This is a genomic window from Streptomyces lacrimifluminis (assembly GCF_014646095.1).
GTDB lineage: Bacteria > Actinomycetota > Actinomycetes > Streptomycetales > Streptomycetaceae > Streptomyces > Streptomyces lacrimifluminis.
In genome coordinates this window covers 114,753-172,423 of record NZ_BMMU01000012.1, presented here as the reverse complement: position 1 = coordinate 172,423, position 57,671 = coordinate 114,753, and the positions used below count along the sequence as shown (strand labels likewise).

49 protein-coding genes and 3 pseudogenes (2 of these 52 cut by a window edge) are annotated in these 57,671 nt (G+C 71.1%); 32 read left to right on the top strand and 20 right to left on the bottom strand.

The annotated features are described in order from the left end of the window. On the top strand, positions 1-880 hold the 3' portion of the coding sequence (locus IEY89_RS19850) for a branched-chain amino acid ABC transporter permease (protein ID WP_373287262.1). 221 nt of this gene lie to the left of the window's left edge; only the last 880 of its 1,101 coding nucleotides appear in the window; its start codon lies beyond the left edge, outside the window; it ends in the stop codon at positions 878-880. Continuing rightward, entirely contained in the window at positions 877-2,148 is a 1,272-nt protein-coding gene (locus tag IEY89_RS19845; protein WP_189148783.1) for an ABC transporter substrate-binding protein, read from the top strand. The genes IEY89_RS19850 and IEY89_RS19845 overlap by 4 nt, the downstream gene beginning before the upstream one ends. A gap of 75 nt (positions 2,149-2,223) precedes the next feature. Here the strand turns inward: IEY89_RS19845 and pssA are convergent, their stop codons facing one another. From pssA to IEY89_RS19800, 9 genes are all read right to left on the bottom strand, one after another. Beyond that, the gene (gene pssA, locus IEY89_RS19840) at positions 2,224-3,045 is read right to left on the bottom strand and encodes a CDP-diacylglycerol--serine O-phosphatidyltransferase (protein WP_189148837.1); all 822 of its coding nucleotides are present in this window, start codon (positions 3,043-3,045) and stop codon (positions 2,224-2,226) included. A gap of 16 nt (positions 3,046-3,061) precedes the next feature. Then, positions 3,062-3,718 carry a phosphatidylserine decarboxylase gene (locus IEY89_RS19835; RefSeq protein WP_053747193.1) on the bottom strand — a complete coding sequence of 219 codons (657 nt, stop codon included), beginning with the start codon at positions 3,716-3,718 and terminating at the stop codon, positions 3,062-3,064. Between the two features lie 169 nt (positions 3,719-3,887). After that, positions 3,888-5,093 carry an acyl-CoA dehydrogenase family protein gene (locus IEY89_RS19830; protein ID WP_189148782.1) on the bottom strand — a complete coding sequence of 402 codons (1,206 nt, stop codon included), beginning with the start codon at positions 5,091-5,093 and terminating at the stop codon, positions 3,888-3,890. A gap of 2 nt (positions 5,094-5,095) precedes the next feature. Further along, entirely contained in the window at positions 5,096-5,608 is a 513-nt protein-coding gene (locus tag IEY89_RS19825; RefSeq protein ID WP_189148781.1) for a MaoC family dehydratase, read from the bottom strand. Positions 5,609-5,613: 5 nt separating this feature from the next. Beyond that, a complete protein-coding gene (locus IEY89_RS19820; protein ID WP_189148780.1) occupies positions 5,614-6,579 on the bottom strand; it encodes an HpcH/HpaI aldolase/citrate lyase family protein in 966 nt (321 codons plus the stop codon). Further along, positions 6,576-8,624 (bottom strand): ethylmalonyl-CoA mutase, encoded by a 2,049-nt coding sequence (locus tag IEY89_RS19815; protein ID WP_189148779.1) that lies wholly within the window; start codon positions 8,622-8,624, stop codon positions 6,576-6,578. Before IEY89_RS19815 ends, IEY89_RS19820 begins: the two co-directional genes overlap by 4 nt. A 15-nt stretch (positions 8,625-8,639) precedes the next feature. Next, on the bottom strand, positions 8,640-9,977 hold the full coding sequence (gene ccrA / locus IEY89_RS19810; protein ID WP_189148836.1) for a crotonyl-CoA carboxylase/reductase: 1,338 nt from the start codon (positions 9,975-9,977) through the stop codon (positions 8,640-8,642). Between the two features lie 417 nt (positions 9,978-10,394). Further along, positions 10,395-11,207: a TetR/AcrR family transcriptional regulator gene (locus tag IEY89_RS19805; RefSeq protein WP_189148835.1), complete on the bottom strand. Its 813-nt coding sequence runs from the start codon at positions 11,205-11,207 to the stop codon at positions 10,395-10,397. 172 nt (positions 11,208-11,379) lie between these two features. Continuing rightward, positions 11,380-13,185 (bottom strand): 3-hydroxyacyl-CoA dehydrogenase family protein, encoded by a 1,806-nt coding sequence (locus IEY89_RS19800; RefSeq protein ID WP_189148778.1) that lies wholly within the window; start codon positions 13,183-13,185, stop codon positions 11,380-11,382. Positions 13,186-13,582: 397 nt separating this feature from the next. Between IEY89_RS19800 and IEY89_RS19795 the strand changes: the two genes are divergently transcribed. Then, positions 13,583-14,164: an adenylosuccinate lyase gene (locus tag IEY89_RS19795; protein WP_189148777.1), complete on the top strand. Its 582-nt coding sequence runs from the start codon at positions 13,583-13,585 to the stop codon at positions 14,162-14,164. A gap of 131 nt (positions 14,165-14,295) precedes the next feature. Here IEY89_RS19795 and IEY89_RS19790 read toward each other — a convergent pair. Both IEY89_RS19790 and IEY89_RS19785 read right to left on the bottom strand, forming a co-directional pair. Continuing rightward, positions 14,296-14,694: pseudogene (locus tag IEY89_RS19790) on the bottom strand (RidA family protein). 65 nt (positions 14,695-14,759) lie between these two features. Then, complete coding sequence (locus tag IEY89_RS19785; RefSeq protein WP_189148776.1) at positions 14,760-15,806, bottom strand: Rv2578c family radical SAM protein; 1,047 nt, start codon at positions 15,804-15,806, stop codon at positions 14,760-14,762. A 171-nt stretch (positions 15,807-15,977) separates the two neighbouring features. Between IEY89_RS19785 and IEY89_RS19780 the strand changes: the two genes are divergently transcribed. From IEY89_RS19780 to IEY89_RS19730, 11 genes are all read left to right on the top strand, one after another. Beyond that, positions 15,978-16,421, top strand: coding sequence for an SRPBCC family protein (locus IEY89_RS19780; RefSeq protein WP_189148775.1), 444 nt, complete (start codon positions 15,978-15,980; stop codon positions 16,419-16,421). 175 nt (positions 16,422-16,596) lie between these two features. Next, positions 16,597-18,981 carry an MFS transporter gene (locus tag IEY89_RS19775; protein ID WP_189148774.1) on the top strand — a complete coding sequence of 795 codons (2,385 nt, stop codon included), beginning with the start codon at positions 16,597-16,599 and terminating at the stop codon, positions 18,979-18,981. Positions 18,982-19,123: 142 nt separating this feature from the next. After that, positions 19,124-21,586 carry an ATP-binding SpoIIE family protein phosphatase gene (locus IEY89_RS19770; protein WP_189148773.1) on the top strand — a complete coding sequence of 821 codons (2,463 nt, stop codon included), beginning with the start codon at positions 19,124-19,126 and terminating at the stop codon, positions 21,584-21,586. 202 nt (positions 21,587-21,788) lie between these two features. Then, positions 21,789-22,514 carry a class I SAM-dependent methyltransferase gene (locus tag IEY89_RS19765; protein WP_189148772.1) on the top strand — a complete coding sequence of 242 codons (726 nt, stop codon included), beginning with the start codon at positions 21,789-21,791 and terminating at the stop codon, positions 22,512-22,514. Between the two features lie 238 nt (positions 22,515-22,752). Next, the gene (locus IEY89_RS19760; protein ID WP_189148771.1) at positions 22,753-23,673 is read left to right on the top strand and encodes a hypothetical protein; all 921 of its coding nucleotides are present in this window, start codon (positions 22,753-22,755) and stop codon (positions 23,671-23,673) included. A gap of 221 nt (positions 23,674-23,894) precedes the next feature. Then, positions 23,895-24,728 carry a M55 family metallopeptidase gene (locus IEY89_RS19755; protein ID WP_189148770.1) on the top strand — a complete coding sequence of 278 codons (834 nt, stop codon included), beginning with the start codon at positions 23,895-23,897 and terminating at the stop codon, positions 24,726-24,728. After that, positions 24,721-26,025: a M20/M25/M40 family metallo-hydrolase gene (locus IEY89_RS19750; protein WP_189148769.1), complete on the top strand. Its 1,305-nt coding sequence runs from the start codon at positions 24,721-24,723 to the stop codon at positions 26,023-26,025. The genes IEY89_RS19755 and IEY89_RS19750 overlap by 8 nt, the downstream gene beginning before the upstream one ends. A 14-nt stretch (positions 26,026-26,039) precedes the next feature. Beyond that, the gene (locus IEY89_RS19745; protein WP_189148834.1) at positions 26,040-27,998 is read left to right on the top strand and encodes a prolyl oligopeptidase family serine peptidase; all 1,959 of its coding nucleotides are present in this window, start codon (positions 26,040-26,042) and stop codon (positions 27,996-27,998) included. Further along, positions 27,995-28,921 (top strand): S66 peptidase family protein, encoded by a 927-nt coding sequence (locus IEY89_RS19740; protein ID WP_189148768.1) that lies wholly within the window; start codon positions 27,995-27,997, stop codon positions 28,919-28,921. Before IEY89_RS19745 ends, IEY89_RS19740 begins: the two co-directional genes overlap by 4 nt. Before the next feature lie 97 nt (positions 28,922-29,018). After that, complete coding sequence (locus IEY89_RS19735; RefSeq protein WP_189148767.1) at positions 29,019-29,273, top strand: LapA family protein; 255 nt, start codon at positions 29,019-29,021, stop codon at positions 29,271-29,273. Between the two features lie 26 nt (positions 29,274-29,299). Then, on the top strand, positions 29,300-29,851 hold the full coding sequence (locus IEY89_RS19730) for a GNAT family N-acetyltransferase (RefSeq protein WP_189148766.1): 552 nt from the start codon (positions 29,300-29,302) through the stop codon (positions 29,849-29,851). Positions 29,852-29,953: 102 nt separating this feature from the next. On the opposite strand, the gene IEY89_RS19725 is transcribed toward IEY89_RS19730, so the two are convergent. Continuing rightward, a complete protein-coding gene (locus IEY89_RS19725) occupies positions 29,954-30,307 on the bottom strand; it encodes a VOC family protein (RefSeq protein ID WP_189148765.1) in 354 nt (117 codons plus the stop codon). Positions 30,308-30,358: 51 nt separating this feature from the next. Then, on the bottom strand, positions 30,359-31,318 hold the full coding sequence (locus IEY89_RS19720; RefSeq protein ID WP_189148764.1) for an LLM class F420-dependent oxidoreductase: 960 nt from the start codon (positions 31,316-31,318) through the stop codon (positions 30,359-30,361). Between the two features lie 228 nt (positions 31,319-31,546). Here IEY89_RS19720 and IEY89_RS19715 point away from each other — a divergent pair, with 228 nt between their 5' ends. The 5 genes and pseudogenes from IEY89_RS19715 to IEY89_RS19695 form a co-directional block, all read left to right on the top strand. Next, entirely contained in the window at positions 31,547-32,941 is a 1,395-nt protein-coding gene (locus IEY89_RS19715) for an NAD(P)/FAD-dependent oxidoreductase (protein WP_189148763.1), read from the top strand. Beyond that, positions 32,938-34,809: a transketolase gene (locus tag IEY89_RS19710; protein ID WP_189148762.1), complete on the top strand. Its 1,872-nt coding sequence runs from the start codon at positions 32,938-32,940 to the stop codon at positions 34,807-34,809. Before IEY89_RS19715 ends, IEY89_RS19710 begins: the two co-directional genes overlap by 4 nt. Before the next feature lie 35 nt (positions 34,810-34,844). Further along, positions 34,845-35,417, top strand: a pseudogene (gene ligD / locus IEY89_RS19705) (non-homologous end-joining DNA ligase LigD); the annotation flags it as partial. 89 nt (positions 35,418-35,506) lie between these two features. After that, entirely contained in the window at positions 35,507-36,286 is a 780-nt protein-coding gene (locus IEY89_RS19700; RefSeq protein WP_189148833.1) for a GvpL/GvpF family gas vesicle protein, read from the top strand. 2 nt (positions 36,287-36,288) lie between these two features. Beyond that, positions 36,289-36,513: pseudogene (locus IEY89_RS19695) on the top strand (DNA primase); the annotation flags it as partial. Positions 36,514-36,651: 138 nt separating this feature from the next. Here IEY89_RS19695 and IEY89_RS19690 read toward each other — a convergent pair. The 3 genes from IEY89_RS19690 to IEY89_RS19680 form a co-directional block, all read right to left on the bottom strand. Continuing rightward, positions 36,652-36,822, bottom strand: coding sequence for a hydrophobic protein (locus IEY89_RS19690; RefSeq protein ID WP_189148760.1), 171 nt, complete (start codon positions 36,820-36,822; stop codon positions 36,652-36,654). A 60-nt stretch (positions 36,823-36,882) separates the two neighbouring features. Continuing rightward, complete coding sequence (locus tag IEY89_RS19685) at positions 36,883-37,716, bottom strand: methyltransferase domain-containing protein (protein ID WP_189148759.1); 834 nt, start codon at positions 37,714-37,716, stop codon at positions 36,883-36,885. A 133-nt stretch (positions 37,717-37,849) separates the two neighbouring features. Continuing rightward, entirely contained in the window at positions 37,850-39,346 is a 1,497-nt protein-coding gene (locus IEY89_RS19680) for a bifunctional phosphatase PAP2/diacylglycerol kinase family protein (protein ID WP_189148758.1), read from the bottom strand. 90 nt (positions 39,347-39,436) lie between these two features. Between IEY89_RS19680 and IEY89_RS19675 the strand changes: the two genes are divergently transcribed. The 3 genes from IEY89_RS19675 to IEY89_RS19665 all read left to right on the top strand — a co-directional run bounded on the left by IEY89_RS19675 (position 39,437) and on the right by IEY89_RS19665 (position 42,171). After that, the gene (locus tag IEY89_RS19675; RefSeq protein WP_189148757.1) at positions 39,437-40,096 is read left to right on the top strand and encodes a histidine phosphatase family protein; all 660 of its coding nucleotides are present in this window, start codon (positions 39,437-39,439) and stop codon (positions 40,094-40,096) included. A 151-nt stretch (positions 40,097-40,247) separates the two neighbouring features. Further along, entirely contained in the window at positions 40,248-41,867 is a 1,620-nt protein-coding gene (locus IEY89_RS19670) for an ABC-F family ATP-binding cassette domain-containing protein (protein WP_189148756.1), read from the top strand. 70 nt (positions 41,868-41,937) lie between these two features. Continuing rightward, a complete protein-coding gene (locus IEY89_RS19665; protein ID WP_189148755.1) occupies positions 41,938-42,171 on the top strand; it encodes a DUF6158 family protein in 234 nt (77 codons plus the stop codon). A gap of 159 nt (positions 42,172-42,330) precedes the next feature. Here the strand turns inward: IEY89_RS19665 and IEY89_RS19660 are convergent, their stop codons facing one another. After that, on the bottom strand, positions 42,331-42,873 hold the full coding sequence (locus IEY89_RS19660; protein WP_189148754.1) for a type 1 glutamine amidotransferase domain-containing protein: 543 nt from the start codon (positions 42,871-42,873) through the stop codon (positions 42,331-42,333). Positions 42,874-43,253: 380 nt separating this feature from the next. Between IEY89_RS19660 and IEY89_RS19655 the strand changes: the two genes are divergently transcribed. Next, positions 43,254-44,048: an RNA polymerase sigma factor SigF gene (locus IEY89_RS19655; RefSeq protein ID WP_189148753.1), complete on the top strand. Its 795-nt coding sequence runs from the start codon at positions 43,254-43,256 to the stop codon at positions 44,046-44,048. Between the two features lie 87 nt (positions 44,049-44,135). Here the strand turns inward: IEY89_RS19655 and IEY89_RS19650 are convergent, their stop codons facing one another. Then, positions 44,136-44,420: a hypothetical protein gene (locus IEY89_RS19650; RefSeq protein ID WP_189148752.1), complete on the bottom strand. Its 285-nt coding sequence runs from the start codon at positions 44,418-44,420 to the stop codon at positions 44,136-44,138. Between the two features lie 478 nt (positions 44,421-44,898). On the opposite strand from IEY89_RS19650, the gene IEY89_RS19645 reads away from it, so the two are divergent. From IEY89_RS19645 to IEY89_RS19635, 3 genes are all read left to right on the top strand, one after another. Next, positions 44,899-45,573: a hypothetical protein gene (locus IEY89_RS19645; RefSeq protein WP_189148751.1), complete on the top strand. Its 675-nt coding sequence runs from the start codon at positions 44,899-44,901 to the stop codon at positions 45,571-45,573. A gap of 128 nt (positions 45,574-45,701) precedes the next feature. Then, entirely contained in the window at positions 45,702-46,949 is a 1,248-nt protein-coding gene (locus tag IEY89_RS19640) for an aminotransferase class I/II-fold pyridoxal phosphate-dependent enzyme (RefSeq protein WP_189148750.1), read from the top strand. After that, positions 46,946-47,968: an MBL fold metallo-hydrolase gene (locus tag IEY89_RS19635; protein WP_189148749.1), complete on the top strand. Its 1,023-nt coding sequence runs from the start codon at positions 46,946-46,948 to the stop codon at positions 47,966-47,968. The genes IEY89_RS19640 and IEY89_RS19635 overlap by 4 nt, the downstream gene beginning before the upstream one ends. Before the next feature lie 369 nt (positions 47,969-48,337). Here the strand turns inward: IEY89_RS19635 and IEY89_RS19630 are convergent, their stop codons facing one another. Both IEY89_RS19630 and IEY89_RS19625 read right to left on the bottom strand, forming a co-directional pair. Next, positions 48,338-48,994, bottom strand: a complete 657-nt coding sequence (locus IEY89_RS19630; RefSeq protein ID WP_189148748.1) for a DedA family protein — start codon at positions 48,992-48,994, stop codon at positions 48,338-48,340. Next, a complete protein-coding gene (locus tag IEY89_RS19625) occupies positions 48,991-49,767 on the bottom strand; it encodes an MBL fold metallo-hydrolase (RefSeq protein WP_189148747.1) in 777 nt (258 codons plus the stop codon). Before IEY89_RS19625 ends, IEY89_RS19630 begins: the two co-directional genes overlap by 4 nt. A 119-nt stretch (positions 49,768-49,886) precedes the next feature. Between IEY89_RS19625 and IEY89_RS19620 the strand changes: the two genes are divergently transcribed. The 6 genes from IEY89_RS19620 to dnaK form a co-directional block, all read left to right on the top strand. Beyond that, entirely contained in the window at positions 49,887-50,321 is a 435-nt protein-coding gene (locus IEY89_RS19620) for a hypothetical protein (protein WP_189148746.1), read from the top strand. Between the two features lie 86 nt (positions 50,322-50,407). Further along, entirely contained in the window at positions 50,408-52,486 is a 2,079-nt protein-coding gene (locus IEY89_RS19615; protein ID WP_189148745.1) for a phage holin family protein, read from the top strand. Positions 52,487-52,599: 113 nt separating this feature from the next. Further along, positions 52,600-53,661 carry an ATP-binding protein gene (locus tag IEY89_RS19610; protein WP_189148744.1) on the top strand — a complete coding sequence of 354 codons (1,062 nt, stop codon included), beginning with the start codon at positions 52,600-52,602 and terminating at the stop codon, positions 53,659-53,661. Further along, a complete protein-coding gene (locus tag IEY89_RS19605; RefSeq protein ID WP_189148743.1) occupies positions 53,658-55,463 on the top strand; it encodes a vWA domain-containing protein in 1,806 nt (601 codons plus the stop codon). The genes IEY89_RS19610 and IEY89_RS19605 overlap by 4 nt, the downstream gene beginning before the upstream one ends. Positions 55,464-55,540: 77 nt before the next feature. Further along, positions 55,541-55,969, top strand: a complete 429-nt coding sequence (locus IEY89_RS19600) for an OsmC family protein (protein WP_189148742.1) — start codon at positions 55,541-55,543, stop codon at positions 55,967-55,969. Positions 55,970-56,127: 158 nt separating this feature from the next. After that, positions 56,128-57,671, top strand: partial view of a molecular chaperone DnaK gene (gene dnaK, locus IEY89_RS19595; protein WP_189148741.1) — the 5' portion only. The gene runs 316 nt beyond the window's last position; the window shows 1,544 of its 1,860 coding nt (coding positions 1-1,544); its start codon is at positions 56,128-56,130; the stop codon falls past the right edge of the window.

Sequence of the window (57,671 nt, the reverse complement as noted above, 5' to 3'; positions counted from 1 at the left end):
CGCCTTCTTCCTCGCGGTCGGCGCCTACAGCTACTGCGTGTTCGCCGCGGACGGGGGCGACGGGCTGACCGGGCTCGGGCTGCCCACCTGGCTCGCGGTCGTGCTGGCCACGCTGGTCGCGGGCGGTGCGGGAGGGCTGTTCAGCCCGATCGCCGGGCGCCTGCGCGGCCCCTACCTCGGCATCGCGACCATCGCCCTGATCTTCATCGGCCAGCATGTCCTGTTCAACGCCCGCGACCTCACCGGCGGCTTCAACGGCCGTGACGTACCGCCACTGAGCCTCTTCGGCCTGACCTTCGACGACCGTGAACTCCTCGTCGCGAACGTGCCGTTCGGCTCCGCCGAGAAGCTCTGGTACGCCGGACTCGTCCTCCTGCTCGGGGGCGCGCTGTTCGCCCGTGGCGTCCTGCGCGGACGGCCGGGACGGGCCATGAACGCCATCCGCGACCACCGCATCGCCGCCGGGGTGATCGGGGTGCCCGTGGCCCGCTACCGTGCCGCCGTCTTCGTCCTGTCCTCGATGTACGCGGGGCTGGCCGGCGTACTGCTCGCCCTCGTCTTCCAGCGGACCGTGCCCGATTACTTCGGCATCACGCTCTCGCTGGAGTACCTCGCCATGATCGTCATCGGTGGGCTCGGCTCGGTCTCCGGGGCGGTGGTCGGCGCGGCCTTCGTCTCGCTGCTGCCGCAGCTGCTGACCCGCTACAGCGACGCCCTGCCGCTGGTCTCCGCCCCGGGCACGGGCGGGATCGCACCTGGCGAGGCGTCCCGGTACCTGTACGGCGCCGCCATCGTGGCGGTGGTGCTCTTCCTGCCGGGCGGGCTGGTCAGGGTGGCCGCCCGGCGCCGCTTCGGACGCAAACCAGGGGAGGAACGATGACCAGGAGAAATGCGGCCCGAGCCGCCGCGGGCGCGCTCGCCGTGCTGCTCGCCGTGGCCGGATGCAGTTCCAAGGCCAAGGACGACGACGGGGGCGACAACGGTTCGGCCTCGGCGGGCGGCGTCAAGACCGACGTGGGAGTGTCCGCCAAGACGATCACGCTCGGCGCGCTCACGGACATGACCGGGGTCTACGCGACCCTCGGCAAGAGCGTCACCCAGGCCCAGCAGCTGTACGTGAAGCAGCTGAACGCCGCCGGAGGCGTCTGCGGCCGTCAGGTGGCCCTGACGGTCCGCGACCACGGCTACGACCCGCAGAAGGCCGTCTCCGGCTACACGGAGCTGGCACCGAAGGTGCTGGGCTTCGCCCAGTTCATCGGCTCGCCGTTCGTCGCGGCGGTGAAACAGCGCATCGACGGCCAGGACAAGGTCCTGGTGCTGCCGCAGGCCTGGGCGGCGTCGCTGCTCGGCAGTCCGTACATACGCGTGATCGGGTCAACGTACGACGTTGAGACGATCAATGCCATCGACTTCCTGATCAATGAGAAGGGGATCAAGAAGGGCGACAAGATCGGTCATGTCTACTTCGAGGGGGACTACGGGGAGAGCGCCCTGGCCGGTGCCGAGTACATGGCGGAGAAGTCGGGGCTGACGATCGTCGAGCAGAAGATCAAGCCGACCGACAACGACATGACCGCCCAGGTCGCCGCGTTGAAACAGGCGGGCGTCAAGGCGGTCGTGATCAGCGCCGGCCCGCGCCAGGCCGCCTCGCTGGTCGGCGTGGCAGCGGCCGGCGGCTTCAACGTTCCCGTCATCGGCAACAACTCGGCCTTCGCCCCGCAGCTCCTGGCCACCCAGGCGGGCCCGGCCCTGTCCGCGAACTACTGGGTCGCCTCACCCTCTCTGCCCATCGGGGCGGACACCCCGCAGGCGAAGAAACTCGTGGCCGACTACCGGGCCGCGTACCCGAGCGACTCGCTCGACAACGGTGTGGTGGCCGGCTGGTCGGCGGCCTCCGTCTTCGGCGAGGCACTGAAGAAGGCCTGCGCCGACAAGGACCTCACCCGCGAGGGCGTGGACAAGGCCCTGCTGACGATCGACGCGTTCGACGTCGGCTTCGGCAGCCCGCAGGACTTCACCGACCCGAAGGCCCCCTCCTCCAAGGAGAGCGTGATCCTCCAGCCCGACAAGGGCGTGACAGGAGGCATGAAGGTCGTACGGGAGTCCGAGGCGTCGTCCGTCGCGGAGGGCTACTCGCCGGGCGCGTGAGCCCGAGGAAGCCCGCACACAACGCGGAGGGCCCCGAACCGTCCGGTTCGGGGCCCTCCGCGTTGTGCGCGGGTGCTACGGCAGCTGTGCCGCCCGTGCCTCGCGGCGGTTGCCGCGGAAGTTGTTCACACGGCGGGCCGTGGCGAAGAGCGGGATCACCGCGCCCAGGACGAGCTGCAGGGCGCAGCCGGTCTGGAGGAGGAGCTGGCCGCCGGGGGCGTCGAAGGCCCAGGCCGCCAGGAGGCCCATTCCGGAGACGATCCAGGCGATCATCGCGATCGCGAGCGGACCCCGCGGCTTCGGGTACTCGACCCGGCTCACCATCAGCCAGGCGGTGCCGACGATGGCCATGAGCGTGGCCACGAACGGCAGCTCCAGGAGCACGATCGAGACGACCGTCAGGGCGCCGAAGGGACTCGGCATGCCCTGGAAGGTGCCGTCCTTCACCGTCACGCACGAGAATCTCGCGAGCCTCAGCACCACGGCGAGCAGGACGACGATCGCGCCGACCGCCGCCACCTTCTGGTACGCGTCGTCCGCGACCATGCCGTACACCAGCACGAAGTACGCCGGCGCGAGACCGAAGCTGATCAGGTCGGAGAGGTTGTCCAGCTCGGCGCCCATGGGGGAGGAGCGCAGCTTGCGGGCGACCAGACCGTCGAAGAGGTCGAAGACCGCCGCGCAGAGCATCAGGATCACCGCGGTCGCCGCCGAGTGACGAGCCATGCCCGACTCGTCACTGCCGGTGAGGTGCGGGATCAGGATGCCCGTGGTGGTGAAGTACACCGCCATGAAGCCACAGGTGGCGTTGCCGAGGGTGAGGGTGTCCGCTATTGAGAGGCGGAGAGAAAGAGGCATCTCCTCCTCGTCGTCACCCACCTCGTCGGCCTCCGGCACCCACTGGGTCTCGGGATCAATCACGGTCAATGCGAGTCACCCCTGCCACCGTCTTCTGGCCGACCTCGACCGCGACCTCGACACCCTCGGGGAGATAGATGTCGACGCGCGAGCCGAAGCGGATCAGGCCGATCCGGTCGCCCTGCTCGACCTTCGTGCCCTGCGGAACGTACGGGACGATGCGGCGAGCGACCGCACCGGCGATCTGGATCATCTCGATGTCACCGAGCTCGGTGTCGAAGTGCCAGACAACTCTCTCGTTGTTCTCGCTCTCCTTGTTGAACGCCGGAACGAACCCGCCGGGGATGTGCTCGACGGACGTCACCGTGCCGGAGAGGGGCGCGCGGTTGACGTGTACGTTGAGCGGGCTCATGAAGATCGCGACGCGGGTACGGCCGTCCTTCCAGGGCATGATGCTCTGGACCACGCCGTCGGCGGGCGAGATGACCCGGCCCTGGGTGATCTCGCGCTCGGGGTCGCGGAAGAACCACAGCATGCCCGCCGCCAGCGCGGTGGCGGGTACGGCCACGGCCTTGGCGGCGCCGGACTTGCGCGCGCGTACCAGGCTGAGGGCTGCGGTGGCGACGGTCGGGAGGAGCCACGGCGATGCTCCGCGCGCCAGGCGTACGCCTGCCAGGCTGTCGCGAGGTGCAGAGGTTTGGCTGTGGGGCATGGATGACCTTCGTAGCGGATGATGCCGCGCTGTATCAGGGGACGGCGGCTTTCCGTCGATCGTAGCGGCTCGCCGCCACAACTGGGTAAGCCAGGAAGCGGAGTCGGCGGCTGAAGAGCGCTGACGGGGTGTGATGTTGTTCTCGAACAAAACACCCCGAAAAGAACAATCAGCCCTGGAATCGATACTCTTCGAGCAACCTTCGCCCGATGATCATTTTCTGGATCTCGGCGGTACCTTCGCCGATCAGCAGCATCGGAGCCTCGCGGTAGAGGCGCTCGATCTCGTACTCCTTGGAGAAGCCGTAGCCGCCGTGGATCCGGAAGGCGTCTTCCACGACCTCCTTGCAGTACTCGGAGGCGAGGTACTTCGCCATCCCCGCTTCGAGGTCGTTTCGCTCACCGGAGTCCTTTTTGCGTGCCGCGTTCACCATCATCGCATGGGCGGCCTCGACCTTGGTAGCCATCTCGGCCAGCTTGAACTGGATCGCCTGGTGCTGGGCGATCGGTTTGCCGAAAGTGTGCCGTTGCTGGGCGTACTGGACACCCAGTTCGAACGCACGCTGAGCGACGCCGCAGCCACGCGCCGCCACATTGACGCGTCCCACCTCAACGCCGTCCATCATTTGGTAAAAGCCCCGGCCGGTGGTGCCACCGAGAACACGATTGGCCGGAATTCGCAGTCCGTCCATGATGAGTTCGGTGGTATCGACGCCCTTGTAGCCCATCTTGTCGATCTTCCCCGGGATGGTGAGCCCGGGCCGGACCTCACCGAAGCCCGGCTCCTTCTCGACCAGGAAGGTGGTCATCGACTTGTGGGGCGCGGTCCCCTCCGGGTGTCCTTCGTCACTTCGGACGAGTACGGCGACCAGGTTGGACGTTCCGCCGTTCGTCAGCCACATCTTCTGGCCGTTGAGGACGTACTCGTCGCCGTCCTGGACCGCCTTGGAGGTGATGGCCGACACGTCCGAGCCGAGCGCCGGCTCCGACATCGAGAAGGCGCCGCGGGTGTCGCCCGCCGCCATCCTCGGCAGGAAGTGGTCCTTCTGTTCCTGCGTGCCGTGCTGCTTGAGCATGTACGCCACGATGAAGTGCGTGTTGATGATCCCGGAGACGGACATCCAGCCACGCGCGATCTCCTCGACGCACAGCGCGTACGTCAGGAGCGACTCGCCAAGACCGCCGTACTCCTCGGGGATCATCAGGCCGAACAGGCCCAACTCCTTGAGGCCGTCGACGATCGCTTGCGGGTACTCGTCGCGGTGCTCCAGCTCGGTCGCGACCGGGATGATCTCCTTGTCCACGAAGTCCCGCACCGTGGACAGGATTTCCTGCTGGATGTCGGTCAGACCGGCGGTCTGGGCGAGTCGCGCCATGGCTACTTCTCCTGCTCCCTGAGCTGGGGGCGGCCGGGCTGCTCGCCGCCGCGCTCCTTGATGTACGTCTCGGTCGGCACCATCACCTTGCGGCGGAACACGCAGACCAGCGTGCCGTCCTGCTTGTAGCCCTTGGTCTCCACGTGGACGATCCCGCGGTCGTTCTTCGACCGGGAGGGCGTCTTGTCGAGGACCGTCGTCTCGCCGTAGATCGTGTCGCCGTGGAAGGTCGGCGCCACGTGCTTCAGCGACTCGATCTCCAGGTTGGCGATCGCCTTGCCCGACACGTCCGGCACGGACATGCCCAGCAGCAGGGAGTAGATGTAGTTCCCCACGACGACGTTCCTGCCGAAGTCGGTCGTGTTCTCCGCATAGTTGGTGTCCATGTGGAGCGGGTGGTGGTTCATCGTCAGGAGGCAGAAGAGATGGTCGTCGTACTCCGTGACCGTCTTTCCGGGCCAGTGCTTGTAGACCGCCCCGACCTCGAACTCCTCGTAGGTGCGTCCGAACTGCATGGTGCTCAGGCCTCCGGGGCTTCGAACTTGGACGTGCGCCGCATGCCGGCCGCGCGGCCCTTGCCCGAGATGACCAGGGCCATCTTGCGGCTGGCCTCGTCGATCATCTCGTCGCCGAGCATCGCGGAGCCCTTCTTGCCGCCGGCCTCGGACGTGCAGTAGTCGTACGCGTCCAGGATCAGTTCGGCGTGGTCGAAGTCCTCCTGGGAGGGGGAGAAGATCTCGTTGGACGCCTCGACCTGGCCCGGGTGGAGCACCCACTTGCCGTCGAAACCGAGGGCGGCGGCACGCTGGGCGACCTCGCGGTAGCCGTCGACGTTGCGGATCTGCAGGTAGGGGCCGTCGATCGCCTGGAGGTTGTTGGCGCGGGCGGCCATCAGGATCTTCATCAGGATGTAGTGGTAGGCGTCCGCCGGGTAACCGGGGGGCTGCTCACCCACGACGAGCGACTTCATGTTGATCGACGCCATGAAGTCGGCGGGGCCGAAGATGATCGTCTCGACGCGCGGGGAGGCCGTCGCGATCTCGTTGACGTTGTTGAGGCCCTGGGCGTTCTCGATCTGCGCCTCGATGCCGATCTTGCCGACCTCGAAGCCCATCGTCTTCTCGATCTGGGTGAGAAGGAGGTCCAGCGCGACGACCTGCTGGGCGGTCTGCACCTTCGGCAGCATGATGCAGTCGAGGTTCGGGCCCGCGCCCTCGACCACCGTCACGACATCGCGGTACGTCCACTCGGTCGTCCAGTCGTTGACGCGCACGACCCTCGTCTTGCCCGTCCAGTCCCCCTCGTTGAGGAACTTGACGATGGTGTGCCGCGCCTCGGGCTTGGCCAGCGGGGCGCACGCGTCCTCAAGGTCCAGGAACACCTGGTCGGCCGGCAGACCCTGGGCCTTCTCCAGGAAACGGGGGTTGCTCCCGGGAACCGCGAGACAGGAGCGTCGCGGACGCAGTCGGTTGACGGGCGTGGTCATGCGGGGACCTCCAGGGGGTCGAGCTTGTTCGCTTTCCGGATCTCGTCGACGATGCGGCCGATGATTCCGGTGATGTCGAAGTCCTTCGGGGTGAAGACCGCGGCCACGCCCGCAGCCCTGAGCTTTTCGGCGTCGCCTTGGGGGATGATCCCACCGGCGATCACCGGGACGTCTGTGGCACCGGCCACACGCAGCCGTTCGAGCACGTCCGGCACCAGCTGGGCGTGCGAGCCGGACAGGATGGACAGGCCGACGCCGTGCACGTCCTCGGCGATCGCCGCGTCCACGATCTGCTCCGGGGTGAGCCGGATGCCCTGGTAGACCACCTCGAACCCGGCGTCACGGGCCCGCACGGCGATCTGCTCGGCACCGTTGGAGTGCCCGTCCAGACCCGGCTTGCCCACCAGGAAACGGAGCTTGCCGACGCCCATCTCCCGCGCCGTGATCTCCACCTTGCGACGGACCAGCGCCAGCCCGGTGCCCTCCGAGGCGGCCACCGCGACCGGCGCCGACGAGACACCGGTCGGCGCCCGGAACTCCCCGAACACCTCGCGCAGGGCCCCGGCCCACTCACCGGTCGTGACCCCGGCGCGGGCGCACTCCAGGGTGGCCTCCATGAGGTTGTCGGTGCCCTTCGCGGCCTCCTTCAGCCGCTCCAGCGCCTTGCAGGGACGCGGGTGGTTGAACGGCGGCTGGTACCGCGTGTCGCGCCAGCCCCCGAGCGCCGACGTCACCTGGGCCTCGACGGCCGGGTCGACCGTCTGGATCGCCGCGTCGAGGTCGGCCGTGAGCGGGTTCGGCTCGGTCGACTCGAAGATGTTGACGCCCACGATCTTCTCCTGACCGGACTCGATACGGGCCCGCCGCTCGGCGTGCGAGGCGACGAGCTGCGACTTCAGATAGCCCGACTCGACGGCGGCCATCGCGCCGCCCATCTCCTCGATGCGGCCGATCTCGGCGAGCGACTCCTCGACCAGCTCGGCCACCTTCGCCTCGACGACGTGCGACCCGGCGAAGATGTCCTCGTACTCCAGCAGGTCGCTCTCGTAGGCGAGCACCTGCTGCATCCGCAGCGACCACTGCTGGTCCCAGGGCCGGGGGAGCCCGAGCGCCTCGTTCCAGGCCGGGAGCTGGACGGCACGCGCGCGTGCGTCCTTCGACAGGGTCACCGCCAGCATCTCGAGCACGATCCGCTGGACGTTGTTCTCCGGCTGCGCCTCGGTCAGTCCGAGGGAGTTGACCTGGACGCCGTACCGGAAGCGCCGCTGCTTGGGGTTCTCGATGCCGTACCGCTCGCGCGTGACCTGGTCCCAGATCCGCCCGAACGCCCGTAGCTTGCACATCTCCTCGACGAACCGGACACCCGCGTTCACGAAGAAGGAGATACGGGCGACGACGTCACCGAACTTCTCGGCGGGCACCTGCCCCGAGTCCCGTACGGCGTCCAGCACCGCGATCGCCGTCGACATGGCGTACGCGATCTCCTGGACCGGGGTCGCCCCCGCCTCCTGGAGGTGGTAGCTGCATATGTTGATCGGGTTCCACTTGGGGATGTGGTTGACCGTGTAACAGATCATGTCCGTCGTCAGCCGGAGCGAGGGTCCCGGGGGGAACACGTGCGTGCCCCGGGACAGGTACTCCTTGACGATGTCGTTCTGCGTCGTGCCCTGGAGCGTGGTGATGTCGACACCCTGCTCCTCGGCGACCACCTGGTAGAGCGCCAGCAGCCACATGGCGGTGGCGTTGATCGTCATCGAGGTGTTCATCCGGTCCAGGGGGATGTCCTGGAACAGCCGGCGCATGTCACCGACATGCGAGACGGGGACGCCGACCCGGCCGACCTCGCCGCGGGCGAGGATGTGGTCGGGGTCGTACCCGGTCTGGGTCGGCAGGTCGAAGGCCACCGACAGACCTGTCTGTCCCTTGGCGAGGTTGCGCCGGTACAACTCGTTGGACGCCTCGGCCGTGGAGTGACCGGCGTACGTGCGCATGAGCCACGGCCGGTCCTTCTCCCGCTTGCCTGTGGCGGGCTGACGCTCAGTCATCGGTGACCTCCGGTCTCAGATGTTCCGGAAGCGGTTGATGGCGTCGATGTGCTGGGCGCGCTTCTCCTCGTCGCGCACACCGAGGCCTTCCTCGGGGGCGAGGCACAGGACGCCGACCTTGCCCTGGTGGAGGTTGCGGTGGACGTCGTAGGCGGCCTGGCCGGTCTCCTCCAGGGAGTACACCTTGGAGAGCGTCGGGTGGATCTTGCCCTTGGCGACCAGCCGGTTGGCTTCCCAGGCCTCGCGGTAGTTGGCGAAGTGGGAGCCGATGATGCGCTTGAGGGACATCCACAGGTAGCGGTTGTCGTACTCGTGGTTGAAGCCCGAGGTGGAGGCGCAGGTGACGATCGTGCCGCCCTTGCGGGTGACGTAGACGGACGCGCCGAAGGTCTCACGGCCGGGGTGCTCGAAGACGATGTCGACGTCCTCGCCGCCGGTCAGCTCACGGATGCGCTTACCGAAGCGCTTCCACTCGCGCGGGTCCTGGTGGTGCTCGTCCGCCCAGAACTTGTAGCCCTCGGCGTTGCGGTCGATGATCGCCTCGGCGCCCATCTTCCGGCAGATGTCCGCCTTCTGCTCGCTGGAGACGACACAGATGGGGTTGGCGCCGCCGGCCAGCGCGAACTGCGTGGCGTACGAGCCCAGGCCGCCGCTCGCGCCCCAGATGAGGACGTTGTCGCCCTGCTTCATCCCGGCACCGTTGCGCGACACCAGCTGGCGGTACGCGGTGGAGTTGACCAGCCCGGGTGCGGCGGCCTCCTCCCAGCTGAGGTGGTCCGGCTTGGGCATCAGCTGGTTGGACTTGACGAGGGCGATCTCGGCGAGCCCGCCGAAGTTCGTCTCGAAGCCCCAGATGCGCTGCTCGGGGTCGAGCATCGTGTCGTTGTGCCCGTCGGAGGACTCCAGCTCCACCGACAGACAGTGCGCGACGACCTCGTCGCCGGGCTTCCAGGAATTGACGCCGGGACCGGTGCGCAGGACGACGCCCGCGAGGTCGGAGCCGATGATGTGGTACGGCAGGTCGTGGCGCTTGGTGAGCTCGCTGAGCTTTCCGTAGCGCTCCAGGAAGCCGAAGGTCGACAGCGGCTCGAAGATCGACGTCCAGACCGAGTTGTAGTTGACCGAGGAGGCCATGACGGCCACCAGGGCCTCGCCCGGGCCGAGTTCCGGCACCGGGACGTCGTCCAGGTGGATCGACTTGCGGGGGTCCTTGTCGCGGGTTTCGAGGCCCGCGAACATGTCCGTCTCGTCCTTGTGCACGGTGATGGCACGGTAGGACTCGGGGAGCGGCAGAGCGGCGATGTCGGCCGGAGTCGAGTCCGGCGACTGGATCGCGTCCAGGATGTCCTTCACGGTCACGGTATTGCCTCCGGCGAATGGCGTCCTGAGGGAAGACGCTGAGGGTTACGTCGATGCTGCTGGGGGTTGGGTGTCGGACGTGCCGTCGGTTCGGCGGGTGGTGCTTCGGCAGCGCGTGGTGGCGCGGGAGGTTGCCTGTGACGCAGGCGGCCGGGCGCGCAAACACGTGGGTTTGCGGGGACAGCCGACGTACGCATGGTCTCTGCACGCCGGCCGCCCGGACACCTTCAAGGTATGACACCCCGTGTCATGTGACAAGGCACTGAGTGCCAGAAAATGGCCTCAGATGAAATCTTTACGTAACAAATGAGCGATGATCGATCAAAAGCTACTGATGAGTATCCGCGGTGGCGCACAGAAGAGGCGGGCCGCAGCATCTGCGACCCGCCTCTTCCGGAAAGCTCTTCCGCTCTACGACCGTTCCTTCAGCGCCTGCTCGATGGTCCGCATCACCTCGTCGAGCGGTGCGTCGGTCCGGGCCACCGCCACCAGCACCTCTCCCTGCGAGGTAACCGAGGCCGGCACGCTCCGGGGAGCGGTGTCACGACCGGCCCCGATGCCCGTACCGAAGGTCTTCCGCACGATCCCGAAGGCGTGGTCGAGCTGTGTCTCCACGTCGCCCTGGCCGCCCGCCCGCAGCCAGCGCCGCAGGACGTGGTTGTGGGCGGTGACCACGGCCGACGCGGCGACCTCGGCCAGCAGCGGATCGTCGTTCGCGTCGTCGTCGTGGGCGTGCTCGTCGAAGTGGCCCAGGAGATAGCGGGTGAAGAGGCGTTCGTAGCGGGCGACCGACGCGATCTCCGCCTCCCGCAGGGTGGGGACCTCGCGCGTCAGCTTGTAGCGGGCGACCGAGATCTCCGGCCGGGCCGCGTACATCTTCATGACTTCCTTGATGCCGCGGCACACGGTGTCGAGCGGATGTTCGTGCGCCGGCGCCGCGTTGAGCACCGCCTCCGCCCGGGTCAACGTGTCGTCGTGGTCCGGGAAGATGGCCTCTTCCTTGGAACGGAAGTGCCGGAAGAAGGTGCGGCGGGCCACACCCGCCCGGGCCGCGATTTCGTCGACGGTGGTGCCTTCGTAGCCCTTGGTCGAGAACAGTTCCATGGCCGCCGCCGCCAGTTCTCGGCGCATCTTGAGCCGCTGGGCGGCGGCACGACCGCCCGTGGCACTCTCCGGCGCGTCGGGCGTGGCTGGGGTACGGGAGGACTTGGCGGGCTGGGACATGACCCGAACGTACTGCATGTGCGCAGGGTGGCGCGCACGTCCGGGATCACCCCCGCCCCGGGCGGGCGGGGGTGGGGAGGCAGGGTCGAGAAGTCCGCCCCAGTCCTCGTCATGTCCCGGGGTGCGCCCGAACGCCTGCCCGAAGCTGGGCCCGGACCAGTCGCCGGCCCTGTCAGCGGCGGGCATATTCGCGGAAGCCGCGGCCCGTCTTGCGGCCGAGGCAGCCCGCGGCCACCAGGTGCTCCAGGAGCGGTGCGGGGGCCAGACCCGGGTCACGGAACTCGCGGTGCAGGACCTTCTCGATGGCCAGGGAGACGTCCAGTCCGACCACGTCCAGCAGTTCGAACGGGCCCATCGGGTAGCCGCCGCCCAGCTTCATCGCCGCGTCGATGTCGTCAAGAGACGCATAGTGCTCCTGCACCATCTTGATCGCGTTGTTGAGATACGGGAAAAGCAGTGCGTTGACGATGAATCCGGCCCGGTCGCCGCAGTCGACGGCATGCTTCTTGATCCTGACGCAGACCTCGCGGACCGTCGAGTGGACGTCGTCGGCCGTCAGCACCGTACGGACGACCTCGACCAGCTTCATCGCCGGCGCCGGGTTGAAGAAGTGCATGCCGATCACGTCCTCGGGACGCGAGGTGGCACGGGCGCACGCGACGACGGGCAGCGAGGAGGTGGTGGTGGCCAGCACCGCGCCCGGCTTGCAGACCTTGTCCAGCGCGGCGAACAGCTGCTGCTTGACCTCCAGGTCCTCGGCGACGGCCTCGACGGCCAGATCGACGTCCGCGAAGGCGTCGTAGGAGCCCGCCGCGGTGATCCGGTCGAGGGTCTGCGCGGCGGCCTCGGCGGTGAGACGGCCCTTGTCGACGGAGCGGGCCAGCGACTTGCCGATCCTGGCCTTGGCGGTCTGGGCCTTCTCCTCGCTGCGGGCGGCGAGAACCACCGTGTACCCGGCCTTCGCGAAGACCTCCGCGATACCGGAGGCCATCGTGCCGGAGCCGGCGACACCGACGGACCGGACGGTGCGGCCGGCGGTCTCCGGGGCGTCGGCGAGCGGGGTCAGCGCGTCCGCCGTGACCGTCGCGCCGCCGGGCGCGTCGTAGGAGTAGAAGCCGCGGCCCGCCTTCCTGCCGGTCAGGCCCGCCTCGCTGAGCTGCTTGAGGATGGGCGCCGGGGCGTGCAGCCGGTCGTGGGACTCGGCGTACATGGCCTCCAGGACCGTACGGGCCGTGTCGATTCCGATCAGGTCGAGCAGGGCGAGCGGGCCCATGGGCAGACCGCAGCCGAGCCGCATCGCCGCGTCGATGTCCTCGCGGGAGGCGTACTTCGCCTCGTACATCGCGGCGGCCTGGTTGAGGTAGCCGAACAGCAGCCCGTCGGCGACGAATCCGGGACGGTCGCCGACCGCGACGGGCTCCTTGCCGAGCTCGATCGCCAGATCGGTGACCGCGGCGACGGCCTGCGGCGCGGTCAGCACCGACGAGACCACCTCGACCAGCTTCATCGCCGGGGCCGGGTTGAAGAAGTGCAGGCCCAGGACGCGCTCGGGACGCGCCGAGTCGGCGGCGAGACGGGTGACGGAGAGGGCGTTGGTACCGGTCGCGAGGATCGTCTCCGGGCGCACGATGTCGTCGAGGGCACGGAAGATCTGGTGCTTGACCTCGTACGACTCCGGCGCCACCTCGATGACCAGGTCGGCGTCGGCCGCCTCGCGCAGGTCGGTGGAGGTGCGGAAGCGGGCGAGGACGTCCTCGCGCTCCTGTTCGGTGAGCCGGCCGCGCACCACGGCACGGGCGGTGGAGGTCTCCAGCGCGGTGACGGCCTTCACGGCCGTGGCCTCGCTGATGTCGATGCCGACGACCTCGCGGCCGGCGCGGGTGAGGACCTCGGCGATGCCGGTGCCCATCGTGCCGAGGCCGACCACGGCGACGGTCGAGAGCGGGGACAGAGAGGTGTCGGACAGGGGAGTGGCCATCGCGGGACTCCAGGAATGAGGGTGACGACTGGGAGCGCGCCCGGGTGCGCCGGAGGGAGCCCTGCGAACAGGAAGCCCGGTGAACGGCGCACCGGATGCGAGGAAAGGAATGCTGAGTGCGGGTGATGCCGGGCTGCGAAGCGCACACGCCCGGCTCCGTGGTCGCGGGCATGCACACGCCCGGAGAACGGTGAGGTCCGACCGGCCCTGTCCCAAGCCGTGTCGCACTCACGACGGCTGCGTCACCAGGCCGTCGTCAGCAAGCATTGCAAGCGAGTGGGTAACTCGCTCGTCTGAGCTTAACCGGTGGGTAACGAGCGCGCCAGCCCCCGGTCTTGTGATGTGCGTCCCGGGATCCTGCCCACGCGGCCTCGCTCCCGCACCTAACCTCGGCACCATGGACGAAGAGTTGCGATCACTCACGGAGCGCTTACGGGCCGAGGCCGGAGGGGAAACCTCGGAGGCGTACGAGCACATGGTGGTGACCGGAGACCCCGACGAGCTGGCCGATGTCCTCACCGCCCCCGGACAGCCCCTGTGGGCCAGGGAGTTGGCCGCCTTCCGGCTGGGACTCGCGGGGGACCGGCGAGCCTTCGAAGCCCTTGTCCTTCTCCTCAACCACCGTGACCCGCAGCGCTGCGCCTCCGCCGCGTACGCCCTGTCCCGCCTCGGCGATCCGCGCACCGCTCGCGCGGCAGCCGCCCTCGCGACCAACGAACTGCGCGTCGCCTACGCCCTGCACCCGGTCCGGCTGCTGGCCCAGCTGCGCGCCCCCGAGTCCGTGCCCGCGCTGATCACCACGCTGGCCCGCCGCCTGAAACCGCATGACCCCCACCGGCGGGTGGCGCTCGCCTGTGTGGAGGCGCTCGGCACGCTCGGGGACCGGCGGGCGGCACCGGTCCTGAACGAGGCACTGGCGCACCCGGCCCTCGCCGAGGCGGCGGTGCACGCGCTGGCGCGCATCCCCAGGCAGAGGTGAACGGTCGGTCAGCCGAGCAGTTCCCGTACGTACCGCACATCGTTCCCCCGGAGGCCGCCCGGAGCATGCGCCGGTGCCTGGCATCGGCACCGGCGTATCGCCTCGCGTGCGGACGTACGGCGATCTCCGGACTATGCGGGCAGCACGGCGAACGCCTCGATCTCGATCAGGAACTCCGGGCGCACCAGCGAGACCACCTGGACCGCCGACGCCGCCGGCAACCGGTCGTCGGGTATGTGTTCCGCGCGAGCCGCGCGCACGGCCGGCAGGTGAGCCATGTCCGTGACGAATTAGGTGAGCTTGACGACCTCGTCGAAGGTGGCACCGGCGGCGGCCAGACAGCGGTGCAGATTCTCGAAGACCTGGCGGGCCTGCGCCGCCGGATCACTCCTGCCCACCACTTCGCCGGCCTCGTCCAGGGCGAGCTGGCCGGAGATGGCGACGAAACGGCCACTGCCCATGACGACATGGGTGTACGCGGCGGCGGGGGCGACGCCGTCGGGGGCGGGAATTCTGGTCAGCTCGCTCATGGGTCCATGGTGGACCATGGGTCTGACACACCGCCGGACGGGCCGCCGGACGTGTTCGGGGGCCTTCAGAGAAGGGTCAGCTGGACCGGCTCGGGGGCCTCGGTCCCGGGCGTGGCGGGGTCGGTCTCGGCGGGTGCCGGAATCCTGCGTGGCATCCCCGCGCGCGTGGGGCCCATCCCGTACTCCTGGGCCAGGTCGTGGACCTGGCGGGTGATCCGGCGCTGGTACCACTTGGGGGCGTAGGCGCCCTCCGCGTACAACCGCTCGTACCGGCGCACCAGATGCGGATGGTGATGCCCGAGCCAGGCCATGTACCACTCGCGGGCACCGGGACGCAGATGCAGCACCAGCGGGGTCACGGAGGTCGCCCCGGAGGAGGCGATCGCCCGCACGGTGGCCCGCAGTTGAGCCGGGTCGTCACTGAGGAAGGGGAGCACCGGGGCCATCAGTACCCCGCAGCCGATGCCGTGCTCGCCCAGTGTGCGTACGACGTCCAGGCGCCGTTCCGGAGCGGGGGTGCCCGGCTCGACCGTGCGCCACAGGTCGGGGTCGGTGAAGCCGACCGAGACGGAGATGCCGACATCCGTGACCCGGGAGGCCTGCACCAGGAGGTCGAGGTCGCGCAGGATCAGCGTGCCCTTGGTCAGGATGGAGAAGGGGTTCGCGTGGTCGCGCAGGGCGGTGAGGATGCCCGGCATCAGCCGGTAGCGGCCCTCGGCGCGCTGGTAGCAGTCGACGTTGGTGCCCATCGCGATGTGCTCGCCGAGCCAGCTGCGGGAGCCGAGCTGGCGGCGCAGCAGCTCCGGGGCGTTCACCTTGACGACGATCTGGGAGTCGAAGCCGAGACCGGTGTCGAGGTCCAGATAGCTGTGCGTCCTGCGTGCGAAGCAGTACACGCACGCGTGCGTGCAGCCGCGGTAGGGATTCACCGTCCATTCGAACGGCATGCGTGAGGCCCCGGGGACCCGGTTGATGATCGAACGGGCCCGGATCTCGTGGAAGGTGATCCCGCGGAACTCGGGGGAGTCGAAGGTACGGGTGGTCACCGCGTCCGCGCCGAACAACGCGGCGTCGGCGGGGCCGGACTCCACTGTGAGGTTCTCCCAGCGCATGACACCTCCTCGGTAGCACTGACCCCAGAATAGAACACATGTTCTCTTGATCGTGCGATCGTATGTTCGAGTCTTGTGAAGCTCCTCGCGGGGACCCCGATTTGGGCGGCCGGGTGGCGGGGTGGTTGGCTGAGCGCGACCCCCCGAAGAACCAGCTGCTGGAGGAACGCAATGGCGCAGGTCGAGGCCACCACGGAACGCATCGTCGCGGCGGACGCGGAGACGGTGTTCGACGCCCTCGCCGAATACAGCGGCACCCGCGCGAAGGTGATGCCGGAGCAGTTCAGCGAGTACGAGGTGCGCGAGGGCGGAGACGGCGAGGGCACGCTCGTCCACTGGAAGCTCCAGGCCACCAGCAAGCGCGTCCGGGACTGTCTGCTGGAGGTCAGCGAACCCACCGACGGGGAACTCGTCGAGAAGGACCGCAACTCCTCGATGGTCACCACCTGGCGCGTCACCCCGGCCGGCGAGGGCAGGTCGCGGGTCGTCGTCACCAGCGTCTGGGACGGCGCCGGCGGCATCGGCGGCTTCTTCGAGCGGACCTTCGCCCCCAAGGGTCTCGCCCGCATCTACGACGGCCTTCTCGACAAGCTCGCGGCCGAGGTGGAGAAGTAGTTCAGAAGCAGTTCAAGGGGCAACCCTTTGAGGGGCGTTGGCTCCCGCCCCTGCGCACCTCACCGGTTCGAGTGGATCTCCGCCCCATGTACCGGTACGCCGTAACTCGTCGCGCTTGCTCGCAGTTGTCGCCCAAAGCGGGAATTGTCGGTAGGTGCGACGAGGGGAGCGGTACGTGGGCGGGATCACTCTGGTGCAGGACGAACCGGCGACCGCACTCGCTCCACCCCCGCCCGGTCCTCCGCAACTCGGCCCGCGCCAGGTCCGGTTGGTGTTCTTCGGGCTCATGCTCGCGCTGCTGCTCGCCGCTCTGGAACAGATGATCGTCGCCACCGCGCTCCCGAAGATCGTCGGGGAGCTGCACGGCCTGGACAGGATGTCCTGGGCGATCACCGCGTACCTGCTCACCGCCACCGTCGGACTGCCCATCTACGGCAAACTCGGCGATCTGCTCGGCCGTAAGCGCGTCTTCCAGTTCGCGATCGTCGTCTTCGTCGTCGGCTCGGCGCTGGCCGGCCGGTCGCAGACCATGGACCAGCTCATCGCCTTCCGCGCCCTCCAGGGCGTCGGCGCGGGCGGGTTGATGATCGGCGTCCAGGCGATCATCGCGGACATCGTGCCGTCGCGCGAGCGCGGACGCTTCATGGGCCTGATCGGCGCCGCGTTCGGCCTCGCCTCGGTCGCCGGGCCCCTCCTGGGCGGCTACTTCACCGACCACCTCTCCTGGCGGTGGTGCTTCTGGTTCAACGTGCCGTTCGGTCTGCTGACGCTGGCCGTCGTCACCGTCGTGCTGAAGCTGCCGAAACCCACGGCCAAGGCCCGGCTCGACCTCCTCGGGGCGCTGCTGCTCGCCGTGGCCTCGACCTGCCTGGTGCTGCTGACCAGTTGGGGCGGCACCGAGTACGCGTGGGGCTCGCGCGAGATCCTCGGACTCGGTGCCGGAGCGGCCGTGGCCGCCGTGCTCTTCGTCGTCGCCGAGCGCTTCGCACCCGAACCCCTCATCCCCCTGCGGCTGTTCAGGGACTCCGTCTTCAACGTCACCGGTCTGGTGGGCCTGGTGATCGGGGTGGCGCTGTTCGGGGCCGCCAGCTATCTGCCGACCTTCCTCCAGATGGTCGGCGGCGCCACCGCCACCGAGTCCGGTCTGCTGATGGTGCCCATGATGGCCGGCATCGTCGGCGCGTCGATCGTCTCCGGGCAGCTCATCAGCCGCACCGGCCGCTACAAGGTCTGGCCGGTCCTGGGCAGCGCCCTGTCCGTGCTCGGCATGTGGCTGCTGTCCCGCCTCGAAGTGGACACGCCCCGGCTGCACTACAGCCTCTGGATGGCCGTCCTCGGCGCAGGCATCGGCATGGTGATGCCGGTGCTGGTCCTCGCCGTGCAGAACTCCGTGCGCCCCGCCGACCTGGGCACCGCGACCAGCGCAAACAACTACTTCCGGCAGATCGGCGGCAGCGTCGGTGCCGCCATCTTCGGCACCCTCTTCGCCAACCGGCTCGCCGAGTCCCTCGAGAACAGCCTCCCCACGCGCGCGGGTGCCCGGCTGCCCGAGCCCGACTCGCTCACCCCGCAGCTCGTCCACGCGCTTCCCCCGGCGCTGCGCGACAGCTACATCAGGGCGTACGCCGACGCCATGCCGCGCATCTTCCTGTACCTGGTGCCGGTGCTGGTCCTCGGCCTGCTCATCGCCTGCTTCCTCAAGGAGAAACCGCTGGTGTCCCAGCACGCCGCCCCCGCCGCTCCCGACTCCGCGGGATCCCCGGAGCCTCTGGCGATCCCGCGGGACCGCGCGTCGTACGCCGCCGGAATCCCGGTGTGCGGCACCGTCCAGCACCCGGACGGGACCGTCGTACCGCGCGCGGCGCTCACCCTCATCGATGTCACGGGCACGCAGATCGGGCGCGGCGCGAGCGCCGAGGACGGGCGGTACACGCTGTCGACGCCCGGCTCGGGCGCGTACGTCCTGATCGCCGCGGCGGGCGGCCACCAGCCGCAGGCGGTCACCGTGACCGTCGGCGAACGGCCCGTCGAACTGGACCTCGTCCTCGGCGGCGCGGGGCGCCTGGCGGGCCGGGTGCTGACCGCGGACGGCACCGCGGTCCCGGACGCCACCGTCACGCTCACCGATGTGCACGGCGAGGTCGTCGCCACCACCCGCAGCGGATACGAAGGCCGGTACGTCGTCACCGAGCTGGTGGCCGGCGAGTACACTCTCGCCGCCACTGCGCCCGCGTTCCGTCCGGCCGCCCTCCCCGTCACCGTGCGGGCCTCCCGGGAGACCCGCCAGGACGTCGAACTCGCGGGCGGTGCCCTCCTGGAGGGCACCGTGCGGGCCGGTGGTGGACGGCCCCTGGAGGACGCGCGCGTGACCCTGCTCGACCCGGCCGGCAACGTCGTGGACACGCTCACCACCTCGGCCGACGGCATGTTCCGGTTCGTCGACCTGGCCTCCGGCGAGTACACGGTCATCGCCTCCGGTTACCCGCCGGTCGCCACCGTTCTCCAGGTGGCCGGCGGCGGCCGTACGGAACGGGACGTCCGGCTCGGGTACGAGGACTGAGCGAGCGGGGCGCGCGTCCGTGCGCCGGAGCGGAACGGCCGAGACCAATTACCGGATTGCCACACATCGCGACCGACCGTCGCCGTACGGTGGTCAGGACGGCACAGATCTTGCGGAGCCGTGGGAAGAAGGGGCCTGCGCCATGGATCGTGGCACCGAGACGGGCGCGCCTCCCAGCCGCGGAGCTGAGGAGAGCGCTCCGGCGGAGTACGCCGCGGCGGGCCGTATCCCGCTGGCCGTGGTCGTGGTCGACCGCGAAGGCCTGGTCTCGCACTGGAGCCGGGGCGCGCGGCGCCTGTTCGGCGCGTCCAAGGAGGAGGCCCTCGGCCAGCCCGCCGTCGATCTGCTGCCCGTCTCCGGGGCACTCCCCGACGCCGACGACGAGGACACCACCCCGTACGGGGTCGACGACGGCCTCGGGCCCGACCTGGAGTCCTCCCTCGACGGCCGGCTCGCCTACCGGGCCGCGGGCCGCGCCCGTCTCGCGGTGCCCGGCAGCGACGGCGACCGCGTCGATGTGCTGTGGTGGGCCTACCCCCTGGTGGGCCCGGGCCACGAGCGTCTCCTCGTGCTGGCCGCCGACACCGACGTGCTGCGCCAGGAGGGCGACGAGGTCGTCGTCGAGCGCATCGCCCCCGGATTCGCCCTGCACACGGACTTCCCGGGCGCCGACGAACTCGCCCGCAGGCTCCCCGAGATCCTGCCCAGCATGAGCGTGGGGGAGAGCGCCCGCATCGTCGCCCAGATCCTCGAACTGGGCTATCCCGTCCTGGAGTTCAGCCAGAACGACCTGGTCCCGGTCACCCCCGACTGGGGTGTGCCCCGGCGCGCCGAGCGCAAGGCCCGCCGGGAGCGGGCGGCCCGCGCGGTGCAAGCGGGCGAACCCCTGCCCGAGGACCTGCGGGACGACGTCGAGGACCTCGAACACGCGGCAGTGCGCGAGCGGTTGGAGTTCCTCAACGACGTCAGCGGGCGCATCGGCACCTCGCTCGACCTTTCCCGCACCATCATCGAGGTCAGCAGGGCCGTCGTACCCCGCTTCACGGACGTGGCGGGCACCTATCTGCGCGAACAGGTCGTCGCGGGCGAGGGGTTCCCCGACGGGGTGCCCGACACGACGACGATGTGGCACCGTGTCGCCCTTGAGCACACCGACGAACCGGGCCGCTGGGACGACGTCGTACCGGTCGGCGAGGCCATGCCGTTCCCGGCGCACACCCCGTTCTTCCAGTGCATGACCAGCGGTCAGCCCGTCCTCGTGCCGCGCATCAGCGAACAGATGGGGCACCGAATCGCCTCGCAGTTCGAGAAGCGTGACATCCGGCCGCTGATCACGGGCCGCTCCATGCTGGTCGTCCCGCTGAAGGCACGCAACGTCGTCCTCGGCTTCATGATCCTGCTGCGCCACCCGGAGCGCGTCGAGTTCAACGACATGGACCGCGTCACCGGCGCCGAACTCGCCGCCCGTGCGGGCCTTGTGCTTGACAACGCGCGCATGTACACCTACCAGGAGAGCGTCGCCGAGACCCTCCAGGACAGCATGCTGCCGCAGATCCCGCCGCGCATGGCCGGCTGTGACATCGCCACCCGCTATCTGCCCGGCACACTGCTGGGCCGGGTGGGCGGCGACTGGTTCGACTCCGTGAAACTGCCGGGCGCCCGCACCGCCCTCGTCGTCGGCGACGTCATGGGACACGGCCTCAACTCGGCCGCGATGATGGGCCAGTTGCGTACGGCCGTCCAGACCATGGCCGCGCTGGACCTGCCGCCCGCCCAGCTCCTGCGCAACCTCGACGACCTCGCCCAGCGCCTCGGCGACACCTATCTCGCGACCTGCCTCTACGCCGTCTACGACCCGATCGCGAGCGAGCTGCACCTCGCCAACGCGGGCCATATCCCGCCCGTGCTGGTCCGCGCGGTGGACGGCCGGAGCGAGCTGCTCGACCTGCCCACCGGTGCGCCCATCGGCGTCGGCGGAGTGCCCTTCGAGGCGGTACGCGTGCGCGTGGAGCCCGGCGACCGGCTCGTGATGTGCACCGACGGCCTGGTCGAGGTGCGCGGGGAGGACATCGGCGTGGGCCTGGCGACGCTCTGCGAGTCCGCCGCCCACCCGGCCGCCTCCATGGACGACGCCTGCGACACGATCATCCGAGCCCTGAACGTACGCGGAGGCCGCAAGGACGACGTCGCGCTGCTGATGACCCGGCTCAACGGCATCGAACCGGACGATGTCGCCGAATGGCGGCTCGCCCTCGACCCGGCCGAGGTCGGCCGGGCTCGTGCCGTGGTCCGTGAACAGCTCCACGACTGGGGCCTGGCGCGGCTGGTGGACAGCGCCGAGCTGCTGGTCGGCGAACTCGTCACCAACGCCGTACGGCACTCCCACGGGCGTCCTGTCGAACTGCGGCTCGTGCGCGGCGAGACGCTGCTGTGCGAGGTGGACGACGACGATCACACCCTGCCCACGCTGCTCAGCACCGAGCCCATGGCAGAGTTCGGCCGGGGGCTGCGCGTGGTGAGCACGCTGGCCCGGGAGTGGGGGGCGAGCCGTACGGGTGCGGGCAAGACCGTGTGGTTCGAACTCACGTTGCCGCGGCGACGCTGACACCCCGTCGGCGGTGTCGGTGCCCTGTGCTTGGATTGATGGTGCCGCGGGCCGGGGAGGCGTGCGAGGCGCACACCGGCGTACACCTCTCGAACGAGCCGTGAAGGTATGCACGGCGCGCTTGTGGGCGTAACCGGGGCACGGTAGACCGAACTGGCCCGTCCCCTCGGACGGGCAGCCGTCGCACCCTGGGGAGTTGGGCATGAGCGTGACGAGTCGGTACAGGGAGGCCTGGGAGGGCTTCTGGCGCGAGGCCCCCCATGGACAGGGTGCCGTCTTCTGGGACTCGGAGCCGATGTTGACCGTCGGGCTCCACCTCGCCGTCTACGAACCGCACCTCGCGGACTTCGAGCTGCCCCTGCTGGACCTCGGCTGTGGCAACGGCACCCAGACCCGGTTCCTCACGGACCGGTTCACCCGGGTCGTCGGCGCCGATCTCTCGCCCGCGGCACTCGAGCGCGCCCGCGAGGCCGACCCGGAGGGCGCAGCCGAGTACGAACTGCTCGACTGTGCCGAGAAGAGCGAGGTCGAGGAACTGCACGCAAAGCTCGGCGACGCCAACGTGTACATGCGCGGGGTCCTCCACCAGTGCGACGCCGACGACCGGCAGACCCTCGTCGACGGCATCGCGACCCTCATAGGACAGCGCGGCCGGGCCTTTCTGGTCGAGCTGTCGCAGGACGCGCGCCCCATCCTGATGGGCCTCGCCCAGAGCACCGAGGGCCCGCCGCCGAAGCTGCGTCCGGTCCTCGAGCACGGCATCGCGCCCGGCGAGGTGGCGGACTCGGCGCTGCCCGTCTACCTGAGCGCGGCGGGCCTGCAGGTCCTCGGGAGCGGCGAGCTCCCGCTCACCACCACCGAGTACACGGCGGACGGAACCCGCATCGTGCTGCCCTCGAAGTGGGTCGTGGTGGCCCAGCAACGCTGAGGATCAGGGCGGCCTGGGGCGTGACGCCGGAGGCCGCCGTGACCAAGTCGGAATGTGGAGAACTCGTGGAGGATTGACGGGAGTCGCCTGTCGTGGCGAGAATGCGGATCACTTCACTGGGTCTGAAGCGAGTGAAGTGACGCGAGTGACCTGGTCGCGCACACCTCCGTGTGTCCGCCCGCGCCGGTCGCTGGCACCCGACACACCTCCCACACATTTCGAACCACAGAGGCTCATTTTGTCGCGTTCGCACCAGTCCAGAACTCTGACTGTCCTCGCCGCAACCGCTTTCGCCGCCGCTGTCGTTCCCGTACTCGGGGCGGGCACGGCGAGCGCGACCACGGGCGGCACGTGTCAGTCCGCCACTGTCCAGTACCGCATCGACGGCGGTGACTGGACCTCGCAGGGCGGGTTCCACGCCTGGGACAGCGCTCCCGGCGCCGTCGAGGTGCGGCTGGCCCCGGGCCAGAGCGTCGGGGAGGGCTGCAAGTACCCCGTGTCCCTGGCCGAGTACACGACCGAGGGCCCGAACTGGAACACCTCAGGCCGCCAGACCTTCGTCGACAAGGACACGGTCTACCTCACCTCCGCGGACGTCGCCGATGCCGGTGGCGCGGAGCGTGCCTACCAGAAGCTGAGCGTGAAGACGCCGGACTGCTACGGGCAGATCGACCTGTACGGCGACGACATCGCGTACGACGGCCAGGAGGGGGAGGGCCACGGTCCCCTTCCCTACCAGCCCGACGGCGTGGTCACGCCCTACCACCTCATAGCGGCCTGGAACGGCGGCGACAAGGCGTGCGACGACGGCGCCTCCGTGCCGCCCGCCCCCACGCCGTCGGAGCCGGCGCCGAGCACCCCGGACACCCCGACCACGCCCGCGACCCCGACGACGCCCGAGGGCAGCGAGCCGCCCGCCGAGGAGTCGACCCCGCCGACCACCCCCGACACCTCCACCACGCCGCCCACCACCCCGGACGTGCCTCCGGCGGAGTCGACGCCGCCCACCGGCCCGGAGCCCACGCCCAGCGAGAGCACCCCGCCGCTGGCGGAGACCGGCGCCGGCGCGCCGGTCGGCACGATCGCCGGTGCGGCGGCCGTGGTGGTCGCCATCGGTGCCGGCGCGCTCTTCATGGCTCGCCGCGCCCGCCGCTCCTGACCGGGCGCCCAGGGACCGCAGCCGTCCCGTAGTTCAACAGCCCCGACAGCCCCGTCTCCGCAGGGAGGCGGGGCTGTCGCCGTGTACCGGCCGTTGAGCGGTTCGGTGCGGAGAACCGTGGGTCCACCCGCGAGGTCGAAGCGATGTTTCCTGGCCGGGACCGAGCCCGGCGCGTAACGTTCGGACAGCGAGCCGCTGACCTGCGACGGGACTGCCTCACCATGAAGATCCTCATCAGCGCCGACATGGAGGGCGCCACCGGCGTCACCTGGCCGGCCGACGTGCTGCCGGGCACCCCGCAGTGGGAGCGGTGCCGTTCCCTGTTCACCTCGGACGTCAACGCCGCCGTGCTCGGATTCTTCGACGGCGGGGCCGACGAGGTGCTGGTCAACGAGGCCCACTGGACCATGCGTAACCTGTTCCTCGAACGGCTGGACGAGCGGGTGGAGATGCTCACCGGGCGTCACAAGTCACTGTCCATGGTGGAGGGTGTGCAGCACGGCGACGTCGACGGCATCGCCTTCGTCGGCTACCACGCGGGCGCGGGCATGGAGGGCGTCCTCGCCCACACCTACCTCGCCAACTCCATCACCGGTGTGTGGGTGAACGACGTACGGGCCAGCGAAGGGCTCCTCAACTCCCATGTGGTCGCCGAGTACGGGGTTCCCGTCGTGCTCGTCACCGGCGACGACCTCGCCTGCGAGGACGCGCTCGGATACGCGCCCGAGGCGCTGAAGGTCGCAGTCAAGGACCATGTGTCGCGGTACGCCGCCGTGTGCCGGACGCCCGCCAGGACCGCCGCCGACATCCGGGCCGCCGCGAAGGAGGCCGCCGCTCTGGCCGTGCGGCACGAGCCCGTCGTGGGCGGGCCGTTCACCGTCGCGCTCGAGTTCGACGCCGAGCATCTCGCCATGGCCGCCACCGTCGTGCCCGGGGTCGCGCGGACCGGGGAACGGAAGGTGGCGTACACCAGCGGCACAATGTACGAGGGCATTCGTACCTTCAAGGCGGTCACGACGATCGTCTCGGCCGCGGTGGAGGAGCAGTATGGCTGAGCAGCAGGCGCTCGACGAGGTCGTGTCGTTCACCTCCGACCTCATCCGGATCGACACGGCCAACCACGGCGGCGGCGACTGCCAGGAGCGGCCCGCCGCCGAGTACGCCGCCGCCCTGCTCGCCGAGGCGGGCCTGGAGCCCGAGCTCCTTGAGCGGACCAAGGGCCGCACCAACGTCGTCGCCCGGATCGAGGGCACCGACCCCTCCGCCGACGCGCTGCTCCTGCACGGTCACCTCGACGTCGTGCCCGCCCGCGCCGACGACTGGAGCGTGCACCCGTTCTCCGGGGAGATCCGTGACGGCGTCGTCTGGGGGCGGGGCGCCGTCGACATGAAGAACATGGACGCGATGATCCTCGCCGTCGTCCGCGACTGGGCCCGCGAGGGCGTCCGGCCCCGGCGCGACATCGTGATCGCGTTCACCGCCGACGAGGAGGACAGCGCCGAGGACGGCGCCGGGTTCCTGGCCGCCGAACACCCGGGGCTGTTCGAGGGGTGCACCGAAGGGGTCGGCGAGTCCGGGGCGTTCACCTTCCACGACGGTGGCGGACGACACCTGTATCCCATCGCCGCCGGTGAACGAGGCACCGGCTGGCTCAAGTTGACCGCCAGGGGACGCGCCGGACACGGCTCGAAGGTCAACCACAGCAACGCCGTGACCCGTCTCGCCGCCGCCGTCGCCCGTATCGGCGCCCACGAGTGGCCGCTGCGCCTGACCCCGACCGTGCGAGCCGCCCTCACCGAACTCGCCGCCCTCCACGGGATCGCACCCGACCTGGACGACGTCGACGGGCTCCTCACCAAGCTCGGACCCGCCGCCCGGCTTGTCGAGGCGACCATCCGCAACAGCGCCAACCCCACCATGCTGAACGCCGGTTACAAGGTCAACGTGATCCCCGGCGAAGCCGTCGCGTACGTCGACGGGCGCTTCCTGTACGGCTGGGAGGACGAGTTCCGTGCGACTCTCGACGAACTCACCGGCCCCGACGTCACCTGGGAGTTCCACCATCGCTCGGTGGCCCTGCAGGCCCCCGTGGACTCACCCACGTACGCCCGAATGCGCGCCGCCGTGGAGGAGTTCGCGCCCGAGGGGTTCGTGGTGCCCTACTGCATGTCCGGGGGAACCGACGCCAAGCAGTTCTCGCGGCTCGGCATCACCGGGTACGGATTCGCGCCGCTGAAGCTGCCCGAGGGCTTCGACTACCAGGCACTCTTCCACGGTGTCGACGAGCGTGTCCCGGTCGAGGCGCTGCACTTCGGCGTCCGGGTACTCGACCGGTTCCTGCGCATGGCCTAGAAGTGGGGAAGACAGTGCAGACACTGCCGTACGGATCATGGCTCTCGCCCATCGACGCGGCGATCGCCGCCGAGCACGACGGGTCCCCCGATTGCGTGGGCTTCGTCGGCGACGAGGCCTGGTGGACCGAGCCCCGGCCCACCGAGGACGGCCGGCGCACCCTGGTGCGACGGCGCGCCGACGGCTCCCAGGAGTCGGTCCTGGACGCGCCGTGGAACGTGCGCAGCCGGGTCATGGAGTACGGCGGCCATCCGTGGGCCGGAGCCGTGCGCGACGGCGGTCCGCTGGTCGTGTTCGTCAACTTCGCCGATCAGCGGCTGTACCGCCTTCAGGAGGGTCAGGAGCCGCGCCCGCTCACGCCGTTGTCCCCGGTCGGCGGCGGACTGCGCTGGGTGGATCCGCAGTTGCGGCTCGAACTGGGTGAAGTCTGGTGCGTACTGGAGGAGTTCACCGGCGAAGGGCCCACCGATGTACGGCGTGTGCTCGCCGCCGTACCGCTGGACGGATCGGCCGCCGAGGAACGCGGCGCCGTACGCGAACTCACCGACGACCGGCACCGGTTCGTCACCGGACCCCGGATCTCGCCCGACGGGCGGCGCGCGGCCTGGCTCGCCTGGGACCATCCGCGGATGCCCTGGGACGGGACCGAACTGGTGGTCGCGGAGGTGGGCGCCGACGGCACGCTGAGCGGTGCCCGGACGGTCGCCGGAGGGACCGAGGAGTCGATCGCGCAGGTGGACTGGGCGGGCGACGGAGCGCTGCTGTACGTCAGTGACCGCTCCGGCTGGTGGAACCTCTACCGGGACGACCTGCCCGTGTGCCCCCGGCCGGAGGAGTTCGGCGGGCCGCTGTGGAAGGTCGGGCAGCGCTGGTTCGCCCCGCTGGAGGGCGGCCTCGTCGCGGTCGTGCACGGGCGCGGGGCGACCTCGCTCGGGATCCTGGACCCCGAGACCGGCGATGTCGTCGACGCGGCCGGCCCCTGGACCGAGTTCGGGGCCACCCTCGCCGCGCACGGGGATCAGGTCGTCGCCGTCGGGGCCAGCCCGCGCAGCGCGGCCGAGGTCGTCGAGCTGGACACCCGTACGGGACGGGCCCGGGTCATCGGCGCCGCCCACCGGGACCCGGTCGACCCCGTGCACTACCCCGAGCCGCAGATCCGCACCTTCACCGGCCCGGAGGGCCGGGACATCCACGCGCACATCTATCCGCCGCACCACCCCGGGTACATGGCGCCCGGCGACGAGCTGCCCCCGTACGTCGTGTGGGCGCACGGCGGGCCGACCGGGAGGGCGCCGCTCGTGCTCGACCTGGAGATCGCCTACTTCACCTCGCGGGGCATCGGTGTCGCCGACGTCAACTACGGCGGCTCGACGGGGCACGGGCGCGAGTACCGCAACCGGCTGCGCGAACAGTGGGGCGTCGTCGACGTCGAGGACTGCGCGGCCGTCGCCCTCGCCCTCGCCGCAGAGGGCACCGCCGACCGCGCCCGGCTCGCCGTCCGGGGCGGCAGCGCGGGCGGCTGGACCGCGGCGGCCTCCCTCGCCGGCACCGACGTCTACGCCTGCGGCACGATCCTCTACCCGATCCTCGACCTGGCGGGCTGGGGCTCGGGGGAGACCCACGACTTCGAGTCGCAGTACCTGGAGTCCCTGGTCGGTCCGCTGGCCGAGGTCCCGGGCCGCTATCTGGAGCGTTCGCCCGCCGAGCACGCCGCCGACATCACCGCGCCCTTCCTGCTGCTGCAGGGGCTGGACGACGTGATCTGCCCGCCCGTGCAGTGCGAGCGGTTCCTCGCCCGGCTCGCGGCGGAGGGACGGCGCGTGCCGCACCGGTACATCGCGTTCGAGGGGGAGGGGCACGGCTTCCGGCGGGCGGACACGACCGTACGCGTCCTGGAGGCAGAACTCTCCCTGTACGCGCAGGTCTTCGGCCTCACCCCGCCGGGCATCCCGACCCTGGAACTCGTCAAGTGAAGCCGCTGGCAAGGCCGTCGCGGCTCACCCCCGGCGCCCGGGTGGCCGTCGTCGCGCCCAGTGGACCTGTCCGCGAGGAGCGGCTGCAGGCCGGGCTCGACATCCTGCGCGGCTGGGACCTCGACCCCGTCGTCGCCCCCCATGTCCTCGACCGGCACGGGGAGTTCGACTACCTGGCGGGGACGGACGCCGACCGGGCCGCCGACTTCCAGGCGGCCTGGTGCGACCCCGGGGTCGACGCGGTGCTGTGCGCCCGCGGCGGCTACGGCGCGCAGCGCATGGCCGACCTGCTCGACTGGGACGCGCTGCGCGCGGCCGGGCCCAAGGTGCTCGTCGGCTACAGCGACGTCACCGCGCTGCACGAGGCGTTCGCGGCCCGCCTGGGACTCGTCACGCTCCACGGGCCGATGGCGTCCGCCGTCGACTTCCTCAAGAACGCGCGGGCGCAGGAACACCTGCGGGACACGCTGTTCGATCCGGAGGCGGTACGGGTCATCCATGCCGCAGCAGGTTCGGCGCTGGTACCCGGGCGGGCCCGGGGCGTCGCCCTCGGCGGTTGTCTGGCCATCCTCGCCGCCGAACAGGGCACCCCGCACGCCCGGCCCGGTGCGCGCGGCGGGCTGCTCATGATCGAGGACGTGGGGGAGAGCGCGTACCGGATCGACCGGACCCTCACCCAGTTGCTGCGCACCGGCTGGCTCGACGGCGTCGCCGGGGTCGCGCTCGGCTCGTGGGAGCGGTGCGGTCCGTACGACGGGCTGCGCGCCGTGTTCGCCGACCGGCTCGGCGGGCTCGGGGTGCCGGTGGTGGAGGGGTTCGGGTTCGGGCACTGCGACGGGGCGCTGACGATCCCGTTCGGAGTGGGCGCCGAACTGGACGCGGACGCGGGGACACTGACGCTGGAGGAGCCGGCGCTGCGGTGAGGAGTGCGGGTCGGCCCTCGGTCGGTGCCCGTTACCCGTCACCCGTCCGGCGGCCCCCGGGCGCGCGGGAGGCCCTGGCACGGCTCATGCTGGCCTCATGAGCCCGAAGACCTCCGAGAGCCGTGGCAACGCCGGTGGCGGGACCGGTGGTGCGCGAGGGCTGCTGACGCCCGCCCGGATCGCCGTCGGGGCGCTCGCCCTGCTCGCCCTGATCTTCATCTTCGAGAACACCCGCGCCACCAGGATCCGGCTGCTGATCCCCGAAGTGACCATGCCCCTGTGGATGGCGTTGCTCGGCACGGCGGTCACCGGCGCCCTCTGCGGGGCCTATTTCATGCGCCGCCGGAGGTGAACAAGGGCCGCGCGTAAGGTGGCCGAGTGTCTGTGCACCGTGGATATCTCGCCGAAGGGCCCCGCGTGGGCATACGTCCGTTCGCCTACGAGGACGGCGGTGAGTTCATCGCCCGGGTGCGGGAGAGCCGGGAACTGCACCACCCCTGGCTGGCTCCGCCGGCGAGCCCGGACGCCTATGCCTCGTACGCGGGGCGGCTGATCGAGGATCCGACCAAGGCCGGGTTCCTCGTGTGTGAGAAGGGCAGCGCTGGCGCCGTCGCCGGGTTCATCAACATCAACAACATCGTCCAGGGCGGCTTTCTGTGCGGCGCCCTCGGATACGGGGCGTTCGCGCACGCGGCCGGGAAGGGGCTGATGGGCGAAGGGCTCGATCTCGTCGTGCGGTACGCCTTCGGGCCGCCGCTGCGGCTGCACCGGCTGGAGATCAACGTGCAGCCCGGCAACGCCGCCTCGATCGCCCTCGCCCGGCGCTGCGGCTTCCGGCTGGAGGGCTTCTCGCCGGAGTTCCTCTACATCGACGGCGCCTGGCGGGACCACGAACGGTGGGCGATCACCTCGGACATGCGCGAGCGCTGAGCCACGCCGCAGGCCGGTGGGCGGTTGTGCGCGGATACGTCGTGGCTGGTCGCGCCCCGCGGCGGAGCCGCTGATCGATACAGCCCCGCGCCCCTTCGGGCGCTACCGCTCCGTACGGCGGTCCGCGTACTCGTACACCGAACCGTCCGGATGCAGGGCGATCAGGTTGCGACCCGCCGGGGTCGCCACCGGGCCCGCCAGGACGCGGGCGCCCGACTCGGTGAGGACCCGGTGGGCCTCGTCGACGTCCGTCACCGCGATCGTCGCCACGATCTTGCGCAGCACGTCGAGCTCGGCCTCGGGACCGCTCATCAGCAGGAAGCAGCCGACCGCGGCGACGGAGACCCCGCCGCGCTCGAAGTGCTGGGCTCTGTCGCCCGCGAGCCGCTCGTAGAAGGGGACCGAGGTCTCCAGGTCGTCGACGCAGACGCGCAGCGTGGCTCCCAGAATGTCCATGGGGACAAGGGTAGTTGGGGTCGGCGGGGAAGGGAGATCGTTCCGCTCTCCTCAGCCGCCCGACAGCTGGGGCAGCACCTTCGTACGGTAGAAGTCGAAGAAGCCGCGCTGGTCGGGGCCGATCTGGCTGACGTAGACCCGGTCGAAGCCCGCGTCCGCGAAGGCGGAGAGTTCCGAGACGTGTTCGTCCACGTCGGGGCCGCAGACCGTGCTCTCGCTCACCATCGACTCGGTGACCAGCGGCTCCAGTTGCTCGAAGTGGCGCGGTGTGGGCAGGATCTGGGCCATCTCGCCGGGCAGCAGCTGGTTGGACCACAGCTTGTGCACCGTACGGACGGCCTCCTCGCGGTCGGGGCCGTAGCAGACCTTCGTGCCGCCGCTGACGAGTCCCGAGCCCCCGCCGCCCTTGCGGAACTGGGTCGTGAGGTCCTCGTCGGGGCCCATGGTGATGTAGCCGTCGCCCACACGGGCGGCGAGCGCCGTGGCCTGGGGGCCGAAGCCGGAGACGTCGATCGGGACGGGCTCGTCCGGGACGGTGTACAGGCGGGCGTTCTCCACGGTGTAGTGGGCGCCGCGGTGGTTGACCTCCTCACCGGTGAAGAGGCGGCGCATCACCTGGATCGCCTCCTCCAGCATCTCCAGGCGGGTGTGCGCGGGCGGCCACTGGTCGCCGAGGATGTGTTCGTTCAGCGCCTCGCCGGTGCCGACGCCGAGCCGGAACCGGCCGTCCGTCATCACCGCGCTCGTCGCCGCGGCCTGCGCCACCACCGCCGGGTGCATCCGCACGGTCGGGCAGGTCACGGCGGTCTCGATGGGCAGCGACACCGCCTGCGACAGCGCGCCGATCACGGACCACACGAAGGGGCTCTGGCCCTGGGCGTCGTTCCAGGGGTGGTAGTGGTCCGAGATCCACAGCGCCTGGAAACCGGCCTGTTCGGCCTGCCTCGCCTGCTCGACGAGTTCCGCCGGGCCGAATTCCTCGCACGCGAGGAAGTAGCCGTATTCGGGCATGGGGTAGCACCTCCGGATAAAAGGGCGGGTCGGGGCCTGCTCCGGGTACCCAGCGGACAGCGGGGAAACCAGCGCGCGGACATCGGACCCTGGTCGGCGGAACCGCGCCCCGGCGGACGTTTGGGTGCCCTGGTCAGGGGGACGCGAATAGCTCCGTACGTCGTCCACGACGGCGTTCGCACGACTGACCGAAGGTTCTGTACGCGCGACCTCGCCGGAGGCGAAAACGTGAGTCGACCCCGCATCCTGATCGTCGGCGCGGGCTTCGCCGGGTACCAGACGGCCCGCACCCTGGCCCGGCTGACCCGGCAGAAGGCCGACATCACCCTGCTCAACCCGACCGACCACTTCCTGTATCTGCCCCTGCTGCCCCAGGTCGCCGCCGGTGTCCTGGAACCGCGCCGGATCACCGTCTCCCTCCCCGGCACCCTGCCCCGGGTGCGCCTCGTGCTCGGCGAGGCCGACGCCGACGGCATCGACCTCGACGCGCGCACCGTGCGCTACACGGACCCCGAGGGCGAGAGCGGAACCCTCGGCTACGACCGGCTCGTCCTCGCCGTCGGCAGCGTCAACAAACTGCTGCCCGTGCCCGGCGTCGCCGAGAACGCCCATGGCTTCCGCGGTCTGCCCGAGGCGCTGTACCACCGCGACCACGTGATCCGCCAGGTCGAACTGGCGGCTGCCGCCGACGATCCCAAGAGCTGCGCGGCCCGCTGTACGTTCGTCGTGGTCGGCGCCGGCTACACCGGTACCGAAGTCGCCGCGCAGGGGCAGTTGCTCACCGACGCGCTGGTGCGCAAGCAGCCCCTGCGCGAGGGGATACGGCCACGCTGGCTGCTGCTGGACACCGCGCCGCGCATCCTGCCCCAGCTGGACGAGAAACTGGCGCGCACGGCCGACCGGGTGCTGCGTGAGCGGGGCGTCGACGTCCGCACGGGAACCTCCGTGAAGGAGGCCACACCCGGTGGAGTCCTGTTGTCCGACGGGGAGTTCGTCGAGTCGCGCACCCTGGTGTGGTGCGTCGGGGTCCGACCGGATCCCCTGGTCGAGAGCATCGGGCAGCCCCTGGAGCGCGGACGCCTGATCGTCGACCCGTTCCTCCAAGTCCCGGGCCGTCCCGAGGTGTTCGCGTGTGGGGACGCCGCCGCTGTGCCCGACCTGAACAAGCCCGGTGAGTTCACGGGGATGACAGCGCAGCACGCCTGGCGCCAGGGCAATGTCGCGGCCCGCAATGTCGCGGCCTCGCTCGGCATCTGCTCCCGGCGCGCCTACCGCCACCGTGACCTGGGGTTCGTCGTGGATCTGGGCGGGGTAAAGGCCGCCGCCAACCCGCTCGGCGTCTCACTGTCCGGGCCGCTCGCCGGTGCGGTCACCCGCGGCTACCACCTCGCGGCGATGCCCGGAAACCGGGTGCGGGTCGCGGCCGACTGGCTGCTGGACGCCGTACTCCCGCGCCAGGGCGTGCAGTTGGGGCTCGTGCGGTCCTGGTCGGTCCCGTTGGACACGGCTTCGCCCGAGCTGGCGCGGATGCCGGACGACGGGCGAAAGCCCCCGGGACACGTTCCCAAACAGTCCCCGCGACGGGCCGCGGAACAGTCCACCCCCTCGGAAGGAGAGTCGTGAACACCGCCGGACCCCTGCACAGCACCGCCGAACTCGCCGAGCTGGGCCAGCAGTTGCGCGTCGACAGCGTCCGCGCCTCGGCCGCCGCGAACTCCGGGCATCCGACCTCGTCCATGTCCGCCGCCGATCTGATGGCCGTACTCCTGGCCCGCCACTTCCGCTACGACTTCGACCGCCCGACCCACCCCGGCAACGACCGTTTCGTCCTCTCCAAGGGGCATGCCTCGCCGCTGCTCTACGCCGCCTACAAGGCGGTTGGCGCCATCGACGACGCCGAACTGCTCACCTACCGCGGGCTCGGCAGCAGGCTCGAAGGGCATCCGACACCCCGGCGGCTGCCGTGGGTCGAGACGGCCACCGGATCGCTCGGCCAGGGGCTGCCCGTGTCCGTCGGCATCGCGCTGGCCGGGAAGCGGCTCGACCGCACCGGATACCGGGTGTGGGTGCTGTGCGGGGACAGCGAGCTGGCCGAGGGCTCGGTGTGGGAGGCCGCCGAGCACGCCTCGTACGAGCACCTCGACAATCTGACCGTCGTTGTCGACGTCAACCGGCTCGGGCAGCGCGGCCCGACCCGGCACGGGCACGATCTCGACGCCTACGCCCGCCGGTTCAAGGCCTTCGGCTGGCACACCGTCCAGATCGACGGACACGATGTCGACGCCATCGACCGCGCCTACGGCGAGGCCCGGTCCACGACCGGGCAGCCTGTCGTCATCCTCGCGCGCACCCTCAAGGGCAAGGGCGTCGCGGCCGTCGAGGACCGCGAGGGAACGCACGGCAAACCGCTTCCGGACGCCGACGAGGCGATCGCCGAACTCGGCGGCCCCCGCGACCTCCGCGTCCGGGCGCCCGAGCCGCGCGCCGCCCGGGCACTGCACGCCGTGCGGACCGGACACCTCGAACTGCCTCGCTGGGACGAGGGGGAGGAGATCCCCACCCGGGACGCCTACGGGCAGGCGCTCGCCGCGCTCGGCAACGCCCGGGGCGATGTCGTGGTCCTCGACGCCGAGGTGAGCGACTCGACGCGCGCCGAGGCCTTCGCCAAGGAACACCCCGACCGGTTCTTCGAGTGCTACATCGCCGAACAGCAACTGGTCGCCGCCGCAGTGGGGTTGGCGGCGCGAGGCTGGATACCGTACGCGTCGACGTTCGCGGCCTTCATGACCCGCGCACACGACTTCCTGCGCATGGCGGCGGTCAGCGGGGCCGGCCTCAACCTCGTCGGCTCGCACGCGGGCGTCGCGATCGGCCGGGACGGGCCCTCCCAGATGGGCCTGGAGGATCTGGCGATGTTCCGCGCGCTGCACGGCTCGACCGTGCTGTATCCGTGCGACCCCCACCAGACCGCGCGGCTCGTCGCCACGATGGCCGGCCTCGACGGCATCCGGTATCTGCGCACCTCGCGCGGCGGGACACCGCTGCTGTACGGGCCCGACGAGGAGTTCCCCGTCGGCGGCAGCAAGGTACTGCGCACCGCAGGGCGCGAGGACCGGCTGACGGTGGTCGCGGCGGGCGTCACCGTCCACGAGGCACTGGCCGCCGCCGACGCGCTCGACGCCCAGGGCATCCCGGTGCGGGTGATCGACCTGTACTCCGTCAAGCCCGTCGACCGGCTCACCCTGCGCAGCGCGGCCGAGGAGACCGGCTGTCTGCTCACCGTCGAGGACCACCGCGAGGAGGGCGGCATCGGGGACGCGGTCCTCGACGCCTTCCTCGACGGACGGCCGCTGCCCCGTCTGGCACGCCTCGCCGTCCGTACGATGCCCGGCTCGGCGAGCCCCGACGAGCAGCTGCACGCCGCGGGCATCGACGCCGAGGCGATCATGGCGGCGGGCCGGCTGCTCGTGGAGGAGGTGATCGCGCCGTGAGCGACGGCGGGGTACGGCGGGTGCGGGCCGGGCGGCGGACCGTCGAGGTCCACCGGCCCGACAAGGTGCTGTTCCCGCGCGGCGACGACACCAAGGTCTTCGATCTCGATCCGGCGGTGGACGACTTCGCCCGGGTGCGGGAAACGGCCCTGTACCTGGGGGAGTCGCTCGACATGCTGCGGCTGCCGTCCGCGCCGATGACCACCGGCTCACGCGGGCTGCACATCGTCGTACCGCTGAGCGGTCACCACGGCTTCGACGAGGTACGGGAGTTCGCCGGAGGCGTCGCCGAAGTGCCGGCCGCCGCCCACCCCGACCGGCTGACCACCGCCGCCCGCAGGAAGGAGCGCGGCGACCGGCTCCATCTCGACGTGCAGCGCAACGCGTACGCGCAGACCGCGGTCGCGCCGTACTCCGTCCGGGCCGAGCCCGGGGCACCTGTGGCCGTTTTCCTCGGCTGGGACCAGCTGGACGACCCGGACCTGACCGCCCGTCGCTGGACGATCGCGGACGCGGTCGAGCAGGCGCGTACCCGACCGTGGGGCGGGCTGATGCGGCGCGGGCGGGCGCTGGGGCCGGCCCGGCGAAGGCTCGACGCGATGGTCTGAAACCGAAGCCGCACCACATCCACGGACGTACCTCAAGAGGAGCAGGAGTGAGCACGAGCATCGGCACGAACACGGGCAACGACACGAGCATCGGTACCTACGTCTACGGCATCACCGCCGCCGACCATCCCGAACTGCGTTCTATCGCCAAGGAGTTGCGGGGTGTCGGCGACCCGCCGCGTTCCGTGCGCGTCCTGACCGAGGGCGCCCTGGCCGCGATCGTCAGCGACGCACCCGAGGAACTGCGCCCCCGGCGCGAGGATCTCTTCGCCCACCAGCAGGTACTGGAGGAGGCGGGCGCGGCCGGCTGTGTGCTGCCCATGCCGTTCGGCAGCGTCGCACCGGACGACGACGCGGCCACCTCCGTACTGGCCGAGCGCGCCGAGCACTACACGGAGCGGCTCGAAGCCCTCGACGGCACCGTCGAGTACATGGTCGAGGTGAGCCACGAGGAAGAGGCCGTCCTGCACCGCGTGCTGGCGGAGAACCCGGAACTCCGAGCCCGCACCGAGGCCAACAGGCTTGCGGGCGGCGGCAGTTACGAGGACCGGGTGAGCCTCGGCGAGATGGTCGTGGCCGCGGCGCGGGCCCGGGAGGCCGAGGACGCCGTCGAGGTGCGGCAGACGCTTGAGCCGTCCGCGATGGCGGTGAGTGCGGGCGCCGAGCAGGCCGGCGGACCGGTCGGCGTGTCGTTCCTGGTGGCCCGGGACTCGATGGAGGCGTTCCTCGGCGTGGCCGAGCAGCTCCGCAAGGCGCGTCCGTACCTCGACGTACGGATCCAGGGGCCGCTGCCGCCGTACAGCTTCGTCGAACCGGGCCCGGCCGAGCCCGCGGGTTCCCCGACGGACACCGACAAGAGGACGGTATGAAGATGAACCGAGTGGAAATGGGCCTCGCGGTGGGCGCCGGATACGTCCTCGGACGTACGAAGAAACTGAAACTGGTCTTCGCCGTAGGCGCCGTCATAGCCGCAAAGCGTATGCAACTGAGCCCGCAGGCGGTCGCGGACCTGCTCTCCGGGCAACTGCGCGACAACCCGCAGTTCAAGGAGATCGTCGACCGGCTGCGCGAGGACCTGCGCGACCTCGGCAAAGCCGACCGCACGGAAGAGGTCGGAAATCGACCGGCATTCAAGGAGGACGGTGAGTGAATTGCCGCGGCCCGAGGACCGGATTCCGGTCCTCGGGCCGCGAAGCCCCCTGCTTTCCAGGGGTTGATCACCTGTTGACGCCGGCTACCAGCGATACCACCGACCCCTTGATCCGCTCGCGTTCGTGCCCCGCACCAGGAAGCCCAGCAGCCAGACGACGAGCACGATCAGTGCGATCCACCAGAGTATTTCCACCGCGAATCCGGCGCCGAAGAGAATCAGGGCCAGAAGCAGTACGAGCAGAATGGGAACCATTGTGAACCTCCTGGACTCCGAGTTTCCCGAAATCGGCGTCTCAGTCATCCGTGGAGGGAATCAGTCGGCCTTTCGGCAGAGAATCTCTCCGTGCGGGACGGTGAACCAGGCGTCCTCCTGTCGTCCCCACTCCCGCCATGCCTCCGAGACCGCCCTCAGCTCCTTTGGGGTCGCCAGCCCGCCTTCCATGGCCCGGTCCGCGTAGGCCGAAGCGACCGTCCGGTCCGCCCACAGGCCGCTCCACCAGGCGAGCTCGTCGCTGTCCGCGAAGGTCCATGTACTGGACGTGGCCGTGATGTCCGTCAGCCCGGCCCGCAGCGCCCACGACTTCAGCCGCCGCCCCGCGTCCGGCTCGCCCCCGTTGGCCCGGGCCACCCGCCGGTACAGGTCCAGCCAGTCGTCCATGCCCTTCGACGCCGGGTACCAGGCCATGGCCAGGTAGTCCGACTCGCGGACGGCGACGTACCCGCCCGGTCTGGTGACCCGGTGCATCTCGCTCAGCGCCCGCACCGGGTCACCCACGTGCTGGAGCACCTGATGGGCGTGGACCACGCAGAACGTGTCGTCCGGGAAGTCCAGCGCGTGGATGTCCGCGACCGCGAACCCGACGTTGCGGAGGCCCCGTTCGGCGGCCGTGGCCCGTGCCTGGTCCAGGATGCCCGGCGCCCGGTCGACGCCGGTGACCTGTCCGTCGGGGACCAGCTCGGCCAGGTCCGCGGTGATCGTGCCCGGACCGCAGCCGATGTCCAGGATCCGCATGTGCGGTTTCAGCGAGCCGAGGAGGTACGCCGCCGAGTTGGCGGCGGTGCGCCAGGTGTGCGAGCGGAGCACGGACTCGTGGTGCCCGTGCGTGTAGACGGCGGTCTCCTGCGGCTGCGACTGCGGCTTGGACATGGCCGTGCCCCTTCTCGTCTTCTCGAACGACCCGCTTCGAACGACTCGTTCCTCACCGTACGCAGTCGTGCCGAATAATGAGACCCGCGTCTTGGGATATGGACACGGTTCGTCAACGGTGAGCAGCCGGGGGTCAGTTCGGGTCGAGTGGCCGGTAGACGATCAGTGCCTCCGGGAGTTTCTCGAGTGTCACCCCACCCGCCACCTCCGTGACTTCGCCGTCGTACGCGAGAAGGGTGCCCGGCGCCACGTCGTCCACCTGGAGGCGGTGGACCCGGATGCCCGCGTGGGCGGGGGAGCGGGTCAGCGGGCCCGCCAGGGCCGCCGCGAGAAGGCGCAGCGAGGGTCCTCGGCCGCCGTGCACCACCCGTACGTCGAGCCGCCCGTCCGCCAGGTCGTACCGGCGGGCCGGGACGAGGCCAAGCCGGTGATAGGTGCCGTTGCCCGCGAACAGCAGCCACAACGGGTGGCGCCCGCCCTGGAGCCGGGCCTCCAGGGGACGGCGGCCGGAGCTCAGGACGCGTACCGCGGCGAACCCCCCGGCCGGCCGGCCACCGATCCGGTCGGACCAGCGCTCCCGTTCGCGCACCAGCTCCGGATGGACGCCCAGGCTGCAGGTGTTGAGGAAGACGCCCTCCTGGTCCCCGGACCGGAACCGGCCCACGTCCACCCGCACCGCCTCGCCCCGGCGCACCGCCCGGCCGACCTCCCGGGCGTCCTCGACGCCCAGGTCGAGCGCGAAGTGGTTGAGAGTGCCTCCGGGCACCACCGCGAGCGGCCGGCCATGGCGCAGGGCGATCCCGGCGGCCGTGTTCACCGTGCCGTCGCCGCCGCACACACCCAGCACCCGGCAGCGGGCCGCCGCCTTCTCCAGCTCGTCCCGGAGATCCTCCGGCGCGCACTCCACGATCTCCGCCAGCGGCAGCGCGTCCTCCAGCGCGCGGACCCGGTCCGCGGTGCCCGCCGCCGTGTTCGCGACCAGGACCAGACCCTCGCCGTCGGGCAGTGCCGGGGCCGTGGCGTGGGGCCGGGCCGGGGGCGCGGACCGGTCGCGGGTCGGCGCGAGCCTCCGTACGGCGAACGCGGCGCCCGCGCCCAGGGCCGCGCCCGCCAGGACGTCACTGGGGAAGTGGACGCCGGTGTAGACACGGGACATCGCCACCGAGAAGGCGATCGGCGCCACCACCGCGCCCAGACCCCGGGACTCCAGGGCGACACCGGTCGCGAAGGCAGCCGCCGACGCGGCGTGACCGGACGGGAACGACGTGGTGATCGGCTGGCGCTTCAGCTGCCTGGCCCTCGGCACGGCGTCCAGTACGGGGCGTGCGCGGCGCACCGAGCGCTTGCCGACCGTGTTGATCGTCGCGGAGGCCACGGCGAGGGAGGTGAGACCCCGGACGGCGGCCCGGCGGGCCCGGGGGCTCCCGGTGGCCGCGAGGGCGGCGGCCGTCGCGAACCACAGGACGCCGTGGTTCGCGCTGCGGCTCAGCCTCGGCAGGACCCGCTCGGCGCCGGGCCAGTGCCGGGTGGCGGCGGTCTCGAACAGCCGGAAGTCGAGCTTCAGCAGGTTCTCGCGCAGGGCGTGACGGCCGAGCTGCGGAACGGTGAGGTCGATGATGTCTGCGGTCATGACCCTCTGGGTACCCTGAAGTGAGCCTTTTTGTCTTGTCGCGCCGGTCAGGAGGCTCGTGTCGAGGTCGTAGGGCGAGAGGGAACCCGTATGCGTCTGCTGCTCGTCCGGCATGGCCAGACCCCGTCGAACGTGAAGTTCCTGCTGGACACGGCGGTTCCGGGGCCCGGACTGACCGAACGGGGGGAGCGGCAGGCCGCGGCCCTGCCGGAGGCGCTCGCGGGCGAGGACATCGACGCGCTGTACGTCTCCACCCTGACCCGCACGCAGCTGACCGCGGCCCCGCTGGCCGTGGCGCGTGGCCTGGAAGTACGGGTGCGGGACGGGATCCGGGAAGTGGCCGCCGGGGACCTGGAGATGCGGGGCGACGCAGGGGCCGCGCACACCTACATGACCACCCTGTTCGCGTGGGCGGCCGGTGACACGGAGCTGCGGATGCCGGGCGGGGAGAACGGGGTCGAGGCGCTCGGGCGGTTCGACGCGGTGGTCGCGGAGGCCGCGGACAGTGGCGTCGGGACCGTCGCCATGGTCAGTCACGGCGCCGTCATCCGGATGTGGGCGGCGGCCCGTGCGGACAACGTCGACGTGGCCTTCGCCGCGGAACACCGGCTCGACAACACCGGTGTGGTCGTGTTGGAGGGTTCGCCGGTGGACGGCTGGAAGGCGGTGTCCTGGGCGGGTGCGGTGGTGGCTGCGGCCGTGCCGGGTGAGAGTGGGCCTGCTGGAGAGCTTCTGGGCTCCGCTGGGTAGGTGGTTCCCTGGCCGGGGCCGGTGGGGGGTTGTCGCGCCCCGCGGCGGAGCCGCAGATCGATACAGCCCCGCGCCCCTGTCGGGGCGCATGTCGGCGGCCGTGCGTTTATGGGTTTGCCGGGGGTCGCCGTCGGCCCGCAGAATGCGCCTCATGGGACACCTCGAAGCAGCGCACCTTGAGTACTACCTTCCCGACGGGAGGGCGCTGCTCGGCGATGTGTCGTTCCGGGTGGGCGAAGGGGCCGTCGTGGCCCTCGTGGGCCCCAACGGCGCCGGGAAGACGACCCTGCTGCGGCTGATCTCCGGCGAGCTGAAACCGCACGGCGGCACCGTCAACGTGAGCGGCGGGCTCGGCGTGATGCGCCAGTTCGTGGGCTCCGTACGGGACGAGACGACCGTACGGGACCTGCTCGTGTCGGTCGCCACCCCGCGGATCCAGGACGCCGCAAAGGCGGTCGACCTCGCCGAGCACGGCATGCTGACCGTCGACGACGAGGCGGCCCAGCTCCAGTACGCGCAGGCCCTCTCCGACTGGGCCGAGGCGCGCGGCTACGAGGCCGAGACGCTGTGGGACATGTGCACCACCGCCGCGCTCGGGGTGCCGTACGAGAAGGCGCAGTGGCGGCTGGTGCGCACGCTGTCCGGCGGTGAGCAGAAGCGGCTGGTGCTGGAGGCGCTGCTGCGCGGCACGGACGAGGTGCTGCTGCTCGACGAGCCCGACAACTACCTCGACGTCCCCGGCAAGCGGTGGCTGGAGGAGCGGCTCGCGGAGACCCGCAAGACGGTTCTCTTCGTCTCCCACGACCGGGAACTGCTCTCCCGGTCCGCGCAGAAGATCGTTTCCGTCGAACCCGGGCCCGCCGGTGCGGACGCGTGGGTGCACGGCGCCGGGTTCGCCACCTATCACGAGGCGCGGGCCGAACGGTTCGCGCGCTTCGAGGAGTTGCGCCGGCGCTGGGACGAGAAGCACGCCCAGTTGAAGAAGCTGGTGCTGAACCTCCGTCAGGCGGCTTCCATCAGCCATGAGTTGGCGTCCCGCTACCAGGCCGCGCAGACCAGGCTGCGGAAGTTCGAGGAGGCCGGCCCACCGCCCGAGCCGCCGCGCGAGCAGGACATCACCATGCGGCTCAAGGGCGGCCGTACCGGCGTAAGGGCCGTCACCTGCAAGGGACTTGAGCTCACCGGGCTGATGAAACCCTTCGACCTGGAGGTCTTCTACGGCGAACGGGTCGCCGTCCTCGGCTCCAATGGTTCAGGCAAGTCCCACTTCCTGCGGCTGCTCGCCGGTGACACCGTGAACCACACGGGCGAGTGGAAGCTCGGCGCGCGGGTCGTGCCCGGCCACTTCGCCCAGACGCACGCGCACCCCGAGCTGGAGGGCCGTACGCTCCTCGACATTCTGTGGTCCGAGCACTCCCAGGACCGGGGCGCGGCCAGTTCCCGGCTGCGCCGCTACGAGCTGACCGCCCAGGCCGAGCAGCGCTTCGAGCGGCTCTCCGGGGGCCAGCAGGCCCGCTTCCAGATCCTGCTCCTGGAGCTGGAGGGCGTCACGGCGCTGTTGCTGGACGAGCCCACGGACAACCTCGACCTGGAGTCCGCCGAGGCGCTCCAGGAAGGGCTGGAGGCGTTCGAGGGTACGGTCCTGGCTGTCACGCACGACCGCTGGTTCGCCCGGTCGTTCGACCGGTATCTGGTCTTCGGCAGTGACGGGCGGGTCCGTGAGACCTCCGAGCCGGTGTGGGACGAGCGGCGGGTGGAGCGGGCCCGGTAAGGGGTGCTTCGCCCGGGCGGTCACGGGTACCCGGGGCGTACCGAAGGACTCTACGGAGCGGGGTGCCACCATGAACGGAGTCGACCCGGGCGGGTTGGACGACCAGCAGCTGATGAAGGAGCTGGAGACGATCCACCGGACCCGGCACGACACGCTGCTGCACGCGTCCAACGACGCGCTGCGCGCCCACAACGACCGTATGGCACAGCTGGAGGGCGAGTACCTGCGCCGCCACCCGCGCCGCCGGGTCGCCGCGGGCCGTACCCGTGAGGGCGCCCGGGACCGGGACTGCTCGCAGGAGTGAGCAACGGTGCCGCTGCCCGGGGCCCGAGGGCTCCCGGCAGCGGCACGGGCCGCAGCGGTGGATCTCAGCGGCGCACCGGGGGAGGATCCCAGCGCCGATGGGCCGCGACCGCCGCGACGAGGGCGGGGCCGTCAAAGGCAGGCCGGTGGCCGGAGGCCATCAGGTGGCCTTTATGCCGAACTCGGACACGAGCGCGTCGCAGAACGCCTTCAGATCGTCCGGTTTGCGGCTGGTGATCAGGGTGTTGGGCCCGTGGTCGCAGATCCGCACCTGCTCGTCGACCCATTCTCCGCCCGCGTTGCGGATGTCGGTGCGCAGACTCGGCCACGAGGTGAGCACCCGGCCGCGGACCACGTCCGCCTCCACGAGGGTCCACGGGGCGTGGCAGATCGCGGCGACCGGGCGACCCTGGTCGAAGAAGTCCCGCACGAAGGAGACGGCACGCTCGTCACCGCGCAGGATGTCCGGGTTGGCCACCCCGCCGGGCAGCACGAGCCCGTCGAAGGACTCGGCCGACACCTCGCCGACCGTCTCCTGCACGGGAAACGTGTCCGCCTTGTCGAGATGGTCGAAGGCCTGTACCCGGCCCCGCTCCGTCGACACGAGCACGGGTTCGCCGCCCGCGTCGACCACGGCCTGCCACGGCTCGGTGAGCTCGCTCTGTTCGACGCCCTCGGGGGCGGTCAGAAACGCGATACGCATCAGTTCCTCCAGACTTCGGGGGTGCTCGCCGCGTACCCGACGATTCGCCGCCGACACACCTCAGTGGTGCTTCATCGGCAGGTCATCTTCGGAGGCGGTCCCCTGGTCCCGGTCGAACGGTGATTCGCCGGGGTCAGCGCCATCAGGACGGGCCGCAGGTCGCAGCCCTCGCGGTGAGGCCGGCTCTTGGGATTCGGACCCCGCTCTCGAAAACCTGTTTGGTACGCATAGGGCGGGGCAGGCGCAGCATCAGTGCTTCGGACAGGAGGCACGTCCGTGGGAGCGGTGGATCACCGACCCGGGTGTGTCTGTCCCGGTTGTGCGCACCCTCCCGCGAGGACCCGCCCATTCCGAGCACTCCTAGGGAGTTGCGACGCACCATGCGAACTCAAACGAGTCCGAAGCGCCACCCCCACAACGACGCCCCCGACACCGCGGAGGCGTTCCGCAGGCTTGCCCCGCTCCCCCCGGGGCAGCAGCGCGACACCCTCCGGGCGAAGATCGTCGAGGCCTGGCTGCCCATGGCCGACCGGCTGGCGGGCCGTTTCCGGAACCGGGGCGAGAGCCTGGACGACCTCCGTCAGGTCGCCGCGTTGGGCCTGGTCAAGGCCGTCGACCGCTACGACCCCGAGCTCGGCAACGCCTTCGAGAGCTACGCCGTTCCCACGATCACCGGTGAGATCAAGCGTCACTTCCGTGACCACATGTGGACCCTGCACGTGCCTCGCCGGGTCCAGGATCTTCGCAACCGCGTACGGTTCGCCGCCCAGGACCTGTCGCAGACCATCTCGGGCCGCAGGCCCACCGTCGCGGAGATAGCCGAGCACGCCAACATGACCGAGGAGGACGTCAAGGTCGGCCTGGAGGCACTGGAGAGCTTCACCGCACTCTCCCTCGACGCCGAATTCGCGGGCAGCGAGGACGGATACTCCCTCAGCGACGCCCTCGGCGCACCCGACCCGGCCCTCGATATCGTCATCGACCGTGAGGCCGTCAAGCCCCGGCTGCAGGCACTGCCCGAGCGTGAACGCGCCATCCTCTACATGCGGTTCTTCGGCGACATGACCCAGAGCTGCATCGCCGAGCAGCTCGGCATCTCCCAGATGCATGTCTCCCGCCTGATCAGCCGCTCCTGCAACCGGCTGCGCGACCAGGTCATGAGGGACGCGGCCTAGACCGGACCCGGACCGATCGGTCCGGGGATCCATCTCGGTCAACTCTCCGACATTCAGCGCGATATGACGGCACGTCAACTGCGTCGTTCATGCCTCCGGCATCGAGAACGCCGACCGTGCGCCGCCCCGGAACAGGGCGGGCACACCGTGTGCGACGCCGTCGCGGGCCGGCGGTACGCACAGCAGGGACGTCACGTTCGCCAGGACCAGGACCAGGACCAGGACCAGGATCGGGGCGCGGGGGCGCGTCGCGGCCGAGGACCTGGGAGCGGAACGCGGCCCGGTCGGCGTGGCCGAGGAAGCCCGCCGGCGGCGGCCCGGCGCGTGACACGCGCGGGCGCCGGTGAGGACTGTCGCCGTGGCTCGCCGCACAGTCCCGTACGAACGCTCCGCGCCCTTGGGCGGCCACCCGTCCGGTCCGTGATCCCCTCTCCCGAGCCGTGCTCACCGAACTGGAGCGGCTCGGCACGGCCTCGTGTGTCCGGCCGCCCGTCGTCGACCAGCCGCGCGGCATCGTCCTGCACAGCCGGGCCGCGACGCCGAGGACGCCTTCGGCCTGCCGCGCCGTATCTCGCAAGGGCACCCACCGCAGACGGTCCGAGGGCACCGCGTGTGTGGTCTCCCGTCGGGGACGCGGTTCCGGAGGGGGAACCGGTCTCGCTGTCGAACCGACACCTGTCCAGGGACGGGCGAGGAGCAGGACGGGCGGACACGGGCAGCGTCACCCGCTCGGGCGTGCCCGTCCCGCGAATGGTGCCCGGCCGCGCGCGCCCCACCGCCGGGCGGGCTGTCATGGGATGCGGGGCATCACCCGACGTGCCCCGCAGCCGCCGCTCGAAGGAGCCCAGCCATGCGCCGCACCGCCCGTGTCCTGTCCGCCGCCGCCCTGGCAGGTGCCGCCCTTGGCGCCGCAGCCTCGGCCGTGTCCGCGGACGCCGCCGGGGAGGTCAGCCCGGGCACCGTCGGCCCCGGCGGCACCGTCACCGTCTCCGTGGCCTGCGACGTGACCGACGGGACCCCGCCCGCGTCCATCGACGCGCACTCCCAGGGTTTCGAGCAGGGCACCGTCCAGCTCCAGCAGGTCCCCGGCAACGACGGCCAGGTGACCGGACCCGCCTACAGCGGCACCGCGAAGATCGCGCCCGCCTGGACCTTCGAGGGCGAGCAGAAGGCGAGTGCCCCCGCCGCCGAATGGTCCGCCGACGGTACGTGTCCCGGTCAGGCGGGGGGGCAGGGCAAGGCGTGGAAGGCGACGTTCACGGTGACCCGAGACGGCACCGGCAACTGCGGCACCGAGGCGCACACCGGCGACCCTCTGAGCAGCGACTTCCAGAACGTGTCCGCCTGTCCCACGCACCCCGCCGAGTCCACGCCCGCGCCGGTGCAGCGCGGGGTGCAGGCGGGTCAGGGCGGCGCCTTCACCGACTCGGCGCCCGCGCTGGTCGCCGGGGGAGTGCTGATCGCGGGCGCGGCCGGGGCCGCCGTACACCGGCTGCGCCGCAGGGGCACGTCCATGCGCGGCTGACCCGGCGCTGCGGCCCCTGAACGGGGAAGCGACCCGGGCGGGCTCCCATGGGTCCACGTGACCGTGGTACTCGTAGCCGTGGCCACGGCAGGCACAGGCACCGCACCAGCAACCCCGCGGAGGTACGCATGCGGCGGACGGATCCCCAGGGGCACGGCCCCGTCCGCTACGGCCCGCCGTTTCCCGGCGACGGACTCCCCGTCCTGCCCGAACTCACCGCCGTGCTCGCCGCCGCGGCCGGTCGCCCCGACGCCCAGCCGGCCGGCGGCGGCCCCGCGCTCCTCGGCGCTGCCTGCGGCTACTGGGCCCGGCGCGGACTGCCCGCCCAGCCCGACCAGGTGGCCGCCGCACCCGGCGCCCCCGCCCTGCTGCACGCGCTGACCGCCGTGATCGGCGGCGACGTCCTCGTGCCCCGGCCCTGCGCGGCCTGGTGGGCGCCCCAGGTACGGGCGTTGGGCGGAACGGTGTTCCACGTTGCCACGCCGGCCGAGTGCGGGGGTGTGCCCGATCCGTACGCCCTGCTGGAGACCGTACGGAGAGTGCGCGCCGAGGGCGGTGATCCCCGGCTGCTCGTCCTGTCCGTGGCGGACGACCCGACGGCCACCGTGGCACCGCCCGAACTCCTGCACGAGACCGTCGAGGCCGCCGCCGGAGAAGGGCTTCACCTGGTCAGCGACGAGACCTGGCGCGACACCCTGCACCGGCCGCACGACACGGTGTTGCTCAGCCCGGCCGAGATGCTGCCCGACAGGGTCACCGTCGTCACCGACCTGAGCGGCGCGCTGCTGCCGCCGGGCTGGCCCGCGGCCCTCGCCCGCTTCCCCGCGAACGCCTCCGGCGACGCCCTACGCGCGCGCGTGCTCGACGTACTGACCGCGCTCGGCGCCCGCATCGCCGAACCGGTCGCCGCCGCGGCCGGCTACGGGCTCGGCGAGCCCGAGCCCGTCACGGAACGACTCACCGCCGCCGTACGCCTGCACGCGCGCGTGGCCACCGCCACGCACCGCGCGGTCGTCGCCGCGGGCTGTCTGGCCCGGCCACCGCGCGCGGGCCGCCACCTGTACGTCGATCTCGGCCCCCTGCGGCCCGCGCTCGGCGCCCACGGCGTCGGCGACGCCCAGGAACTGGAGGACCACCTCACCGCCCGGCTCGGGATGCCCACGCCGGGCGGCCACCGCTTCGGGGACGACCTCGCCGCACTGCGCGTACGGCTCGACACGGGTGCGCTGCTCGGCCACACGCCCGGGGAGCGGGCCCAGTCGCTCACATCACCCGAACCACTGGAACTGCCACACGTGCGACGCGCGTTGGCCTTGGTGGGATCGATTTTCGACGATCTCTGTGACGACGCTCAGCGACGGGAGCCTCCTCGATGACGCAGCAGTCCGAGTCGACAACGAGCACCAGCACGACCACGGGTGCGACCACGACAACCGAGGCACTCCAGCCGCTGCACGGGAGGCGGGTGTGGCCCCGGTCCTTCGCCGACCGGCTGACCACCCCGCTGCCCGGCCTCAAGGGCATGGCCCGATTCGCCAGAGAAGGCGCGGTACGGCCGACCCCGGAAGGCCTCGCCGACATCCCGCGGCTGCCCTTCGAACCCGGCCCGCTGCCCCGCGTGGACGCACGCACCGTCGCCGTCTCCTGGGCGGGACACGCCAGTTGGGTGGTCAGGATCGGCGGGCTCACCGTCCTCACCGACCCCGTCTGGTCCCGCCGTATCCTTGGCACACCGGCCCGGATCACCCCCGTGGGCGTCGCCTGGAGCGCGCTGCCGCATGTCGACGCCGTCGTCATCAGCCACAACCACTACGACCACCTGGACGCCCCGACCCTGCGCAGACTCCCGCGCGACACCCCGGTGTTCGTGCCGGCCGGGCTCGGCAGCTGGTTCCGGCGGCGCCGGTTCACGCACGTCACCGAGCTGGACTGGTGGGAGGCGGCCGAACTGGACGGCGTCCGCTTCGACTTCGTACCGGCCCACCACTGGTCCAAGCGCGGCCTCACCGACACCTGCCGCACCCTCTGGGGCGGCTGGGTGCTCACCGACCTGGACGGGCAGCGGGTGTACTTCGCGGGCGACACCGGGTACGGCCACTGGTTCGCCCGCATCGGGCAGCGCTACCCGGGCATCGACCTCGCGCTGCTGCCGATCGGCGCGTACGACCCGCGGTGGTGGCTCAGCGACGTCCACTGCGACCCGGAGGAGGCCGTACAGGCCGCCACGGACCTCGGCGCGCGCCGGATGGCGCCCATGCACTGGGCGACCTTCGTCCTGTCCGCCGAGCCGGTCCTCGAACCGCTCACCCGGGTGCGGGCCGCCTGGGAAAAGGCCGGCCTGGCCCGTGAGCACCTGTGGGACCTGCCGGTCGGGGGTTCGCGGGTACTGGGCTGAGTCGTTCTCGCCCCCGCCGCCCTTACCCGTCCCGTCCCGATCCTGGGGGCTGCGCCCCCAGACCCCCCTGTCGGCCCTGAAGGGGCCTCGTCCTCAGACGTTGGACGGGCTGGAATGCCTGGGCCCGGGCTGTAGAGACGGTGGGGGGCGGGTGGTTGGGAATCACCGGCCGGGCTGAGGGACCTGGTCCTCGAGTGCCGGGCGGGCTGGGTGTGCCTGGGCCTGGGCTGTAGCGACAGCGGGGGCAGGTGGGCGGGAAACACCGCCCGGGCTGAAGGGGTCTCATCCTCAAGTGCCGGGTGGGCGGAGGGTGTCGGCCGGGGCTGGACATCTCGGCCGCGGTCAGGGCGGGTACAAGGCCCCCGCCCCTCACCCGGGTGGCGGAGGCCGGCGACGGGCCACCGGCCCGGCCTTCCCGCGCGCCCGCCGCCACGCGCTGGGTGTCGCGCTGATCGCGAGCGTCAGCGCGACCACCGCCAGCACGCCCTGCCAGGGCTCGTCGAAGAGGGAACCGCCGAGGACGCCGATCAGCTGGTAGGTCGCGGCCCACGCGAGACAGGCCGGGACGTCACCGCGGGCGAAGCGGCGTACCGGCCACCTGGCCACCAGGCAGGCCAGCATCACCGGGATGCGGCCGGCCGGCACCAGCCGGGACAGCACCAGGACCGCCACCCCGTGCTCGCTCAGCTTCTCCTGGGCCTGCGCGAGACGGTCCTCGGGCGCCCGCGACCGGATCGCGGCCAGCCAGCGCGAGCCGTTCTTCGAGTCCATCCCGCGCCGACCCAGCCAGTACAGCGCCGCATCGCCGAGGAACGCGGCCAGCGAGGCCACCACGAACACCAGGACCATGGCGAGCGGCGCGGTCTGGTGGAAGGCCACCACGGCAGCCGAGCTCACCAGCGCCCCCGTCGGCACCACCGGCACCAACGCCCCGACCAGCACCAGCAGGAACAGCGTCGGATAACCGATCGCCTGCCCCGCCGACCCCTGCCCCGAGGTCGAGGCGGCGGCCAGGACCACCGTCACCGCGCGACCTCCAGGCGCACGCTCTCCCCGTGCTCCAGCCGGTACACGTCGACCGCGGGGGCACGCTCCGCCGCGAGCCGCACGAACTCCTCGCCCGGCGCGTGGAACTCATGGGGGCGCACGGCGTCCATCCCGATCGGCCAGTACGTGCCGTAGTGCACCGGCACAGCGCTGCGCGGCGCGAGCCGGGTCAGCGCCTCGGCCGCCCGCTCCGCGTTCAGATGACCCTCGCCGAGAAACGGCCCCCAGCCGCCCACCGGCAGCAGTGCCGCGTCGACCGGCCCGACCTCCTCGGCCATCGACGCGAACAGGCCCGTGTCCCCGGCGAAGTACGTCCGCGCCTCGCCCTCGATCACATAGCCGAGCGCGAGCGCCCGCTGCGGTCCGACGTTCAGCCGCCGCCCGTCGTGCCGCGCGGACACGGCCCGTACGAGCAGGCCACCGGCTTTCGTGTGGTCCCCGGGGGCCACTTCGGTGATCCGGAGATGTGCCAGCCGTCGCGACAGGCCCGGCACCGCCTTCGGTGCGCCCCGGGGCACGATCAGGTGCGTGCCCGGCGCGAGGCGCGCGAGGGAGGGCACGTGGAGGTGGTCGGAGTGCAGATGGGAGACGAGCGCCACGTCCGCGCGCCAGGCGCCGGGCGGGGGCAACTCGCCCCGGCGACGGCGCAGATGGGCGAGCCGGCGCACGAACAGGGGGTCGGTGAGCACGCGTACGCCCGAGTCCTCGACCGTACAGGTGGCGTGCCCCCACCACGTGATCTCCACCGGCACCCCTTTGCCTCCTTCACGCGACTCCCCGAAGACTACGGGCAGGAGTAGGGTCGGCGGGAAACCCGGGGCGAGGGGAAACCCTGAGGTGAACGGGGAAGCCCGGAGCTGAGGGGGACGCCATGGGACACACGCACGCCGCCGCCGGCCTGCCCGGTCAGGCACCGCGGGTCACCGCGATCGCCAGCCTGACACCGCTGGAGGAACTGGACGAGGAGCCGTTCCTCGTCGACTCCCGCAGCCAGCACGCGATGTGCGCCCGCTGGGCCGCCGAGCACGGCTACGTCGTCACCCGGGAGCTGCTCGTACGGGGTCTGCGCCCCGACCACGGCGCCCTGTGGGACGGCGTCGAGGCGGGCCTCGACCTCTTCGTGGCGCCCAGCCGGCGGGTCCTGGAGCAGGCGTTGACCTCCGTCGACGAGTTCACCGCCGAGTGCGCGCGGCGCGGGGTGCGGATCGAGACGGTGGGCTGCGCCGAACCGTCGTACGACGCCCAGATGAAGGCCCGGGTCCATCGTCGCCTGTCCATGCCGACCGCCGGGTACGACGGCCGCTGAACCTTCGCCGGCCACGCCGGGCCCCGCTCCCTCGTTGTGACAGGGTGGGCCCAGGCCAGCCGTGGGGACGGGCCGGGACGTGAGGTGTGCGGGACGTGGGTGCGGGGCGTTGGCGGCGGATCGTCAGCCAGATCGGGCGGAGCGTCGCGGTGTGGGCCGTTTCGACGCTGACGATGCTGGTGCTCGCCGGCATCCTGCCGGACTTCCAGATCCGGACCGGTGACGGCGACAGCGCCACCCGGATCGCGGTCACCGCCGCCATCGGCGCCGGCGCCTTCGGCCTGCTGTCGGCCCTGGCCTGGCCGGTACTGGTCCGGCTGCTGCTGCTCGTGCCCGCCCTCGTACTCGGCCTGCTGGTCTTCTTCCTGAACGGCGCGCTGCTGCTCGTCGCCCTGCGGCTGACCCCGGCCGACCGCCCCGAGGCGGCCCCGGAGACGGCGGTGGTGGTCGCCGCGGTGATGTCCGCCGTGGCCTCGGCGACGGGCGCGGCACTGGCCGTACGGGACGACGACGCCTACCGAAGACGGCTCTACCGCCTCGCCGACCGACGCGGCATCGCACGGCGGTTCGAGGGCCCCACGACCCCCGGCGTGGTGTTCCTGCAGCTCGACGGCGTCGGGCACGACGTCCTGGTGCGGGCCGTGGAGAAGGGGCTCATGCCGACCGTGGCGAGCTGGCTGGGCACCACCCACAGACTCACCCCCTGGCGTACCGACTGGTCCAGTCAGACCGGCGCCAGCCAGCTCGGCATCCTGCACGGCACCAACCACGACGTCCCGGCCTTCCGCTGGTACGAGAAGAACACCGGGGAGGTCATGGTCTGCAACCGGCCCAGCAGCGCCGCCGAACTGCAGCGCCGGGCCGTCGAACGGACCGGCGACGGCGGACTGCTCACCGTCGACGGGGCCAGCCGGGGCAACCTCTTCAGCGGCGGCGCCGACGAGCAGGCCCTCGTGCTGTCCATCGCGGGGCGGCGGCGCGGCCGGGAGAACCGTTCCCGCGCGGGCTACTTCGCCTACTTCTCCGACCCCGCGAACGCCGTCCGTACCGCTCTGTCCTTCGTCGCCGAGGCCGGCCGCGAGATCGGCCAGTCGACCGTGGCCCGGATCCGCAAACGGCGCCCCCGGGTCGCACGCGGCGGCCTCTACCCCTTCATCCGTGCCTTCGCGACCGTCATCGAGCGGGACGTGGTCGTCGCCGCCGTGATGGGCGACATGCTCGCCGGCCGCACCGCCGTCTACGCCGACCTGGTCGCCTACGACGAGGTCGCCCACCACTCCGGGCCGCACAGCAGGGACGCCGAGAAGGTCCTCCAACGCCTCGACCGGTCCGTCGCGTTGATCGCGCAGGTCGCCGAGCACGCGCCCCGCCCGTACCGGATCGTCCTTCTCTCCGACCACGGGCAGAGTCCCGGCGAGACCTTCCGGGGACGGTACGGGCTCGGCCTCGGCGACCTGGTCCGGGCCGGCTGCGGACTGCCCGTACCGCGCAAGGCGCGCCGCACCCACAGCGGGGCCGAGGCGCGGGCCGCCGTGCGTGCCGCGCTGCGCCGGCCCGTCGAGGAGAACGGCGGGCAGCACCTGCCCCCGGGCCGTCACTCCGAACCGCTGGTGCTGGCCTCCGGCAACCTCGGGCTCATCTCCTTCCCGGACGTGCACCACCGTATGACCAGGGAGGAGATCGACGCCCGCCATCCCGCGCTGCTCACCACCCTGGCCAACCATCCCGGCGTCGGCTTCGTCCTCGTCGCCGGCGAGGAGCACGGCGGGATGGTGCTGGGCGCCCACGGCGCGGAGGTCCCGGTGGACGCGCTGGACGACGAACACCCCGGTCCGCTGGCCGACTTCGGGCCCGGCGCGGCGAGCGCGGTGCGCCGTGCGCACTCCTTCCCGCACACCGCCGACATCATGGTCAACTCCTGGTACGACCCCGTCGAGGGCGAGGTGCTGGCCTTCGAGGAGCAGATCGGCTCGCACGGTGGACTCGGAGGCGACCAGGGCAGACCCTTCCTGATGGCACCCCTCGGACTGTCGGCGGCGGTCGAGGAGAAGGGGGAGGAGCTGGTCGGCGCCGAGCAGGTCCACCGCGTACTGCGGCGCTGGCTGCGCGAGTGCAACGGGCCGCAGGTGCCCCTGGGGGTTCCCGGGGACCACCGGGTCGTCTGAGCGGGGGCCGCCGGAAATTCGGCTGCGTTCCCGCGCCGGGGTCCCCACACTGTTCGTACCGGACCTCGCGCCTCCGCGCGCTCCGTTCTCCGCGAACCCCCTGGAGTAGTTGCGTGCAGGCTGCCGTCACCGTCACCCCCGCCCGGATTCCGGAGCTGCTGCTCGGTCTCGCGACCGTGCGGCCCGTGTTCCTCTGGGGCGCTCCCGGCATCGGAAAGTCCTCCCTGGTGAGGGAGTTCGCCGAGTCGCTGGGACTGGAGTGCGTGAGCCTGCTCGGTACGCAGCTGGCGCCGGAGGACCTGATCGGCGTACCCCAGATCCGCGACGGGCGGTCCGTGTTCTGCCCTCCGGAGGCCATCGCCAGGGACGAGCCGTACTGTCTGTTCCTGGACGAGCTGAACGCGGCCTCGCCGGACGTCCAGAAGGCGTTCTACTCGCTGATCCTGGACCGCCGGATCGGCAACTACGAGCTGCCGAAGGGCTCGATCGTCATCGGCGCCGGCAATCGCGCCACGGACAACGCCCTCGCCCGGCCTGTCGCCTCCGCCCTGGTCAACCGTCTCGCCCACGTCCACCTGGAGGCCTCGCCGAAGGACTGGCTGGTCTGGGCCGCGAACAACGACATCCACCCCTGGGTCGTGGACCACCTCACCGACCGGCCCGACCACCTCTGGTCCAAGCCGCCGAAGACCGAGGAGCCCTTCTCGACGCCCCGCTCCTGGCACATGCTCTCCGACGCCCTGCACTCCTTCGGGCCCGCCCTCGACGGGGAGACCCTGAAGGTGATCGCGCACGGCACGCTGACGCCGACGCACGCGACCGCGTTCTGCGGGTACGTCAAGATCGTGCGCAGCCGCTTCGGCATCGACGCGATCATCAAGGGCGACGCGCGCTGGCCGCACCGCATCGAGGACCGCGACCTGCTCTATTACCTCGCCGAGTCGTTCCGCGGGCGCCTCGTCAAGGAACTCCCCGTCAGCAAGGGGCACATGTCGCCGAACGGGCGGGAGGCCGCGTACCGCGCGAAGTCGCTGCTCGTACAGCTCGCCGAGATCTCGGTGGAGGTCGCGCAGAGCGTCATCGCCGCGGACGCCGACGGCAACCCGCTGCTGCCCGCCTGGTTCCTGGTCGAGGCGGCGCGGGACATGCCCCGACTGGTGGAGGCGCGGCGGTGAGCCGGGCGAGCAAGCAGGCGCAGAAGAAGAAGAGGGACCTCGCGAAGGAGGCCTACGAGGCCGGGCTGGCCCTTGTGCGCGCCAACCCGGCGCTCGGCTCGGTGCAGTTCTCCACCTGCCGGGGTCCGGAGTGCGACCTCTCGCCCGCCGACGGACTGGTGTGCACGGACTCCGACGGGGTGCTGCACGTTCATGCCGCCCGGCGGGCGGATCCGGCCGAGTGGGCGTGGGCGATCGCGCACGGCCTCATCCACCTCGGCTTCGGGCACGTCCCGGCGGCGAAGGGCCCGCGCGTCCAGCCCGACCGCTACGACATCGCCGCCCGCTGCGTCGTCGTCAACCGTTTCCTGCTCGGCTTCCCGGTCGGCACCGCCCCCGAACTCCTGCCGAGCGCCTACCCCGACGGCGACGAGGAACAGCTCGCCGCCCGCTGGCGGCGCGCGGGCTCGATCCCGGCCGCGTTCGAGGGGTGCGGTACGGCGGGCAGCGAGCCCGACCAGTGGCTCGAACCGTACGACAAATGGGCCCCGTCGGTCCCCGACTGGCAGCTCGCCTTCGCCCACGCGCTGACCCGCACGATGGCGACGGCGATGGACGTGGCCGGCGGTCGGCGCGAGTCCATGTCCGACGAGTCGCCCCAACTGCGCCCCTGGGGAAAGGCATTGAGCTGGTTCGTCACCTCCTTTCCACTGCTCGGCGGGATCGCGGCCGGCATCAAGCTCGTCGCCGACCTCGAACTCGCCCAGGCCCACGGCATCTCCGTCGCCGCCGTGAACGCGGAGGCGGGCGAGATCTACATCAACCCGCTGCGCCAACTTGAGGACGAGGAATGGCGGTTCGTCCTCGCCCACGAGATGCTGCACGCCGCCCTGCGCCACGGCGACCGCTGCGGGACGCGCGACCCGTACCTCTTCAACGTCGCCTGCGACTACGTCGTCAACGGCTGGCTGACGGAGATGGACGTCGGCACGATGCCCGAAGGGCTGCTGTACGACGCCGAGTTGAAGAACCTCTCGGCGGAGGAGGTGTACGACCGGATCGCGCGGGACCTGCGCCGGATGCGCCGCCTGTCCACCCTGCGCGGGAAGGGCGCATGCGACGTCCTGGGCGCCCCGCTGGGCTCGCCGCGCGACTACGTCGACCTCGACGAGTTCTACCGGCGCGGCCTCGGACAGGGGCTGAACCTGCACCAGCAGTACGAACGCGGGTACCTGCCGGGCGGGTTGGTCGAGGAGATCCGCGCCCTGAACCATCCGCCGCTGCCCTGGGACGCCCAACTCGCCCGCTGGTTCGACGAGTTCGTGCCCCGCCCGGAGCCCGTACGGTCGTACGCGCGTCCTTCGCGCCGTCAGTCGTCGACCCCCGACATCCCGCGCGCGGGGCGGTACTTCCCGCCCGAGGAGATCGCCCGCTGCACGTTCGGGGTCGTGCTGGACACCTCCGGGTCGATGGACCGGACGCTGCTCGGGAAGGCGCTGGGCGCGATCGCCTCGTACGCCGGAGCACGGGACGTACCGGCGGCGCGGGTCGTGTTCTGCGATGCCGCCGCACATGACGCGGGCTATCTGCCGGTCACCGAGATCGCCGAACGGGCCCGGGTGCACGGGCGCGGCGGGACCGTGCTCCAGCCGGGCATCGACCTGCTGCACCGGGCCGACGACTTTCCGCCGGGAGCGCCCGTACTGGTCATCACGGACGGCTGGTGCGACGTCCTGCGGGTGCGGCGCGAGCACGCCTATCTGATTCCGCAGGGCGCTCGTCTGCCGTTCACCGCACGGGGGCCGGTCTTTCGCGTGCAGTGAGCCGGAAGTGGGCCGGAGTGTGATCGGATGGGGGATACGGAACCCCGGCTTCGGGACCACACGCGAAAGGAAGAACCGTGGCTACCACGCGCTCTGCACACACCGTCTGGGAAGGCAACCTGCTGGAGGGCAACGGCGTTGTCACCTTCGACTCCTCCGGTGCCATCGCCGAGCAGCCCGTGACGTGGGCCTCGCGCGCCCAGGACGCCAACGGCAAGACCAGCCCCGAGGAGCTGATCGCCGCCGCCCACTCCAGCTGCTTCTCCATGGCGTTCTCGCACGCCCTGGCCGGCGCCGGCACCCCGGCGACCAAGCTCCTGACCTCGGCCGATGTCGTCTTCCAGCCGGGTGAGGGCATCACCGGCATCCACCTCACCGTGGAGGGCACCGTGCCGGGCATCGACGAGGACGCCTTCGTCGCCGCCGCCGAGAACGCGAAGGAGAACTGCCCGGTCAGCAAGGCCCTGACCGGCACGACGATCACGCTGTCGGCGAAGCTCGCCTGACGTTCACTCACGTCCCTGCCGCGCCCCTCGATGTCCGAGGTGCGCGGCATCGTCGTTTTCGGGGTACTTCACAGAAGGAGCCCGGAGGAAGGATCGGCAAGCAGGCACTCACGTTGTGTGGTGGAGGGCGGGAAGCGTCCTGGCGGAAGGGGACAGCTGTGGCACGTGCGGTCGGGATCGATCTGGGAACCACGAACTCGGTGGTGGCGGTGCTGGAGGGCGGTGAGGCCACCGTCGTCGCGAACGCGGAGGGGGCGAGGACCACACCGTCCGTCGTGGCCTTCGCGAAGAACGGCGAGGTGCTCGTCGGTGAGGTCGCCAAGCGGCAGGCCGTGACGAACGTGGAGCGCACGGCCCGCTCCGTCAAGCGGCATATGGGCGACGGCCATTGGCGGTTCCCTGAACAGGGGTCCGTGGACGGCACCCGCTACCGCGCCCAGGAACTCTCCGCGCGTGTGCTGCAGAAGCTGAAGCGGGACGCGGAGGCGTATCTCGGCGAGGACGTCTCGGACGCGGTGATCACCGTGCCGGCGTACTTCGACGACTCCCAGCGGCAGGCCACCAAGGAAGCCGGGGAGATCGCCGGCCTGAAGGTGCTGCGGATCATCAACGAACCGACCGCCGCCGCCCTCGCGTACGGCCTCGACCGGAGCGAGGAGCAGACGGTACTCGTCTTCGACCTGGGCGGCGGCACCTTCGACGTGTCGCTCCTGGAGATCGGCGACGGCGTCATCGAGGTCAAGGCGACCAACGGCGACACCCGACTCGGCGGTGACGACTGGGACCAGCGGATCGTCGACCACCTCGTCAAGCGGTTCAAGGGCCAGTACGGCATCGATCTCGGCAACGACAAGATGGCGCTGCAACGGCTGCGCGAGGGTGCGGAGAAGGCGAAGATCGAGCTGTCGAGCTCGTCCGAGACGACGATCAACCTGCCCTACATCACCGCCTCCGCGGAGGGCCCGCTGCACCTGGAGGAACGAGTGACGCGCGCCCAGTTGCAGGAACTGACCGCCGACCTGCTCGACCGCTGCAGGACCCCCTTCAGCCAGGCGATCAAGGACGCGGGAGTGAAGCTCGCCGCGATCGACCACGTGATCCTGGTCGGTGGTTCGACCCGGATGCCCGCCGTCACCGAACTGGTCAAGGAACTCACCGGCAAGGAACCCCACAAGGGCGTCAACCCGGACGAGGTGGTCGCCCTGGGAGCCACACTCCAGGCGGGTGTCATCCGCGGCGACGTGAAGGACGTCCTGCTGCTCGACGTCACCCCGCTGTCCCTCGGCATCGAGACCAAGGGCGGCATCATGACCAAGCTCATCGAGCGCAACACCACGATCCCGACCCGGCGTTCGGAGATCTTCACGACGGCCGCCGACAACCAGCCCTCGGTGGGCATCCAGGTCTACCAGGGAGAACGTGAGATCGCCGCGTACAACAAGAAGTTGGGCGTCTTCGACCTCACCGGGCTGCCGCCGGCCCCGCGAGGCGTGCCGCAGATCGAGGTCGCCTTCGACATCGACGCCAACGGGATCATGCACGTCTCGGCGAAGGACCTGGCCACCGGCCGGGAACAGAAGATGACCGTCACGGGCGGCTCGGCGCTTCCCAAGGATGACATCGACCGCATGATGCGCGAGGCCGAGCAGTACGCGGACGAGGACCGCGGGCGCCGAGAGGCGGCCGAGACGCGCAACCAGGC

Excerpts from the sequence above, each read along its gene's own strand:
- IEY89_RS19845 (WP_189148783.1), top strand. The coding sequence starts at position 877 with ATGACCAGGAGAAATGCGGCCCGAGCCGCCGCGGGCGCGCTCGCCGTG.
- IEY89_RS19835 (WP_053747193.1), bottom strand. The coding sequence starts at position 3,718 with ATGCCCCACAGCCAAACCTCTGCACCTCGCGACAGCCTGGCAGGCGTA.
- IEY89_RS19830 (WP_189148782.1), bottom strand. The coding sequence starts at position 5,093 with ATGGCGCGACTCGCCCAGACCGCCGGTCTGACCGACATCCAGCAGGAA.
- IEY89_RS19825 (WP_189148781.1), bottom strand. The coding sequence starts at position 5,608 with ATGCAGTTCGGACGCACCTACGAGGAGTTCGAGGTCGGGGCGGTCTAC.
- IEY89_RS19820 (WP_189148780.1), bottom strand. The coding sequence starts at position 6,579 with ATGACCACGCCCGTCAACCGACTGCGTCCGCGACGCTCCTGTCTCGCG.
- IEY89_RS19815 (WP_189148779.1), bottom strand. The coding sequence starts at position 8,624 with ATGACTGAGCGTCAGCCCGCCACAGGCAAGCGGGAGAAGGACCGGCCG.
- IEY89_RS19805 (WP_189148835.1), bottom strand. The coding sequence starts at position 11,207 with ATGTCCCAGCCCGCCAAGTCCTCCCGTACCCCAGCCACGCCCGACGCG.
- IEY89_RS19800 (WP_189148778.1), bottom strand. The coding sequence starts at position 13,185 with ATGGCCACTCCCCTGTCCGACACCTCTCTGTCCCCGCTCTCGACCGTC.
- IEY89_RS19795 (WP_189148777.1), top strand. The coding sequence starts at position 13,583 with ATGGACGAAGAGTTGCGATCACTCACGGAGCGCTTACGGGCCGAGGCC.
- IEY89_RS19785 (WP_189148776.1), bottom strand. The coding sequence starts at position 15,806 with ATGCGCTGGGAGAACCTCACAGTGGAGTCCGGCCCCGCCGACGCCGCG.
- IEY89_RS19780 (WP_189148775.1), top strand. The coding sequence starts at position 15,978 with ATGGCGCAGGTCGAGGCCACCACGGAACGCATCGTCGCGGCGGACGCG.
- IEY89_RS19770 (WP_189148773.1), top strand. The coding sequence starts at position 19,124 with ATGGATCGTGGCACCGAGACGGGCGCGCCTCCCAGCCGCGGAGCTGAG.
- IEY89_RS19765 (WP_189148772.1), top strand. The coding sequence starts at position 21,789 with ATGAGCGTGACGAGTCGGTACAGGGAGGCCTGGGAGGGCTTCTGGCGC.
- IEY89_RS19755 (WP_189148770.1), top strand. The coding sequence starts at position 23,895 with ATGAAGATCCTCATCAGCGCCGACATGGAGGGCGCCACCGGCGTCACC.
- IEY89_RS19750 (WP_189148769.1), top strand. The coding sequence starts at position 24,721 with ATGGCTGAGCAGCAGGCGCTCGACGAGGTCGTGTCGTTCACCTCCGAC.
- IEY89_RS19735 (WP_189148767.1), top strand. The coding sequence starts at position 29,019 with ATGAGCCCGAAGACCTCCGAGAGCCGTGGCAACGCCGGTGGCGGGACC.
- IEY89_RS19725 (WP_189148765.1), bottom strand. The coding sequence starts at position 30,307 with ATGGACATTCTGGGAGCCACGCTGCGCGTCTGCGTCGACGACCTGGAG.
- IEY89_RS19720 (WP_189148764.1), bottom strand. The coding sequence starts at position 31,318 with ATGCCCGAATACGGCTACTTCCTCGCGTGCGAGGAATTCGGCCCGGCG.
- IEY89_RS19690 (WP_189148760.1), bottom strand. The coding sequence starts at position 36,822 with ATGGTTCCCATTCTGCTCGTACTGCTTCTGGCCCTGATTCTCTTCGGC.
- IEY89_RS19685 (WP_189148759.1), bottom strand. The coding sequence starts at position 37,716 with ATGTCCAAGCCGCAGTCGCAGCCGCAGGAGACCGCCGTCTACACGCAC.
- IEY89_RS19680 (WP_189148758.1), bottom strand. The coding sequence starts at position 39,346 with ATGACCGCAGACATCATCGACCTCACCGTTCCGCAGCTCGGCCGTCAC.
- IEY89_RS19675 (WP_189148757.1), top strand. The coding sequence starts at position 39,437 with ATGCGTCTGCTGCTCGTCCGGCATGGCCAGACCCCGTCGAACGTGAAG.
- IEY89_RS19670 (WP_189148756.1), top strand. The coding sequence starts at position 40,248 with ATGGGACACCTCGAAGCAGCGCACCTTGAGTACTACCTTCCCGACGGG.
- IEY89_RS19665 (WP_189148755.1), top strand. The coding sequence starts at position 41,938 with ATGAACGGAGTCGACCCGGGCGGGTTGGACGACCAGCAGCTGATGAAG.
- IEY89_RS19660 (WP_189148754.1), bottom strand. The coding sequence starts at position 42,873 with ATGCGTATCGCGTTTCTGACCGCCCCCGAGGGCGTCGAACAGAGCGAG.
- IEY89_RS19655 (WP_189148753.1), top strand. The coding sequence starts at position 43,254 with ATGCGAACTCAAACGAGTCCGAAGCGCCACCCCCACAACGACGCCCCC.
- IEY89_RS19645 (WP_189148751.1), top strand. The coding sequence starts at position 44,899 with ATGCGCCGCACCGCCCGTGTCCTGTCCGCCGCCGCCCTGGCAGGTGCC.
- IEY89_RS19640 (WP_189148750.1), top strand. The coding sequence starts at position 45,702 with ATGCGGCGGACGGATCCCCAGGGGCACGGCCCCGTCCGCTACGGCCCG.
- IEY89_RS19635 (WP_189148749.1), top strand. The coding sequence starts at position 46,946 with ATGACGCAGCAGTCCGAGTCGACAACGAGCACCAGCACGACCACGGGT.
- IEY89_RS19620 (WP_189148746.1), top strand. The coding sequence starts at position 49,887 with ATGGGACACACGCACGCCGCCGCCGGCCTGCCCGGTCAGGCACCGCGG.